The following is a 57,671-nucleotide window of genomic DNA, read 5'->3' on the forward strand; positions in this document are numbered from 1 at the left end:
TATCGTCGCCTTGGTGGGCCGTTACCCCACCAACTAGCTAATAGTACGCGGGCCGCTCTCTGTGCGAATCAAAAGATCCTTTCCTGCATGTCCTCTGACAACATGCAGCGTATCCGGTATTATCTCCTATTTCTAGGAGCTGTCCCCGTCACAGAGGTACGTCACCCACGCGTTACTCACCAGTCCGCCGCTCTAGGATTAGTGCAAGCACCAATCTTACCGCTCGACTTGCATGCTTAAGACGCGCCGCCAGCGTTCGTTCTGAGCCAGGATCAAACTCTCCATGATTATTTCAATACCCCGAAGGGTAATGATTTCACATAAATTGTTCAAAACCAGCTGAATATTTGCTGAATTGATTTACAATCGAAACTTAGATTTCCGAAACAAGTTCGGAATGACACCTTGCGTGTCTGTTTCGCGGGTTGTGTTTTTATGGTAAAAACACTAAAAAAATTATTTAGTCAGTTATTTCCTTCCCTGATCTGTCAAAGAGCAGCGCCGCTGTGTTGCGACGGTGAAAATGAATATACTTCTTTCTAAACTTTTCGTCAATAGCTGATACGTGATTTTTATGCTTTTTTTTGATTTTTTTTTACATTTTTTGTTAAACAATATATAATGAATGCGGAGGATAAAAATGAAAACAGCTGCTGTATTTTTTGCTGATGGATTTGAGGATATTGAGGCTCTTTCGCCTGTAGATTATTTGAGACGCGCCGGCGTTGAAGTTATAACTGTTGGTGTAAAGGGAATGCCTTTTAATGATACTATGATTGTTACAAGCTCACACAATGTTCCAATGATTATGGATATGAGTCTGGATTCTTATATGAAGAAGTTCGGAGATTCAATTCCTGATTGCGTAGTATGTCCGGGTGGCGGCAAAGGTGCAATTAATCTTTCTGAATGCACTACTCTTCTTGCTCATCTTGAAAAGGCCTGGGATGCTGGACGTCTGGTTGCTGCAATTTGTGCAGCACCTTCTGTTGTTCTTGGAAAGACAAAAATTCCTGCCGGTAAAAAATGGACCTGCTATCCTGATATGGAAGGCGAATCAAAGCCTGAATATCAGAGCGGTTATAGCAATAAGGTATTTGTTACTGATGGAAATTTAGTTACTTCACGCGGACCTGGCGCCGCAGAAGAATTTGCTATGGAATTAGTAAGGATTCTTGCCGGCGAAGAAGTATATAAAAAAGTGCACGATAGTAGTCAACAGCGTTAAAAATAAATGCCACACGGATTCGAAATGCCTAACGGCATTTCATTTTTATAACTATAGATTTTGCGTTAGCAAAATCCAATCCGTGTGGTATTATTATTAAAGTTCACTTTCCTTCACTTTTATCTGTTCACCCAGATTCTTTATTTCTTCCTGAATATCATTCAAAATCTTAATGTCTTCTGCATTTGAGCTTGTAATTGAAGCACCTTCAAGAAGCATCTGAGAGAGCTTGAGCCCCATTTCTTCATACTTGCAGTCTCGTTTTGTTTCCAGTTTATGAATCTCAATTTTTGTTACGCTTTTATCAGTAAAATCCTGAACCTTATCTCCGGCTTTTGACAATGCTTCCTTAGAGGCCTGAGTTCCACGAGAGAATAAATCTTTTACCTTATTTCCAAAATCTTCTACATTCATTTTTCTACCCCTCTTTTAAATTCTCTTAATTGCAAGCAAGGTTAAGTCATCGGACTGCTCATCTTCAAGCATCTGGTCGTAATCTACATAGTTAGTACCGGCAGAATCCTCTGATTTATGAGCCGCATAGTAATCATACATATTAAAGTATTTTAAAAGGAATTCGTCAATCTTTTTATCAATCTTTATGTAATCTGTCTGCTGTACTGCAGGTGATTTATAAAGACGGAATACCTTTTCGAGAGATGCAAGTGCAAGAATAGATTCTGAAACGCTTCCTTCGCATTTAGAAAAATCAAATTCCAGGCTTTCACCAGTAGCAGGATTATCCAGTTTTGTTAGTATAAACTTACGCTTATTATACACTGCCTCGATAGCCTGCTTGATTCTATCCGGTCCAAACTCTTCTTTTGCATCTTCCATCTTAAACTCAGATTCTTCTTCGTGAGTTTTTGGATTCATCTTCTTAACTTCAACTTCATTCTGTCTTACCGTGTAATCAAGCTCGCGGATACGACGTGTTGACTCTTCAATACCGTCAGTATAAAGATAGAGAATATCACCATGATTAAGAATGGTCTTTTCAACAACAAAGCCGCCACGCATTGCAACAAGGTCAGAAGTAAATACACCTGCAGTTGGAGCCGAAGCAAGTGTCAAAAGTTTAAGCTGATGAGTTGCAGCATCGTAAATATGAACAAGATTATCTCCGGCATTACACATATAAAGCTCGCCTGTCTTTACATTTAATAGACAGATAATAAGTGTTGCAAACTTACCGCGAAGTCCAAGTCCTTCAATAAAGTCGTTAATCTGCTCTACAAGTTTTTCAAGGTGAGTACCGTTTTTAGCGTAGGACCATTTTTCAAAGTAACGGCGGAAGATTGTAGCAACAACCGTCATGATAATTGCCGCCGGAATACCATGTCCCGAAACGTCGCATTTGATAATTCCAAACCAGGTATCATCAAGCTTTTTATAATCAAAATAGTCACCGGATACACCGGATTCACCCTCGTAGTAACCAAAGGCTTCAAGTTCATTATCCTTATATTCTGCAAAGGTATTTTTGTTATTTGCACCTAAGGCTTCAAGCGGCAGAAAGGCCTTTTGTACTGCCTTACCGTCCATTGCAAGCGCTTCTTCTTCCGCATTTGCAACAAGCTCATGAGTCATGTTATTGATTGCATCACCAAGGCGCCCTACTTCATCCTTTGATTTTATTTCAACATCCTTTCCCTTCAGATTAATCTTATTTTTTGTCTGACCAATCATAATTACATGCTTTTCCAGCTTTTGTACCGGACGAACGATAAGGGAAGCAAAAAGGTATGCACCTGCAATTCCAAAGGCAACAGCAGCAACTGCAACAATCAGAGAGAATAAAACTATTTTTCTGATTTCTGCGTTAAGACTGTCTATAAGACTTTGTGTAGAAAGTTCCAGATAAATAACACTGTGAATATAGTTTCCGCTTGTTCCCTTACGATACATTACCGGGCGATAGAAAATATAATCTGTATTCGTGCGGTCAAGATTTTCCGTATCAAATTGAGGGAAAGAACCGGATGCTGCTTTTGAATATTCTGCAAGGCGGGCATCAAGCTGATTTCTTAATTCAACGATTACATCAGAAAGCCTTTCTGCTTCTGCAGCATCTTCTTCTACCGGAGATGCATATAGAGCTTCCGCATCACGGGAAAGACTGTCAATTTTATCAGAAAGTTCTTTTACTTCAGCGTCAATTTCTTTATCAAGATCTTTTAATTTTGCCGTCAGATCCAGAATTACTTTTTCCTGAATTTCTGACTCTCCATAAATAAGGGTATAACTTCCTGTTTTCTCACCAATATCCGGATCATTGGTTGCCCAGATATAATTAAGATTATCTGCAGAATTTGAATCTAACTGCTGACCTGTAATCGTTACGTATTTTACTTCACTCATGGCATCCTTTTGAGCAGGCAGTGCTGTAAGCTCAAGAAGATTGTTTGCCGGGAAGAAATTCTTTACACCGGAATGAAGGCTTTCCAGAAGTACCTCTGTTCGGTTCTGCAGACCGGCTGCCATAGTCTGCTCCTGTAATCTTACAACCTTATAACCGTTTTGAAGACTTACGGCTATTACAACCGCAATAACAAGTGAGAAAGTAAAGGCGATAAGTTTTTTCTTCAGGCTTGGTAACCTGCGGAAATTTTTACTGAGTTTCTTCAAAGGCATGGCAGCTCCTGTGAACAGCGAATTAATTTCGCTATTGGTTAGATTTTTTTCGTGTATATTCTGGAAAATATTTATCGCAATAAAGATAACTGTAATTACAATTATCATAAGAATTACAAATACAATAATCAGACTGACTGCAACTTTGTATTTGTAATGTCTGAAGTTTGAAGACAATCTGCTTTGCGGCTGATATTCTGCTTCAATTTTTATAGTACCGTTTTGCGAAATTGTGAGGATTGTACCTGTAAAATAAAGCCCTCTATCTGTATGCAAAAGACCAATTTTGTATTTACCTTCATCAAGGTCGCTTCCAAGCTGTACTGAAGAAATACGGCTGTCTGACTGAACACGGAATTTACCATCATCTGCTGTAAGAACTAAATCGTATGGAGCAAGACCGTCTGCATCAATATAAATCTCGCGAACTCTTCCGTCATAGGTAAAGCCGCCACCGTTAATAACGAGTTGGCTGTCGCCCATATCGTTTTTCTTCTGTTCGATAGAAGTAACATATGTTGAAGGCTGAAATTTATTTAAGATATACAGAGCCGAAGACGGTTGGCTTATATTTCCAACTTCATCAACTGCAGAAACCGAAAGAATGTAAACGCCATTAGGTCTGTTATAATAACGACCGGTAGTTAGTAATCTGGTTGAAACCGCTGAAGAAGAATTCATGCGACGGCTGGCAGTAAGAGAACTTTCATATTTTTGCAGAAGACTATCTCGAATCTCTTCTGTCTGACTTGCAGAAAGCCTTAGCGGATGTTTTTTAGAAACTGAAATTGATTTTGGTATAGAACCTAAATAATCAATTCTGTAAAGATAACTTGCTGTATCTTCAGATTTTGAGGCATCCCATTTTAAGCTGTAATTATTCGAATCAATAAATCCGTAGGCATCTACATTTGTAAATGTGAGATTTGGAGGTATAGGGGGTGTAAGATCGAGATGATATGTTATAGAACCAATGTCTGACCAGTTACCTGCATAGTCTGCTACCCTAACTTTTAAAGTATACATACCGTCTTTTACAGCCTTAAGACGGAGCTTGTTTTCTTTTGTAAAATGTTCAATCTGTTTAAGCGGTTCATTGCTGCCATAATCATCTTCATGAGACCAGGTATAGGAATAGCCGGAAATATTTGAGGAGTCTGCAGGGAAGTTAATCTGTATCTGCACATCCTCAGCCCGTGAGCTTTTTCCTTTACGGAAAGAAAGCGGAGTAAATGACGGTGGTAAAACAGATTTATCCGGAGACAGGATTGCAATAGAATGCTTTGAAGCAGTATTAGTCTGCTGCCATATAAAAGAAAGAACAGAGTTTTCTGCCGCGTCATTTGCAGCGCCATCTGCCTCACCGCCAGCGTCAGTCCCCCCTTCTGCCGTCAAAAGCGGATAGGCAAAAAGATTAGAATTACGGTCTTCGACAAGGCTTGTTTCATTCCAGTAGCTTCCGTTCTTTTTTACCATATAAACAGATTCCCGGCCCCGCCTTGTATCAAACCAGGTCATATAGAGACTGCCGTTATAGGTAAACATAACAGGTCTGTTTGCACTACCCTGATTTGTAAGAGCCTCTGCACTGCCTGCAACAACTCCTCCAGCCGTAAGATTTTCAACCCAGATAGAAGAGTTTACAGAATCTGTTCTTTCCCAGGTAAGGTAAACCTGCCCGTCAAATTCATAAAGTCCCGGCCTCTGGTTCTGATATTCATGAAACTGTTTACCACCGCGGGCAGGCAGAGAGCTTCTGTCTGTAACAAGCACAGGATTTGACCAGCCCTTGCCGGAATCAACTGTCATATATAGCTGATAGGAAAGTCTGTTAGTTTCTGCCGAAGTATACTGGGCCTGGAAAACCACAATATCTCCAAAGGAAGAATGCAGAAGAACCGGAATGAAAGGGTTTCTGTAATTTGCCGCAGGCTGGAATTGACTGAACTTTTGCCACTTAATTCCATCTGAAGAATCAGAAGAAAAAATAGAAAAGGAATTTTCTTCACCAACAGAAGTGAAAATGCGGAAAGTATCTGAACCGGTTGCATAAATACGAGGTGCAACTGTAATAGAAGAAGTTGAAGGCAGCTTTGTTTCGGTAAAACTTTTACACTGATCACTTGAAACATAAACCGCAAGATTAGAAAGACCTGTCATGACTGCAACACCAACAGTTCCCTTTTTTAATACTGCTGCAGTATAAATATCAGGAACTTCGTCACCAGAATAGGCAAAAGGCCCTGCAAAACGTCTGTTTTCTGAATAATCTTTTAACGATGTATATCGGCGGGCTGAAATATAAATCTGTCTCTTAGCCTGGTCTACTTCCTGCCAGAATAAGTAGGTAGATTTTCCGTCGCTTGCCGGAATAGTTACAGGGAAGCGGGAATCTGTATCGGTAATGACCTTAGGATTTTCCCAGTAAAAATCAGCGGCAAAAAGAGGCTGCAAGCAGGCTCCTGCAAGAGACAGAATTATGAGGAATAATACTTTCTTTAAGAACGCTGCATAACTTTTCATTGCCTAACTTCGAGCCTCAATCTTATTCTTCAAATCCTTTATCTTCTGCGAATTACCGTTCTGCGGCTTTTTCAAGAGCTGCTCTACAATAGCATTCGCGCCTACTACATTATTATTCTGAAGTCTCTGAATTGCAAGCTGATAAAGTCTTTCATCTTCTGTTGAAAGAACAGTTGCCGTATTACCACCAATTTTCGTGGTAATTCTGTCTTTTAAAGCCATTGCTTCCTGATTATCAGAAACAAGAGCCAGAGCCTCGTCTATCTTAGAAAGGGCATTCTGAAGCTTAGCCTGGTCATTACCGGCAGAGTTATATATTTTCTGTGCATCAGCCACAAGTCTCTTTGCACGGTTTGCACCGCTATTACTTACAGGCTTCTGGCGAATTCCAATATCAATTTCTACCTGATAAATTAAATCCTTTAAGCCTTTATAATTTGGATCAAGCTGATAATAATCAAGAAGATTTGCATAACCTTCCTGCTGGGTATCCTTACTCTTACACATCATTTTTGCCATATCAATTTTCTGGGCAAATTCTTCGCTGAACTTTTTAGGATCTAAAAGCCTGTTTATTCGCAGTGTCAGAATTGAAGCTTCCTGATTAAGAGGATATACATACTGCAGCTTCTGAATGCTTTCGAGAGCAAGAGCCAGGTCTGCTTCTCCGGCCGCCCTGTTTCCTTCCCCTATCTTTCTTGAACCTTCATCAAAATACTGATAAGAAATGTTTAAGAGCTGGGACATTTCCGGATACTGGGGAGCCGAAGGAAGAATCTCACGTCCTGTCTTCATGGAAATTGCAGTATTAACAAAGTTTAAAAGATTTGTAATTTCTTCATCTTCATCAACATTGGTAACTGCCCAGCGAATCTTAGCCTGGTTCAGATATTTTTCCGCATCATCAAAACGCCCGTTAAAGTATGCATCTTTGGCACGAGTCTTAAGGTCACGAACCTCACGGACAACAACTTCGTTTTCTGCCTTGGCAATATTTTCACCAAGAGCCTGAAGTTTGCGGTCTGTTTCACTTCTTAGCACTTCATCATTTTGATTTGTAAGAGACTCATCGTATTTTGAAAGTGCATCCTGAAGTTTTTTTCGGGCAGTATCAAAATCATTATTGCGGAGGGCATTCTGAGCCTCATTAAAGCGGATATCAGCTTCATTACGGGCAAGCTGTGCGGCATTCATCTGACGACGGGCCACTGCAACCTGATTCTGAGCATCTGTAATAAGACTGCGAAGCTTTTGTCTGTCTTCTTCGAGGGAAGCTCTTGTTTCTGCAATAAGACCGTCAACTTCAAGAGCACCTTCTACAGTCTGACTCTGAGCCCCATAGTTTTCTACAATAATTGCCTCATAACCATCAATTGTCTTTATACCATTCTGTGCTGAGGTTTGAGTATAATTTGAAATCTGAATTGCGAGATCCGGGTAAGAGTAATAAATACCAAAATCAAGTTCAGGATCCTGATTGAAAGTATCTTCGTATACTACAGATTTTGAAATATCAGCTCTCAGCTCTGCAAGTACATTCTGAGGAATCTTTGTAAAAAAACCAGCCCTGTATTTTTCCGAAGAATTATAATAAGCAAGGGCATTCTGATATACGGAATCAGAGCTAGCCTTATAGTAATTTGTAATTTCTGTCCAGGAACGGTTGAAGATTGCAGCTGTATCTGTGAAAACTGAATCCAGCATCTGAGAATAGAGATTTGAAAGGCCGTCAAAGTCTCGGCGGCCGGCTTGTTCTGCTGCTGTATTGTAAGCAAGCGTCCAGTCAAAGCCTTCCAGTTTCTGGCTTTCCTTGTCGCCTATAAGCTTAGAAAGCTGACTGCTGGAATCAAAAAGGGCACGGATTTCTGAAGCCTCGGCATTTCCATTTGTAATTTTTGCAAGGGTCTTTTCCTGCTCTGCTCCTGTATTGCGTACCTGAGTATATACTCCGGAAAGTCTCAAAGCATTAGTACAAAGATTTTGAGCGTAATTACAGATATCATAATAAGGTTGGTATGGATTTTGAATATTATGTCCTGCAGACGGATTTGCCTCAGCAATCTTATAAATATCCAGAACACGTTTTTCCAGGCCGCTATAGCGGGAAACCTCATTTACAAGTCCGGCATTAATTTCTGTTTCATAAGTACCGTATTTTTTCAGGAGAACAGAATAAACAGCTTCGTTCATGCGGCCGGCAGCATCGTTCCACTGGCTATTAACCGCGCCAAGAATTCCTGAATCAGGTACAGACTCAACTCCAAAAACAAAACGGAACATAAAAGGCAAAAATGAAGCATCTGTTAAATCTGAATTAAGCTTTTGAACTTCGGCAAACTCTGCCTGCAGATCATTACCAGCCTTAACAATTCCATTACGAAGTTCATTATAATTTCTGAAATAATTTTCAACTTCCGTAAGCCTGCTTACAGCCAGATCATACTGCTCTGCCCTCACCGCTTTTATAAACTCGCTTACAGCAGTATTAAAGCGCGGCAGATAGTTCTTCTCTTCAAACTCGGAAATGCGAAGGTCCAGTTCTGCCAGAGTTTTGTCTACGGCACTTATAATCGCCTCATTTTCTTCTTGAGTTTCATAAAAGTCATCGCGGTAAAGCCAGAAGCCTTCCTTTGCTTTTTCAACAGCGGCTATGTAGTCGCCCTTGTGAGACAGGTCTGCTGTAGCATTTTGAATTTCGAGGAATAAAGCGCGGAAGTAGTTGAACTCTGCAGATTTTTTCAAGTCTGCAATAAACTGCAGGTTCTGGTCAGAAGGATGCTTTTCGAACTTTTCCAGCTGGGCTGTAATTTCGTAAATCTCTTTATTGTTTCCAGGATCTGTCTGAATAAGTTTGATAAGCTTTTCTGCAAGAATTGAATACTGATTTCTCGCATGCATGATACGCTTAATTCGGGTCTGGGCAGCATCAAATTTTTCAGGATTTTTTTCGATGTAGATATTAAGCTGTTTTAAGGCTTCATCGTATTCTGTGCGGCGAATCAAGCGGTCAATTTCAAAAAGAGACAAATCATCCTTTTCCTGTGATTTCTGGGCAAAAGCACAGGGAGTAGCGAGAAAAATCATAATTGCAGAAATAAGGACAATTTTCCTTTTCATCATTTATATTATATTTTATTTTCGGCAAATAAGATATTATACTTATAGAAAAGAATTAAAATTCCGAAAAATAAAATGAACATGAAGAAAAAGGGCTTTTTTACCCGAAAAAGAACATTTCCAGTTTTTCTCATTCTTTTCTGTATCTGTAATTTCAATACAAAAGCTCACGGGCTTTCGCTTACAGATGCAACTTCCGCAATTGGAGATTTATTTGCATCTTTCGTAGACCCTAACGAAGGTACTACATCCTTCCGCTCATTATTAATTCCTTTTGGTGGACGTACAGAAAGTTTAGGTAACGCTTATACAGGTCTTTGTGATGATATAAGTTATTTAAGATATAATCCTGCGGCAGGTTCAATCCAGAAAGAAACACAGGTTGCCCTCTTTCATAACTCCTGGATTGCTGATTCTAAGCTTGAAACACTGGCCTACACAACAAGATTTAAGAATATTCCTCACTTAAGCTATGGTGGTTACGTATCCTGCTTTTACCTGCCTTTTACAGAATACGATTTATTTGGAGACAGAGTCGCAGGAAATTATTATACAGAAACTTTTGCCGCCTTAAATGTTTCATACAACCTTCTTGCCGGATACGATTTTAAGGGACTGGCCCTGGGGCTTACAGTAAAAAGTGGCTGGCGCGGCATGCCATCCTATACAGACAACGATACAGGAGCCATTATCTCCGGTTCTGGGCTTGAACAAAGCGGACTTTCCATAATGGCAGATTTTGGAATTATGATGCAGTTTAATTTCCTGAAATTTTATTCTTCAAGAGATCCAAATGTCCGAATTGGAATTTCAGCACAGAATTTCGGAGTTTCACTAACGGGGTTCGGCAGTCAGCTGCAAAAGGACGATCCACTTCCTGCCACAATCGCAGCAGGAATTTCAGTAAAACTTATTAAGCCTGTTACAGTTTCTGCAGATTTTGTTCAGCCGCTAAATCTTGATGATATAGGAACTTATCTGATTCCATACTTCAACACAGGTGTTTCCATTCAATTTGCATCTTTTGTTTCACTTCTTGCCGGTTTCTCACTAAAAGGTGCAAACCCACGAATAAGCACAGGGCTTGAGTTTGAAGTTGCAAAAATCAGGTTAAATCTTAATTATACTCTGGACCTAACTACTTCCCTTGCCCCTCTTAACCGCATAAGCCTTTCAGCTAAAATACTTCTTGGCGATAAAGGTCGCAGTATAACAGACGCACAGGTTGACGAGTATTATAAAATGGGTCTTAAATATTATGCAGACGCACAGTGGGAAGATGCAATTCTTGTATGGCAGGAAGCCCTTAAATTAAACAAGCGCTTTGACCCGGCTATTCAGGGTATTCAAAGCGCCCGTTATCAGATTGAAATGTTCCAGATGATTCAGGAAAGTCTGCAGCTCGATTAATGCTCGATTAACGTTTCTTACAGAAAATTCTATAGTTCATCCATGGGAATACAGAATCTCGTGCTTCAAGTCTTGTAAGCCATTCTGTACTTACTGTATTTGAACCAAGAGAATCAAAAACAGAAGTAAAGGCTGCAATAGATTCCTTAAAACGCTTTTCTGCAAACTGAGGGAATTCACTTCGGTTTATCATTTTTGCAAGATTAAGGCTCTGAGCAAGCATAAGTTCCTTTGCACCAAGATTCAAAAGACGGGTTTTAAGTCCTGTATCCATTGGAAAACGGCCTGCAAGGTCAATCATACGCTCGCAGCTTTTGCGGATATAGCGCATCATCCAGCAGTTTTTGCTTGAAAGAAGGTTTTCACCATAACCTGCACCACTGCCTGCAGAAAAATATGGTTCAATTTTTTCAAGATTGTACTGCTCATCACACATTTTATCGCATGAAAGAACAGAAAGTCCTGCTGCATCGGCTTTTCTGATTACAGCTTCAAGCCACATAATGCATTCATTCCAGGTTTTACTTAATTTTGAAATATCGAGTGTACAGATTTCTGAAACAAAGTTGTTTTTTGGAAGCAGTTCTTCTGCTTTTGTAAGAGTTTCAAGTCTCTTGTCAATAAAGGCCTGTGCATCTTTTTCTACCTGTTCGAGGGCACATTCCTTATCATAAAGGCATCCACTGTCTTTAAAACATCTGTTCCAGTACTTAAAACCTGTAGAATAGCGGATTCCATCTTTATCAATTAAAGAAGAAAGCTTTTCCATAGGAAGCTCGTAACCGATATCCCTGTTCTGATTTCTATAGCATTCAGAGAAAATAATTCCATTTTCTCCAAAAAGTTCACAATCAATAACACGGTTTCTGGCAAATACTACAAGAGAATTATCTGTACGGCATGGATAGAAAATACCAGTTTCAGGAACTTTTTCAGAAAAGAGAATACTTCTTGAATCAAGGATTGTATATGTATAGCCGTAAGCGCGGATAAGTTTTTCAATTCCAGGAGTATATCCCATAGCAGGCAGCCAGAAACCTTCAGGCATAATTCCAAAGTACTGACGGTAAGCGTGAAGGCCGCATTCAATCTGTGCAGAAATAATTTCCTTCATATCTGCATAGTGAGGCATAAAAATATCAGTACCACAGGTACCCATTATTTCTATGTAGCCTTTATTCATATATTCTGCAAATACAGATATAAGATTTTTGTGGTATTTATCCTTAAAATCTGCGATGAGCTTTTTATTTTCGTCAATTGTTGAGTTAATTATCTGACAGAGTTTTTCGTCTGCCTTATTTCTTCTAAGCTCTGCCTTTCCAAGATTATTACGCTTTTCAAGCCAGCTGATATATTCATCCTGCAAGGCAGTATCAGAAAGCATATTACAAAGTACCGGAGGAAGAACAAGATTAAATCTATACTGAATTTTATCTTCTTCCAGTTTTTCTATCATTCTCAAAAGAGGAATATACACATTTGAAATTGATTCAAAAAAATTATTGAGGACAGGTGCATTGTCGTGTAAATCCTCATCTGTATGTCGTATAAAATCCTGACTAGCCTTTATTACTATACTCAATATTTTCTGCATAATTTATCTCCCGCCCGATCATGAAAAAGAATGTCTGTGATTTTTATACTGTTCTGTAAGAAGTTCTCTGATTCCTGAAAGCTCAGCCACAGGTGAAAAATCTTCTTCACGGCCAGGCTGTAAATCATTTACAACAGAGGCTCCCTGCGGAATTGTAACTACTGGTGAAAATGCTATAACTTCCCCTGCTCCGCCTGTTACACAAACAAGTTCAACTTTTATATATTTTTTTCCCTTAGGAAGAAGAACATATTGTTCCTGACTCTGACTTGGAGTCTGTACTTCAAAAGCTTCTTCCGGTTTAAGATCTTTAGGATCTGAAAGAGAACATATTCTAAGTCTTAAACTGCATGAAGGATCATCTTCAATTTTTGCTAAATCATTTGCATTAAGATTCCAGAACACAAAGAGCCAGGCTGGATTTCTTAAAACACATGAAACCTGTGTTTCATTAAAGTTTCCGTTCAGGACAAGAGGCTGCTGGTCATCGCTTTCAGAAGCGATAATCATTTCGTCTTCCCTGTTATGTGATTCTTCTGCAAGTTCAAGAAGTTCTGCTATAAGAAAGCGTCGGTCCAGATCTTCTGGTACATCAACGCCATATTCATCTGCAAGTTGCACAAGGTCTGAAAATGAAAGTTTTTCAAGCGAAGCACGATTTATAGTATCTTCATTCATAATTACAACATAATCTAAAAAAAATTGATTAGTGTCAATCTTTTTTTAGAAAAAAACTAAAGTCAAAAATACATTATCCGATAATAATAGTGTTGGTGATAATATCGGGTGGGTAACGACATCCAGACATCTGATAATTAACTCCTATGTTTGCTTAAAAAAGATGAAAAGTGTGTGAGACTTTTCATCTTTTTTTTATTTAAATCTTTTTCAATATTCTTCTATATTAAATTAAAGAATTTTCGTATAATTGCCGATATAATAAATGGAATAGTATCGAAAAAAAATGGAAACAATTAATATCAGTGCGCTTCGTGCAGGCATAACCTACACCAGCGACCTTATGGTAGACAGCTCATTCCTCATTTTGCCAAAAACTGCAGAAATGACTGATAATCTTATCAAGGCCTTGAGACAATGGGGTTTTGAAAATGTTATCAGCGACGGCTCAATAAGTCTTGGTGGTGATATTGGTGTTTCTAAAGGTATTGAAGAAGTTGAACCTGAACAGCAGAAAGAAAAAATTGGTGTAAACGTAAAAAAGGCCATTGAGGATTCAAAGCACACTGCTGTCGGTAACAGTGACATGGCCAGAATGGAACTTGTTCATTCAGTTTACGAAGAATACATGAATTATATTGAATCTGTATTCACACATTATGCCACCCATAAGGAAATTGACCAGGAAGAACTTTCTGATACTGTTCAGGACCTCTGCATTTTCATTAAGGAACATAAACGCTACATTCTCAGAGTAAACGCTACTATCGAAGCAGAAAACCGCAACTTCCTTATCATTCACACAATGCGGACAACAGTTTTGTGTCTTGCAATTGCTCTTCAGCTGCATCTTAATTTAACAAAGATGATTGAACTGGGTGTAACAAGTATTCTCCATGAAATTGGCATGCTCCGTCTTCCACCTCAGCTCTATATGACCTCAAAGAAACTTTCTGTCCGCGAAAAGGCACAGATTTCAAAACATACATTGCTTGGCTATACCATTATCAAAGATTTAAATTTTGGTCTTTCCGTTCAGCTTGGCGTTCTTGAGCATCATGAAAAAGAAAACGGCACAGGTTATCCGCGCCGCCTTACAGGTGATAAAATTTCTTCAAACGCCAAAATTATTGCAGTTGCCTGTACATACGAAGCAATCTCTTCTCCACGAAGTTATAAAGATGAAAAATCTACATTTGATGCTTTACTGGAACTTATTCAGAATAAAGAACATGCTTATGATGGTTCTGTAATTAAGGCCCTTCTCTATACGGTTTCTCTCTACCCTATCGGAACCTTTGTATACCTTTCAAACCGCAAGGTTGCTGAAGTTATTGATACTAATCCTGATAATCCAAAAACTCCTGTTGTTCAGCTGCTTACAGAAAAAGAAGCAGATGGTTCATTAAAGACCCTGCAGGTTGGTGAAAACAATATTAATATCCTTCGAATCCTTACAAAGCAGGAAAAAGAAGATATTATTAAACTTATAAAAGAAAAATATAATTCCGAAGAAGCTAAAAAAGATACAGAGAATACAGAAGAAATTCTTGAAGAAGAAAGTGCTGATACTGCTGATACAAGTTCTCCTGAAAATCCGCTTCAGCCATCAGAGCAGGCGGTTCCTGAAGCCTCAGATTCTGTTTCTACTTCTGCAGACGGCACTGAAGAAGTAGACATCAGTATTTTCAGTTAAAGAACATCCTGATTTTTTCTACATCCTCGTGAAACTTTTCATCTATTACCGGAGGATGTTCGTTAAAGTATAAAATCTGATTTAATTCGTCCTGATTCTTTATTCCCCAGATAGGAAGTACATTTTCATATTGATGGAGGAAGCCGAAGGCCAGCGGAATATTTTCTATTACCCCACCGCACAAAGGCTGCATGGCAATAAAACCTACATCATGCTCTTCGCACATTTTCACAAGTTCAATTGTATCATCACTGGAAATCATACTAAAGGGGAACTGAAGAGTTTCATAACAGTCTGAAAGAACGGCTTTTTTTGCAGTTTCAAAATTAGTGGTTACAATACCAATGTGGCCGGCCATTTTCTGTTTTTTAAAGTCAGCCAGAGTATCGTAGATTTTATCTGCCCCACCCGGCAGCGGCAAAAACTTCTCAGTTTCAAGCTGATACAAGTCTACAGTGTCGCAGTGAAGTGTCATAAGACTTGTATCCATATCGCGTTTGATTTCCTCAGAAGTTTTTGCGTCTGTGGTTGTAGAAAGGAATACGTTACGGCGGATATCATAAAGCGCATCACCGAGCAGCTTTTCACTCTCCGGAGTTTTGCGCGAGGTATCAAAAAGATTTATTCCTTCCTCATAAGCCTTACGGACAAGCTGCGCAACAGACTCGTCGCCACCGGCTTCGGTCAGCTTCATAGCCCCAAAGGCTACACGAGAAATCAATAAATCTGTTTTTCCTAAACGAACGTATTCCATATATCTTAGCGGATTACCGGCTTGTAATTCTTAATAGCTTTCTGAATATAGAAAACAAGGTCATCTAATGAAACTCTTTCCTGTTCCATAGAGTCGCGGTAACGTACTGTTACTGTGTTGTAAAGCTCGTTTGCAGAACCGTCTTCTTTCTTTTCCTGGATTGTGTCGTAGTCTACAGTTACGCAGAATGGAGTACCAACTTCGTCCTGGCGGCGGTAGCGCTTACCTACAGTTCCAGAAGTATCATAGTCAGTTACAAAGTCTTCCTTGAGAATGTGCTGGATTTCTTTTGCTTTTTCAGCAAGTCCGTCCTTCTTCATAAGTGGGAGAACTGCAACTGTAATAGGTGCAAGGCGTGGATCCAGGTGAAGTACTGTTCTGTAGTCTTCAGGCTCGCCTGCCTTTGCAACATTCTGCTCTTCGTATGCTTCGCAAAGGAACATAAGGAAGTTTCTGTTCAAACCAGCAGAAGTTTCGATTACGTATGGAATGTACTTCTTGTTGCCGTCTTCCTGGTCGATGTAAGACATATCCTTCTTTGAGTAGGTCTGATGCTGTGAAAGGTCAAAGTCTGTACGGCTGTGAATACCTTCAATCTCTTCAAATCCGATTGGGAAGTTGTAAGTAATATCGTAAGCATCCTTAGCGTAGTGAGCAAGCTTGTCGTGGTGGTGCCATTTGAGCTGCTTTTCTGGAATACCATACTTTAAGTAGAACTGCCAGCGGTCCTTTCTCCAACGGTCAAAGGTTTCGTCTTCTGTACCAGGCTTACAGAAATATTCCATTTCCATCTGCTCAAATTCGCAGGTACGGAAAATAAAGTTCTTAAAGATGATTTCGTTACGGAATGATTTACCAACCTGAGCAACACCGAAAGGTACCTTCATACGGTTAGACTGAACAATGTTCTTAAAGTCTGTGAAAATACCCTGACATGTTTCAGGACGGAGATAAATCAAATGGCTGTCGTCTGCGATTGGTCCCTGATAGGTTTTGAACATAAGGTTGAACTCGCGAACGGCTGTGTACTTGCGGTTCTTGCTTCCACAAGTTGGACAGTTGATGTTTGCATCAATGAAAGCTTTCATTTCATCGTGTGTCATTGTATCAACAGGTTTTCCAGGATTTACATCAGGATTAGCTGCAACAAAGTCTTCGATTAATTTATCTGCGCGGTGGCGTGCATTACATTCAATACAGTCAACCATTGGGTCAGAGAAGTGATCAACGTGACCAGAAGCCTTCCATGTTGTATGATGCTGGAAGATAGCAGAGTCAAGACCAACTACATCGTCGTGCAGCTGAGTCATGTAGTGCCACCATTCATTCTGAATATTTCTTTTGAATTCTACACCGAGAGGACCGTAGTCCCATGCACCAGCCTGGCCACCATAGATTTCTGAAGCCTGATAAACAAAGCCTCTTCTCTTACACAAGCTGATGATTTTGTCCAGGGTACATGCGTGTACGTCTGCGTTTTCTGTTTTTGCCATTTATATCTCCTTACGACTCTGGCGTGGGCCGTTTTTGATTTTTTCGCCACGACGCACCGGGTAAGGCCGCCAATGGCTTTTAAGTTGTAAATGTGAGATTATCATAAAAAGAAATTGTATGCAAACAAAAAGATTAAGAGTCCGCAGGCTTGTCTTCAGCCGGCTTAGCTTCATCAGTTTTTTCTTCGGCCGGTTTTTCTTCAGTTGGCTTGTCTTCAGCAGCCTTTTTATCCACCCCTGATTCTTCTACTTCCTCTGCTTCTTCAATTTCTTCAACTTCATCCACAGCTTCGTCAGTCTCTTTATCTTTTTCTTCAGACAAGGCAGTTTTACCCAGATAATCATCAATATCCGGTGGATTTGCATAAATCAAATTTTCCAGGCGCTTTTCCATATGTTCAAAAATGAAATTTTTAATTACTTTTCTGTCATCAGGCCCTACCTGTCTTAAAAAGAGCAGCATTGCAAAATAATTATTATTATCATAAGACTTTACGTCAAAAACGATGGAAGGAGTGGCAATAGAACGTCTTCCTAATGTAATGGAAAAACTTGGAACAACCGTTTTTTTAGCAAGAACTGCACCATAACTTTTTGGGAAAATGCAGGTAAAACCTACAGAAGAAATATTTGCTATGGAAACCTGAAGCAGCTGGGTTTGAGTTGCAAAATAACCATTTATGGAAATACTTTCATCGCAATCAAGTCTTAAATATTTTCTTTTTCCTTTTGCACCGTTTAATTCAAGAATTCCAATAACATTCTTTATTAATTCAGCACCCTTTACTTCATTAAGCATTATAAAGCCGCCGGGCAGAGAAAGATTCATCATAAACTTTTCTCTTTTAGGCTGAGGAATCATTGCAGACATAAGTCCTACAAAAATAGTTTTTAACTTTTCATCCTGCTGAAAAGAAAGGATATAATTAAACCAGCCGTCATAGCTCATTTCATCATCAATAAAAATAAAACAAAGAGCATCCGGGAACATTCTCAAAGCATTCTTTGTATATTTATAATCTTTTATGATATAGGCTTCATATTCATGCTGCTTTAATTCCGGCTGCAGATAGTTTTCAACATACAGCGGTGGATTTACAAAAAATACTTTTCTTCCAATAATCGGGTTTACACAACGAGGAGCAAGAGGAACCTGAATAACTGGTTTTGCCGCAGCTTCCTGTTCTGCCGCAACCTTCTCTTCCGCTTTATCCTGTATTTCTTCAGTAGACAGAACTTCCTGACTGTCCGAAGCAGTCTCTGTCTCCTGACCATCTCCTGCATTCTGAGCTTCAGCGTCTTTTGAAGCTTCTTCAGCTTCCTGAGGATTCTGAGTTTGTTGAGTTTCTGCCTTTTCTTTTTCTTCTGATTCTTTTTCTGACAAATCAGCCTGGCTCATCTTTATATTATCTTCCTATTTATATATTTTAATTTTTTCTTCAGGACATTTTTCAAAAAAATCCCTGATTTCTTCTCTCAGTACATCATTACCCTTCTCTGCTGCATTTACAAAACGAGTCTGAGCATAATGGGCAAACTGAAAGTTCATGCAAAAGTAAGTAAAAAATCTCTGCAGACGGGTTTTATAAAATTCTGCAGGCTGATACTCTTCTACATTCTTTATATAATCATAACATATTTTTTCCATATCTACCTTAATTTCTTTACTTTTTTCTGAATTAATTTGATAAAAAATCCATGGCTTTTGAACGCTTGCCCGGGAAATCATAATACCGCTTACATCCGGACAAGCCGCAAGTGCATATTCTGCAGAAGCCTTGTCTTTTATATTTCCATTAAGATAGATTTTTACTCCGGCACTTTTATATCTTTCACTAAGTTTCTGGCAATAAGCATAACGGGGAGGTCTGGAAAGTTTTTCTTTTTTTGTCCTTGGATGAAGGGTTAAAAGCTCTACCCCGGCATCAACAAGCATATCACAAAAGGAATAAAAACCTTCATCAGTAAAGTTTTCATCACCAAGCCGGAGCTTTACAGAAAATCTTTTTTTATTCTCCGGATAATTCCGATTATATGAAGCAAGAACCTTTCCAACCTCACAGATCATTTCACGGGTTTCTTCCACAGGACGAAGCATCCAGCCAATTCCAGCCCCTGTTTTATAAACATCCGGAGCTGAGCAGCCCATATTAATATCAAGACCAATACCCGGAAGCTCAAGCAGTCTCTGAGCCGCCTGAACCATTCTGGCGCAATCATGGCCGGTAAGCTGCCATACAAGTTTTTCCGGCACTGGATAAGGATTTATATAATATTTTTCAAAGGGACCATCGTTTATAAGAGAACCGGCATTAATCATTTCATTATAATATTCATCACATGCTCCAAACTCTTCTACAAGAATTCTAAAGGCCGGATGAGATATAGTTGCCATTGGTCCACAGATTAATTTCTTATTCATATACAAATTATTATATCAAAATTTCTTTGAAATATCCTGCATTTAGTATTATGATTATAGAATAAAAAAATAAAATTGGAGAAATATAAACTATGTTTGAACGAAAAAAGTATAAGAACTTTGCAAAAACACAGCTCTCTGGTCGCTGGGGAGTTCCAATCCTTGTTACTCTTTTTGTAACAATTATACTTAGAATTTTTAGTATTCCAGACATGCTGCAGATGTCTAGAAACGGCTATTTTACTGCTCTTTTCGCTCTTGACTGGCAGGGACTGGCCGCAGCATCTCAAGCTTCAAATTCATCACTAATTACAACCATCATTCAGACTGTTGTTGACGCAATTCTTACGGTGGCTTCAATTAATGTTTATCTCAAAATGTCACGTTCACCAGAACCGGTAAGTTTTAGTGATTTTATAGAAGGCTTTAATAACTGGGCCCGTGCAATACTTTCTACATTGTGGCAGCTGCTCTGGGTTACTCTCTGGACTCTTCTCTTTATTATTCCTGGAATTATCAAAGCAATTGCCTACTCACAAATGTACTATATAATCGTTGAATATAAAGATGTCTCTGTAACAAAGTCCATGCGCATAAGTATGGAAATTACAAAGGGCCACAAATGGGATCTATTTGTTATGTACCTCAGCTTCTTAGGCTGGGACCTTCTCTCTCTTTGTACACTTGGAATTCTTCAATTGTGGCTTGCTCCTTACAAGAACATGACCTACATCAATGCTTATCATTCTCTCGTAAAAGAAGCAATTGAATCTGGCAGAATTAAACCGGAGGATTTTTCAGAATGAAAAAGACTACAAAATCTGGATTAATTGTATTAATTATTTTCCTGATTGCAGTTGGTGCATATACTTTTTACACAATTAAGGGCATGGGCAACAGCTCTTCAACAACAGCATCATCTTCAGACACATATCGTGTAGCAGAAGATTCCGACTCTTACAATGCTGCAGAAGCAAAAGCTTACAGAAGAGAATTTATTGCGGCTTTATACATTGAAGGAACCATTTCCGAAGCAAATCAGACTTATAACCAGAAGTGGCTGATGAATACAATAAACTCCCTCAAAAAGAATGATAAGAATGTTGCTCTTGCAATTTTTATCAACTCTCCGGGTGGAGCTGTTTATCAGGCAGATGAAGTTTACCTTGCCCTTCAGGATTACAAAACCACAGGACGTCCAATTTATGTATACCAGGGACCTATGGCTGCTTCGGGTGGTTATTACATTTCCTGTGCAGGCAATAAGATTTATGCAAACCGTAATACCCTCACCGGCTGTATCGGCGTAATTATGGGTTCTTCTTTTGATCTTACCGGCTTATTTGAAAGACTCGGAATCAAATCTGAAACCATTCATTCGGGTAAGAATAAAAACATGCTCAACTATAACGAGCCTATTACAGACGAACAGAGAGAAATCATGCAGAAAATGTGTGACGAATGTTACGATCAGTTTGTTTCAATTGTTGCAAAAAACCGTGGCATTCAGTACAACACCTGCTGCAAACTTTCTGACGGAAGACTTTATTCAGCAAAGCAGGCTCTTGAAAAACGCCTGGTAGATGCAATTGATTCCTGGGATAACATGCTTAGAGACCTTGCAGAAAATGAACTTAAAAAACCTGGAATAAAGGTTGAAACTTTTAAATACCAGAAAAAGCAGGGAATGTATGATTTACTTACAGGAAAGGCCCTTGAGCTTGAAACAGCAAAGGCTGCAGCTCAAATGGGAGTTCCAGCAGATGTAATCAAATCAATGAACAGAGAAGACCGCTTTGTTCCAATGTATCTGGCTCCGGGTTATTAATAACAATCACGGTGGTTGAGTAGCCCAAAGGGCGTATCGAAACCACCCTTATTGACTAAGTAAATAAAGGCCAGCCTTCTTACCATTAACAAGGGTATGAAGGCTCTTTTTTATTTTAAAGCCTGCTGCGGCGGCACTTGCCTCAAGTTCTTCCTTGCGGGCAGAAAGGATTACAAGGCGGCCCTGGTCGGCCAGAATCCTGTCAAAAGATTTTAGCATCTTTGAATAAAAATCATTAATATCGCCTATATCTTCATAAAAGCCCCAGGGCGGGTCTGTAATTACCAGGCTGATTGATTTGTCTTCTATATGTGATAAGTTCAAAGCGTCTGCGACACGGCAGTCTATAAGTCCTTCTGGCGCAGCAGAAATCTGTTTGCGGGCTTTTGTAATCTCAACTCTTTCCTTTTCAATATCACTTACAAAAAGCTTCTTAAACCGGAACTTTTTAGCAAGCTGGGTTGGAATTGAACCATAACCGCAGAAGGGCTCGAGAATCGTATCTTCAGGATTGATATCAGCAAAGCAGCAGATAAAATAAGCTATTTCGGGCCTGAGCTCTCCCTTGTTGAGATTTTTTTCTGTAAACTCGCGTTTAGAAATCAGCTCTCCGCAAAAAGCAAAGCCCTCACGGCGGATAGAAAACCAGATTTCGTTTGTTGGGGAAAGGCGGTCCAGTTTAAGCTTTGAATTGGCAAGAACATAATCCTCTGCACGGCGGCTAAGAGACTTATCAACTTTTGCAAACTGATTCTCCTGAACAAAACGGATTCTAAAGCTGCCTTTATTTACCAGAAAATAATTTTTCGAAGAAGTAACAGCCCCCACAAGTGATGGAAAATTAAGCCCCTTCCCCTTCATAGTCTTGAGCACAAAAAATGTATTATTAAAATAGATAATTTTTTCCAGCTCCCGAGAATCCCCGTCAAAGCGGTAATGAATAAGTCCATCCATCAGATTCAATATTTTGATTTTAGGAAACCGAGCAGCAAGGTCCTCTTGAACTACATCTTGAAAACCGGTAATAAAAGAAGAAATAAATTCCGCCATGACTCGTATTATAGCTTTTTCATACTAGACACACAATATAAAAATCCATATAATAAAAAGATACACGCTATATGTTTAAATCGAGTTATTATAACTCCAGGAGGAAAATTGGCATACGTGAATAACAATAACAACAAAAACAATGGACAGAGAATCAATGAAATGATTCGTGTTCGCGAGGTTCGTCTTATCGATGACGAGGGAAATCAGTTAGGCATCGTTGCAACACAGGAAGCCCTCAAAATGGCTAAAGACCGTGACCTGGATCTTGTTGAAGTTTCACCAAATGCTAACCCACCGGTTTGTAAGATACTTGATTATGGCAAATACAAGTTCGAACAGGAAAAAAAGCTCCGTGATTCCAAGAAGAACCAGAAGGTATTAAAGCTGAAGGAAATCCGAATGCAGCCAAAAATCGGCTCAGGAGATCTGGATACTAAGGCCAAACATATACAGGAATTTCTTGACGAGGGTGACAAGGTTAAGGTTACTATCCGTTTCCGCGGTCGTGAGCTTGCCCACACTGAACTCGGCTATGACGTTCTGAATGAGGTGTTAAAGCGACTTACCTCGGCGTACAACATCGATAAGCCTGCCGCAATGGATGGTAGAAACATGTCGATGACAATCTCAGCAAAAGCCGCAAAATAAGGGGTTATAAAATGCCTAAAATGAAGACAAAGAAGTCAGCAGCTAAGAGATACTCTCTTACTGGATCTGGCAAAGTTAAGCACAAGAAGCAGAACCTTCGTCATATTTTGACAAAACGTTCTCCTAAGAGAAAGAGAAATCTTCGCGCTGCAGGTTATGTAGCAGAAGCAGATGCAAAGAAAATCAGAAAGCAGATGCTTCCTTACGGTTAATAGGAGTAGTATATGTCAAGAGCAATAGACGGAACAAAAAGAAAGAACCGCCGTGTAAAGATCCTCAAGCTTGCTAAGGGTTTCCGTGGCGACAGAAAATCAAACTACAAACCAGCTAAAGATGCTGTAACAAAGGCTCTCGGTCACGCTTACGTAGATCGCCGTGACAGAAAGCACGAATTCCGCACTCTCTGGATTGCACGTATTAACGCTGCTGTTCGTGAAGAAGGAATGACATACTCACAGTTTATCAACGGAGTTAACAAAGCAGGTATTAAGTTGAACCGCAAGGCTCTCTCTAATATGGCTATTGAAGACCCAGTTGCATTCAAGGCAGTTGTTGAAGCTGCTAAGAAAGCTGTACAGGCTTAAGGAAGTTTGAAATATGATTTCACTCGATCAGGTATATCTTCTTGAACAAAAGGTTGAAAGCGCTGTTGAAAAGATTCAGCAGCTACAGGCAGAAAACGATGCTCTGCGCAATAAATGTACCGAGCTCACAAATGCGTTATCTGCGAAGTCGGAGCAGCTTTCTAATTTTGAGTCAGATCAGAGCCAGATCGAGACAGGAATCAAAAAGGCGCTTGACCGCTTGAATTCGATTGAGAATTCAGTTTTAAAAACTGCTTCTCAGAATACTCAGGCGGCTCAAGCTGCTAAACCTGCCGTACAGGCAGCAGTTGAAGCAAAAGCTGCGGCACCTGTTCAGTCTGCACCTTCTCCAGTAGAAGCAGCAGCTACAGAACCATCACCTGCCCCACAGGCAGAAGCACAAAAACCAGAAGCACCTCTTCAGAGTGCGCCTAGTTTTGACACAATGGACACAGTTCCAGAAACAACAGAATCAAATGTAGAAGAAAGCTTTGAGGGCGAAGAAGATATAGACGCTCCCGAAGATGATAATCACGACGGCTTAGGCTTTGATATTTTCTAATGGGAAAATTAAAAATTGAAATGCTTGGAACTTCTTTTACTATCCAGGCAAACGAAGATAACGAATATCTCGAAAAGCTTTTAGGCTATTACAAAAGAATTACCGAAGACGTAAATAAAATCGATTCAATCAAAAATCCACTGCAAACTGCAATTCTTTCGGGCATTATGATTTGCGATGAACTTTATAAAGAAAAGCAGGCAAAAGTTGCAATGGAAAACGGCGAAAACGTACCTGTTGAAAACGACATGGATACAATGGAAATTGAACGCCGAACACAAAACATGATTGAGAAAATCAATAAGGTACTTTAATTTATGGAAGGCGCGGCTCTCACAATCTGGGTGGACGCGGATTCCTGCCCTTCTCTCGTAAGAAATCACACAGTAAAAATGGGAAATAAACTCGGCATAAAGGTTGTCTTTGCGGCCAACAAGAAAATCTCCTGCGATACAGGTAACTTTGAAATGATTGTCTGTCCCGAAGAAAAAGATGCCGCCGATAATTATATTTTTGATAACTGCAAAGCTTGTGACCTCGTAATTACCCGTGACATAGTTTTTGCAGACCGTCTGGTTGAAAAAGGAATCTGCTGTATAAATGACCGGGGTACAGAGTTTACCCGCGAAATGATAAAGGAACGGCTCAGCACCCGTGACTTTGATTTACAGCTGGCAGAAATTGGTCTTGTAAAACATCATCACGAAGGTTATGACAAAAAAAAGTTCGCGGCATTCGCGAACTCTTTTGATAAGGTTATACACAGACTTTTGCGTTAATCTTCCGGCTCATCCGGATATGCCATCTGAATAGAACAGATTCGGTCTTTTACCTGCATAAAGGCAAGTACAACCTCAGGGTCAAACTGAGTACCGGAATTATTCAGAATTTCAGAGAAAGCATCTTCAATTGTCCAGGCTTCCTTATAGCAGCGCTTGTGACTCAAAGCATCAAAAACATCAGCTACAGCAACAATACGTGCAGAAAGCGGAATATCCTTGCCACTTAAAGGCTCTGAAAGAGGAACAATTCCATCTTTTACAGAGAAATCACTCAAAGAAATCTTTCCAGGATAACCGGAAGGTCCACCATCCCAGCGGTCGTGGTGATGAAGAGCAACCTCCTGAGACATTACATCAAGCAGAGACTCAGGCGGTTCAAAAAGCTGGGCACCAATACAGGTATGGCCCTTCATGATATTTCTTTCCTCATCTGTAAAACGAGGGAAAGCTTTCTTTAAGATAACATCAGAAATACCAACCTTTCCTACATCGTGGAACTTTGCCGCAATCTTAAGGTTATCACGGTAACGGTGGATTTCTGCTTCCGGAACATTGTGATTAAATGCCCAGCGGTCATAAATTTCAAGAGAGTATGAAGAAACACGTTCAATATGAGGATATGTTTCTTTTGGATCGCGGAATTCTGACATCTTAAGCATACGCTTTACCATATTTGCTGTAAGATATGCGTGCTGCAATGCCTGAACTGCGGCAGTAGCAAAGTGAGCAATGAACATTTCTGCTTCATCATCAAAATTGATGATTTTGCCGTCTTCATCCTTTGCATTGATAATCTGAAGAATACCAAGAAGATTACCGTTTGCCATTTTTAGAGGAATGGTATACATAGACTTTGTACGGTAATCTGTTGTAAGGTCAGTATTTTTATTGAATTTATATGGCTTTGATTCCGGGATTTTGTAGCAGTCTTTTATATTAAGCGGTTTACCAGAAAGTGCTACATAACCACAAATCTGTTTTTCATTTATAGGGAAAGAGAAACTTGTATAAGGAAGTTTTTCTCCAGGAGCAAGCTCTTTAAGATGAGTATCATTTTGTCCATACTTGATTTTAAGCTTGTCACCCTCAACTACGTAAATAGAACCTGCATCCGCATTTACAATTTTGCGGGTTTCTGTGAGGATTCGTTCAAGGAGAACGTCAACGTCCTGAATTTCTCCAAGTTCACGCTCTATCTCGATAATACGCTGAAGCTTATCGTCATTGTTGTTATTTTCACTCATATCGTTTCTATTATGAATGAAAATTATAAAAAATCAAGAGATAATAGAGGATTTTTTAAATATGATTGAAAAGTAAATTGGCCCTGCTCCTTTTTCTTTGTCCGGCATAATCATATAACCGTATTGTGTTTTTTCAAAGCCCGGAAGAGTAAGGGCCGGAGCAAAGGAAGAAACTTCCCTAAGGTCCGGCTCTGGTTCAAGCAGACTGAAGGCAGTTCCATCTTTATTAAACTTTTTATAAAGACGCTCTATCATTCCATCGTTTTCTTCGGGACATAAGGCACAGGTAGAATACAAAAGAATTCCTTCAGGCTCTAAAAGGCGGTAGGCAGAGGACAAGAGAGCCCACTGTTCTGTGGTAACAGTTTTTATACGCGAAGGCGACCAGGTGTTAAGATATTTAGGGTCTGCAATTACATGACGTTCAGAAGAACATGGAGCATCCAGGAGAATGCGGTCAAAGCATTCACTCTGACGGGTACACCAGGTGGCTCCGTCACTGCAGGAGGTTATAACACGTTCGGAGATTTCTGGAGGAAGGCAGGTTTGTACAACAGTGGAAAGGCGGTGCTTACGTTCCGGGGAACGTTCGTTGGAAGAAAGCTTTGCTTCCGGCTCCATGCGGCTGGCAAGGACGAGAGTTTTACCGCCGGGGGCTGCACAAAGGTCTAAGATATTACAGGCACCTGCAAGCGGAAGGCTGAGGGCCGCAAGCACAGAGGCCGAGTCAAGAAAGTAAGATTCTTCTGCACCGGTAACGTGATATTCAACTGCACTACCCTCGCCGGCAAAGGCTTCTTTGAGGGCCTGCCAGCGGTCGCCGTAGAGTTCTCCGTAATACTGTTCAAATCCGTCTGCTCCAAAAAGCTTGTCTTTTCCAGAACCTCTAACCTTAGCGGATTTCTTGCTCATCAATAAGCCCTGCCTCGAGTTTATATTTAATGATGCGTCTTACAGCCTGATTAATTTTTGCTTCAAAAGCAGCATCTTCCTTAGCACGATTATACAAAACCTTTCCGGCCTTTGCAAAACGTTTTTCAGAAATCATAATGCAGTCTACACCCGCTTCTACAGCACGTATTGCGGCCTCTTCCGGAGGATATCCGTTATCTGCAAGAGCACCCATAAAAATGTCATCAGAAAAGATAAGACCTTCGTAGCCGTATTCCTTGCGAAGGAGATCTGTTACCCAGACTTTAGAAAGACAGGCCGGAACGCCGCTGTCTATGGCACTTGTACGGGCATGAGACATAAGCACCGCAGCCGGGTTATACGAAACTAACTCGCGGAAGGATTCTATGCTCTTTAAGAGTTCCTCTTCCGGCAGTGTGATTTCCGGCAGGCCTGTATGAGGGTCTGTGTTTGTATTTCCCGGGAAATGCTTTAGGACTGTTGCAATTCCATTATTTTCGTAGGCATTAAGACAGGCACGACCATAAGTAATTACCTGAGAGAGGTCTCCAAAACTGCGGCCGTCAAGAAAATCTTTATTATCGTCTGTACAGACTTCCACTACAGGCGCAAGGTTCATATCAAAACCGAGGGCTTTCATGCCGGCCGCCTGTTCTGTGTAAAGCTGGTAAGTACCGGTGATGTCGTAGTCACGTGCAACTTCTTCGTTAGAAGGCAGTTTAGGATTCAACTTCTTAAGACGACTAACCCAGCCACCTTCCTGGTCTACACAAAGATAAGGCTGAATATTATTGTTGCTTTCACAGTAGTCACGGATGGAAGTAATATATTTCTGCATCTGTTCGCGGGAATCTGCAATATTATATGAAAAGAAAATATAGCCGCCTGCAATAAGAGGTCTATCGTCTTTTGTACCAGTCATGGCGCCTAGGGTTTCATAAGAACGGAAGCTTGTATTACCTTCGAGATTCTCAATAAAAAGCTGTGCAATTTTCTGTTCGAGGGGAAGTGCAGAAACGTAGCGTGCAAGGGCTTCCTCTCGCTCTGATTTTTTCTGATTTATATAGGTCTGAACTTCACTGGCTGCGGCGTGAGTTTTGATTTCTTTTTTGGTCTGTTTATCTGTGCAGGATGTTAGCAAGAAAAATGATAATCCTAAGATGCAAAAACTTTTCGTCCTCATAATAACATCAGTATATATATTTGTAATATTTACTGCAATTGTATATAATAGAAGATATGAAGCGAATTGCGATAATTACAGGTGCCAGCTCAGGCATTGGCGAAGAATTTACCCGCCAGATTTGTGCAAAATATGATTATGACGAAATCTGGATTATTGCTCGACGCGAAGAAAAACTTAGACAGCTTGCAGACCAGCTGAATGCAGCAAAAGGCCGGCAGCTTGTACGCCCGGTAGTTATGGATGTGGCAGGTAAGGCCGGGGTGGAAAGTCTCAAGGCTTTTATCGAAAACGAAGGTAAAGCCCAGGGCGAACTTGAAATCGGGCTTCTTATAAATAACGCAGGCTTTGGAACTTACGGTCCTTTTGCAGAAACTTCAATCAACCGTCAGATGGATATGGTTGAACTCAACTGTACTACGGTTACTGGAATCTGCGGAATCGCACTTCCCTACCTTAAGGCAGGCTCTGTTGTGATTAACACCGCCTCACTGGCAGCCTTTTTGCCGCTGGGAAACTTTGCGGTGTACGGAGCAAGTAAGTCTTATGTTTTGAGCTTTTCTATCGCACTTGCGGCTGAGCTTCGCGATAAGAGAATTAAGGTCTGTGCTCTCTGCCCGGGTTCTGTAAGCACAGAGTTTGCAAATGTTGCTTCAAACGGAGCCCGCAAGGAAGTAAAGGGCGGCTTCCCTCCTCAGAAGGTTGTAGCCCAGTGTTTGAAACGTGCTTTCAAAGGAAAGACTGTGGCACTTTACAGACCTAAGTGGCGAGTAACGGCTTTTATGAGCCGCTTTGTTGGACGTTACCTTGGAGCCCGTTATACTTACAAATACAATCCGCGGCCACGAACTCCGGATACAGATTTAGGATAATATTTGACCGTCATGCTGAATTTATTTCAGCATCTTTATATAACAGATCCCGAAACAAGTTCGGGATGACATTTAAAGGAATGAATATGAATAACATTACTAGTGCACTTTTTACAGACTTCTACGAACTGACAATGGCTCAGGGTTACTGGAAGGAGAACATGAATCAGGAAGTTGTTTTTGATATGTTCTTCCGAAGAAATCCTTTCAACGGCGGCTTTTCTGTTCTTGCCGGAAACGAAACTCTTATGGATATTATTGTAAACTTCCGCTTCAGCGAAGATGACATTAAATATCTTGCAGAGCAGAAGATTTTTGAACAGGGCTTCCTTGATTATCTGAAGGATTTCCACTTTACAGGCGACCTTTACACAATGGATGAAGGAACAGTAATCTTCCCTCAAGAGCCGCTTGTTCGCATTCACGCAAATCTTATTGAAGCCCAGATTCTCGAAGCTCTTGTTTTGAATCATGTAAACTTCCAGAGTCTTATAGCAACAAAAACAGCCCGCATCTGGCTGGCTTCTAAAAAGGCTCCGATTATGGAATTCGGTCTTCGCCGTGCACAGGGACCTGATGGCGGAATGAGTGCAACCCGTGCATCTTACATTGGTGGTGCTGCCGGAACTTCTAACACACTTGCCGGAAAAGAATACGGCATTCCTGTTATGGGAACTATGGCTCATTCATGGATTATGTCTCACTCTTCTGAGCTCGAAGCCTTCCGTGAGTATGCAAAAATCTATCCTACTAATTCAGTATTTCTTATTGATACTTATGATACACTTCACTCTGGTATTAAGAATGCAATTATTGCCGGTGGCGAGCTTGTAGAAAAAGGATACAACTTTGGTGTCCGCCTTGACTCTGGAGACATTTCTTACCTGACCCGTGAGGTTCGTAAAGAGTTGGACCGCGCAGGTTACCCTCAGGCAAAAATTTCTGTTTCAAATGAACTTACAGAAGAAATCATTACAACTCTCGTAGCCAGTGGCGCTCCAATCAACTCCTGGGGTGTTGGAACTCACATGGTTACCGGAGGAAACGAAGCAAGCTTCACCGGTGTCTATAAGCTTGCTGCCCGCCATGACAAGGCTACAAATCAGATGGTTCCTGCAATGAAGTTTTCTGATAACCCTGCAAAAACAACAAACCCTGGAATCAAAAATGTATTCCGCCTTTATGATGAAAACGGAATGGCCCTCGCTGATATTCTCGCCCTCGAAGGTGAAACAATTGAAGCAGGCAAAGAATACCGCTACCATCACCCGATGGTAGACTACCGCCAGTTCACCTGCAAGGCTGCAAAGATTGAACCGCTTTTGAAGAAGCGTCTCGAAAAAGGTCAGCGTGTAATAGAACGTCTGCCAGATTCAGAACAGCTTAAAATCAGCCGCACTACAATGCAGAGTCAGCTTGAAAGCTTTGATGAATCATACAAGCGAATCTTAAACCCACACATTTACAAGGTATCGCTCACAGAAAAGCTGATGGAACTGAAGAAGGATTTTATTGAGAAAAATATTCGTTAACGAAATCCGCGGTGGTTGAGTGACACGTAGTGTCGTGTTTTCCGGTGGTTGAATGACACGAAGTGTCGTGTTTTCCGGTGGTTGAGTGACACGAAGTGTCGTATCGAAACCACCGCAGAACTCGATAATGCTGCTTTCAATACACTTGCAATGGCATATCAATCCATTTGACAAAGATTAAAATATCCTTTTATAATCACTTTAATGAAAAATCCATTTAAAGCCTACAAAGAACTCTATCATATTTCACCAATGGATCTGGCAGATCCAGCAGAAACAAACCGTATTCATTCCAATTACGTAAGTATTGGATTTTTTATTTTTGGATTTACAGGTATAGCGGGTCTTTTTATAAAATATCATTCAAATCCTCAGGAACATATTCCTTCATTTTTATATTTTTCTATATTTACAATTGTAAGTCTTCTGGCTTTTTTTCATTCAATTTGTGTAAAAGGAGTTGCCCGAGAAAAAGCATACATTGTTAAAAACATTTCATTCTATCTGCTCTTTTCCTGCGGAATCTTTTCATCACTTTATAATTTTTTTATTTTAAAACAATATTATAACGGAGTACTTACTTTATTTCTTGTTTTTATTATTGCCCTGTCTTCTTTTTATATTTCAACAGTCTTCTTTTTTATTGCAGCACTTGTTGGACTCATACCTATGCTTCCTCAGCTCTATAGAAGTTTTGGTATAACGGGCTTAATGAACACTGTTCTTATAACCTTTATTTTCATCTTTCTTGCTCATTATAAAAGAAGCACTGAGAAAAAAATGCTTCTCAAACTCCGAAAGCAGAAGAAAAATCTTTTTGCAAAAACCTTTGGAAATTTTACCTTCCTCTATGAAAACAAAGTAGTAAAATTTCAGCGATCAAAATCGATTGAGCTTATTGCCTATCTGATTTATAAAAACGGAAGTTCTGTGCAGACTAAGGAGCTGCTCACAGTTTTATATGGCGACCATGCTGATTCCTCGCGTTACGGTGCAAGTCTTCGAAATCTTATTTCTGACATAAAGCACACGCTTTCAGATCTTGAGATTCGTAATTTTTTTATTACTGAGTATAACAATTTCCGCATTAACCCGGAAGCTGTTCACTGTGATTATTATGATTTTCTTGCAGGCGACTCTACTGCTAAAAAAGCCTTTACCGGCGAGTTTATGAGCCAGTATTCCTGGGCAGAAGCAGGAATCTCTTTTCTTGAAAGAAAAGTTTAGGAATAAAAAGAGCGGCCAATAGATGCTGAATCAAGTTCAGCATGACCAGCATCATTGTCCACTCCATTTTCTTCTTTCACCCTACCTGAATAACCTGAAACAACTGCATAATCAGCATAATCCCAAGTATCGTCAGGATGATTATTTTTTTAATATTCATTTCTTTCGATAAGAATCTTTCCTTTTCAATTAGTCATGACACTGGAAGTAACGGATAACAAGGACAGGAGATTTTCCACCCTTGTAGTTTCCACCATAAGAACCATCGTTCAGATTAAACAGGTATACCATATTCGCCGTACTATGCTGTGTTACAGTAAAATAGTCGGAATCATCTGGATTTATAAATGACATTGAATAGTCACTACCAATTTTACTGATAGCATTTTCAATTTCATTTTTTCCATTATAAATAAACAAAAAGTCAGAAAGATTTGGAACTAACCAGTCATTGGTAATTTTTCCAAGATTACCATAACCTGTATAATGCTGGGCAAACCAGAAAGCCGGATATAAGTCTTTACTGTAATCTGTAATACTTCCATATCCATTACATATATTATCACGAACCTCTGAAGCAGATTTATCATCATAACCATTTACGACATTACTGAAGTCAGTTGTATTTGTATTTCCCTGCGAAGCTGAAGTACACAATTCTGTATATTCCTGCTTTAATCCAATTGTAATACAATTGTCAGGGCTTCCACCTACCATATACACATATCCTACAACCGCAATCGCATTCTGTTTTTCTCTATCAGTAAGCTCACGATCTGCATATTCAGATGCAGGAAGCGCAGTTCCGTCATTGAATACAATATCACCTACTTCTGTTGGTCTCTTTTTTGTTCCGATTGGAGTAATTCTGAAAGTTGCAGATATTGTTACATCTCCAGCTGGCATTGTGAAGGTTCGAGTGTTATTATCTCCATTAACTGTTACGATTGTTTCTCCATTTCTTACAGTAACTGAATAAAGAGCATAATTAACAGAAGGATTTGCAGTGATTGTTACAGTTTCATTGAAAGCTGCTCTTGAGGAAACACTGAGGCTTCCGTTTGCAATTGCGCTGTCTACGTTGATTGAGTAATATATATCCTCATAGGAAGCTTCTAACGTTACATTTTCAGCAGGCATTGTGAAGGTTACTCTTGAATTGTGTTCATTATTTTCATTAAGAATTTCAGGATTGTAGAGCCATACATCAAATTCTTTGCCAGTTGCCGGAGTGTTTGCTGTGACTGTAACTTCTACTCCTGCTTCTGCTTTTGTTACAGGCTGTCCGTTTACACTTGCAACACCGCCTGTTACAGTAATTGAATGTTCACCTTCTATTGCCCAGTCTGCAGGGATTCCATCCTTATCTCTAGACCAGTTTGCTCCATTGGCTTTTACAAAGGTTCCACCAGCAGGCACATTCCACAACCAGTCTGCTGTACAATCCTCTGCTTCAATATTTGTTGCAAGACATTTTACATAAGCTAAGCTATTGCACCATTCAAACATGCCTTCATAACAGGATTCTACAAGTGTTTGAGCTGGAAGTACCGGTGCTCTTGTCAGTAAGTCACAACTGTCAAACATTTCAGAATAACAACCTTTTGCAAGTGTCGTTGCAGGGAGTTCTGGCGCTTCAATTAAAGCACGGCAAGCTTGAAACATTTCTGCATAACATCCTTCTGCAAGATTTGTTGCCGGAAGAAGAGGCGCTCTTTCTATGCTTTCGCAACCGCAAAACATCCCCGCATAACAGTAAGGTTTTAAGCTTGTTGCTGGCAGAATAATATCTTTTTGAGGATGGTTTATCAAACGAACATATCCATCATCAAATAAATATGCCAGTGCAAAATCATTATCAATATCTTTTTTTGTACTATAGTTAACAGAATCAAGAAGACTCATTACGTTTCCATAAACATAAAAATATGGTTCATCATTTTCGCCATATCCACGGATATTGAGAATATATTCATCCTGACTTTCAAAATCATTTTCTGAACCGTCTGCATAAAAAGAAACTTTCTGTCCCTCTTGCACAGAAATAGAGGCAGTTAAATCTCCATATTGATCAGTTTCTGCCTGTACGGTCTGCAATTCGCCGCCATCAATTGAATACTTTAAGGTAGACCATGGATTTGTAATAACAATATCTCCATCTTGAATAGCTTCAAAAGTCAGCGGAGTTTTATATTCTTCCGGAATTACAGTTTCTTCATTACTTCCATGATTTTCACCCTGACCAGTTGGTCTTTGCCCCTGGGGAACCGGATTTTTAGTGTTATCAGGGACATTATTTTCCGGCACTGTTGTATTTTCGCTGTCGTCTATGCTTGCTGGATTCTCGCAGCCCCAGAAAGTGAAAGCAAGTGCTGCACACATTAAAAATGTGAGGACTTTTGCCATTTTTTTCATTCTTTTATACCTCCTCGAATGAACCTTGTTTTTAAGTATAGGCTCATATTACAACAGGAGCTGTACAGTATCAGAACAGAAATCAGTGACAAATCAGAACAAAATTAACTATTTTTAGTCTCAAATCAGAACAAATTATTGAAAAAACAGTCACAAATCAGAACAAAATAGATGCCCTGGTTCAAGCCCGAGCATGACATGGCAATCCTTTACGGCAGATACAGCGGCTGTATGTTTCGCATCGAAGCAAAAAGCCGCTCTTTTTTTGCCTCATCGCCATCAGTTAAAGCTTCGAGTTTTGCCCTCGCCTCTTTGCGTCCCGAATTATCCTGATAGTCGCAGGTGCAGGTATAGCCTGCATAGCCGCAAGACTTTGCTTCTTCAATCAGACGAGCCTCGCTCACATAACAAAGTGGCCTGATTACTGTAACAGGAAAGTTGTCATACTTAAGCCTTGGAGGCATGCTGGCCATCTCCCCCTTGTTCAGCATGTTCATTAAAAGAGTTTCCAGAATATCATCCATATGATGGCCAAGGGCAATTTTGTTGTAGCCGTTTGCGATGGCATAATTCAAAAGCTCGGTCCGGCGTTGTGTTGAACACCACCAGCAGCTCATCTTCTGTCCGGGCTTTACACGCTCTAAAACATTTACATTAAGCTGCTCAAAGGGAACGCCCCACTGCCTGAACAAAGCTCTAATCCCCTCTGGAAAATCCGGTGCAAAATCAGATTTTATAAAAAGCGCCTTATATTCAAAGCTTGTGTCAGAAGCCACATCTCTCGCTGGCCGCCTCGCCCTGTCAGCAAAATATTTTATTAGTGCCGTAGAATCCTTACCACCGCTGGCACCAATCAAAATGCGGTCGCCTTTTTCTATGAGGTTGTAGTCAAAAACAGCTTTGTCTATGAGGCTGGAAAGTTTTGGGGATTTTTTCATGCTTGTATTATAGCATAGATTGCTTCGGCTTTCAGCCTCGCAATGACGGACGTTATTTTCAGCCTCGCAATGACGGGGGCTTTCAGCCTCTCAAATCTTTGTCATTGCGAGGAGCGCAGCGACGTGGCAATCTATAACTTATTCAAAATACGCACTCCGGCTTTATAAAAACAAAAGCTTAATAAGGCACTTAGAATTTTATCTACAAAATTTTCTACAAGACCCGCTATATTATTTACCAGAAAAAGATTCGGAATAACAACGTACATTCCCTGAACAACAGTGTTCGCACTAGGCCGCCCGGTATTTGCGGCAAAAACTAAATCAGCAATAATATTACCTAAAATCGCATTTGTAATGGCAGCCCAAAAACCTGCCCATAAAAAAGAATCAAAATTATATAAAGTCTGCTGCGGGAAAGATTTTCTTCTATAATGATAAAAAACAAGCCAGGCAAAAACAGCAGTACAAATATGACAGACCGTAAATAAAATAGAACAGTGAGTAAAGAGACTAAGTACAACATTTGACAAGACAGCACAGGCAATAGCAGGAATAAGTCCACACAAGCTGGCAATACCAATAGTGAGCAGAGAATCAAGATATAAAGGAAAAACTACAACTTCTGCAAGAACAGAGCCCGCATAATTTACAAGGATGCATAAAAAAGCGGCAATAATTATAAATAACACACGCTTTAAAGTAATTTTTTCATAAGAGGCAATTCCAAACAATTCCTGTCTTAAATCTGATTTCATAAATTATAATATAACTCCAAGTTTTCTGGCGGCACGCAAAAGTTCAAGTCTGTCTTTTATTCCAAGTTTCTGATATATGATGGATTTCTGGTTAATTACAGTTTTTTCTGATTTTCCCAAAAGCTCAGCAATTTCGTCGGTATTCTTTTCCTGTGCAAGAAGAAGAAAAACCTCCTGCTCTTTTGGAGTAAAGGTTTTATAATTTTCAAAAAGCTCCTGAACATGAAGTTCTTCGTAATCAGTTTTACTATTGTTATTTTTTGAAATCAAAGACAGCATCACTTCTTTAGCCGCTTTATTGTAATACATACTTCCACAAGAAACAAATTGTATTGCTTTTTCAATTTCCTGGACTTCACAATCTTTTGTAATATAGCCCTGAATATTTTTCTTTAAGGCCGCGTCAATGTGAAGCATATCAGAATACATTGTGTAAATGATTATATTCAAATCCGGAACAAGTACTCTAAATTCGTCTATAAAATTCAGACCGCTTTCACCATTGATATTTATATCGAGAATTGCATTTTTTATGTCGCTATTATTTTTAAGTATTTCCAATGCTTCATCTTTTGTTGAGGCATTATAAAATTGCAAATCTGCGTTTTCTTTACTTAACAAAAAGCTTATTCCATCACGCAGTCCCGAATGATCGTCAACGAACAATATTTTTAATTGTGATTGCAATTGTAGTTCCTCCCTTTCCAGAAATATCTACAGTGCCGCCAAGCTTTTCTACCCTGTTACGCATATTTACAAATCCATAATGCTTGTTTCCATCAGATTTCTTTGTTTTAATTTCCTCTTCAGAAAAGCCCTTGCCATTATCTTCAATTACAAAACGGATAAATGGACTTATATCGGTTATTTTTATTGTAAGAAGACTTGCTTCAGAATGCCTTGAACAATTGCTCAAAGCTTCCTGCAAAATTCTTAAAAGCTCCATCTGATTTTCGGGTGAAATACTTTTGATTAAATTAGAAGCACACAAAAACTCTGTTTTAATTTTAAAATTGACTTCAAAAGATTTTAATGTTTGCTGAAGGATTTCTTCAAAGTTTTTATTAAAATCCAAATGAGTAGAATCAATTAAATAACGAACTTCCTTAAAGGCCTGCTCAGAATAATAAAGGGCTTTTTTCTTTTCATCATTCTGAATAAAAAGCTTTAAGGCCGCCAGATCCTGTGCAACTCCATCATGCAAATCCTGACTAAACCTAAGCTTTGCATCATTAAGACTCTGCTGTCGTAAAAGTTCATTTTTCTTGCTTAGAGTTTTATACAAAACCAGAACAATAGAAATCAAAAGCAAAAAGAATGATGAAATATAAAGACAGTCATAGCCAAAGTTAATTGATTTTTGATTCTGGCGGATTAAATTTCCCAAAAGCAAGCCCTCTGTAAAAACTATTTCCTTTGTAGAATTATTATTTTGTAAAAGAGCAGAAAGTTTATTAAACTGATTTTCAATTTCTTCACTATAATAAGTAAAAGGTGAAAGCTTGTTTTGCAGAGAGCTTATTTGGTTAGCAGAATCCTCTATACATTCGTACCCCCCCCTACTATAAACATTATTTGTAAGAAGGTTATTTATGAGAGAGTTTAATTCATCGTATTTTTTTTGTGATTCAATTTTCAAAAAGGCCGTAAAAACAAAAATCAGAAGCGACAAGGATATTAAAATGTATTCAATTTTGAAAACGTTTTTAATTTTCATGCTCTCATTATAACACAATTTTTCGCCTAAGTACGGGATTTTTTCCCGACTGTTTATAGGTTTTTAAATTCAAGACAAAAAGAATAAATGAGAGATAATGGAAAAAAATTAAACTGGCTTTTAAGAGCAATATTATGAACGAAAAAGAATGGACAGAAAAAATCTGCAATCTCTTAAATGAGCATTTTAGCAAGAATGTTGAGAGAAAAACATTTCATGCATGCACACAAAAAAAACTACCTTATGCCAAGGAAATTCATTCTTTCGACCAAAATTGGACTCCAACAAATTCAGATGAAATAAAATTTGAAACCGACTTATTCATATATGAAGAAATAGAGGATATCTTTATTCCTCGAATTGTCATTGAATCAAAGTTTAAAAATATAAGTACGCATGATGCCATAACTTACAGTGCAAAGGCAACTGAACACAAATCAATAATGCCGTTTCTTCGTTACGGAATTATGATTGGCAACATAAAAGACGAAGCTTTACCCTGGAGACTCTTTAACCATGGCGAAAACTTTGATTTTATGTACTGCTTTAAGGGTGAAGAAGTATCAGAAAACGAAAAAAAAGAATTCACTGAATTGATTACAAGTGAAATTGAGGAAAGTAAAAAACTAGAAAAACTTCTCGGAACAAAAGGCTCAAAAGCGGGCATTCATCTTCTTGAGAAAAAACTAGACTTAAAATAATAGCCACGATAGGAGGAAAAAAATGGCTCTATTAAAATACAAATGTGCAGAATGTGGGGCAGATATTTTTACAACTAGTTTTGATAAATTAGAATATACGCATGGTACTTTAATCTTTTGTTGTCAAGAACATATGAACAACTATGCTCACCGACAAACAGTCGAACAAATTAAAGCACGTATGGCAGAAGATCAAAGAAAATCAGAAGCGCTTTGGGATAACTGGCAAAATCAGATGCAAAAAGAGGCTAATGAAAAATATGCTAAACACGAAAAAATCGCAAAAGAAAAATATGAACGAAGTCATAAAGATACAGTTTCTGTAGATGGAGTTTTATATAGTTCTGACAGGTTATGGCTTGTAGAAGTTCCTAAAGATACAAGGACATTTGAAGTTCCAGAAGGTGTAACTGAAATCTGCTTTAAGGCTTTTGCAGAATGTGAAAACCTTACAACCGTAAAGTTACCACAAACACTCAAAATAATTGATCAGGAGGCTTTTCTAAACTGTAAAAACCTTAGTTCAATTACTATACCCGCAAGTGTTACAAAAATTTGTGATGGTGCTTTTGAGAATTGCGAGTCCTTAAAAGATTTAGTTATTCCAGAAGGAGTAAGCGAACTTGGCGGTAATTGTTTTTATAGTTGCAGTTCACTTGAATCAGTCTCTATTCCAAAAAGCATTAAAAAAATTGGCTGTGGAGAGAACCTAGCTCAGGGTTTTGGACAAATCACTATAAAAGGTCTTTTTGGTTATTGTCGATCATTATCAACAGTTATTCTTCCTGAAGGTATGGAAGAAATTGCTACAGGAATGTTCCACCACTGTAGTGCACTCAAAACAATTTCTATTCCAGAAACTGTTACAAAAATTGGAGAATGCGCTTTCTATTATAGCGGACTTGAAGCTATTACAATACCGGCAAGTGTCACCGAAATTGAAGACTGTGCGTTCCAATTTTGCCAAAATCTACAATCAGTAGAATATCTTGGAGAAGAACCGACTATTGGTGAAAATGTATTTGTTAATTGTGGATTCGAAAAAGAACAAGAAAAGCGAGAATCTAAACAGAATAAAATTAAAGATTTTATACTTTGTCCATTCAGAAATCTTATGTTTTGGAAAAACAAAGACATAACAATTGGTGGGATTATCAGTGCTGTTCTTTGGTTCTTTGCATTTGGAATTCTAAACAACGCAGGAATTCTAGATTTAAGTTTTGTAAAAGTAATAATTTTATCTGTTCTTGTTAGTTACTTAGCTAAAACCATACCAGATATGATTTTTTATAAAGGTGATATTGATGGTTATCATTCTAATATAGCTAAAAAACTCTGGGATATTGTTTATACCTTATTGAGTTTCCTTATTCCGGTTGCCATAATTATTTTACATAAATTTTTCGATTTTTTCTAAACGCATAAAATATATGAGAAAGTCGAGTTCAATTGCGTCCGCAGTGCGGACGCAATTGAAGTTTTATTTATCAACTAACTGTTTCACTTCATTTATTTCCTTTACCAGCTGTTCTGTTGTGGGCAAATAAAAATTATATTCACTTGCATGAATTGTCGAATTATCTTCCGGGAGAGTCATTTTTCAAGCTAGAACCCTCTACGCACCGCAAAAAGCAGCATTCTTATCCATTTTATTTCATAGCTTGAATAATCGTAGTAAAGAACTCTGCACTCCACAAGTCCAGTTTGCGTTCGTCCTGAATAAAGGGGCGAACGTCTTTTTTTGCGGCTTCAAAATCAATTTCTTTGAAACGTTCACAAAGCATTTCTTTTAAAACTGGTAGTGTAAGAGTATCACCAGGATTCCACTTTTTGCTTTGTTCAAGACGCTTTTGTAAGTGAGGAAGATTAGGCTTTGTTCCTCTCGAAAGATACCAGACTAAATCGTAAAAATCTCTGCCCTTTACTCTGTTCTTCCAGGCGCGGCATAAAACCGCATGAAGCTTTCCCGCAAAAAGAGAGGCCTCATCGTACATTTTTACGGCATAAGGAATTGGAAGTAAGGCATACTTTGTTTCATATGTTGCAAGAGCCGGAGGGTTAGTATCTATTTCGAATTTTATTTTGATTTGTTCTCCACTATGAAGGCCTGCAACCAGAGGTTGTGAAGGAACAATCTTTAATAATTGAATCAGCGTTTCGCCCTTTATAAAAGCTGATTGAACTGCACTTTCCTTTGTTTTTGTTTTTTGTTCTACTGTTAGAGAAAAACCGGCGGCTGCAAGCTCTTCTTCGAGAAATGTAAAATACTTTGAAAGAGAAAAAGCTGGATCTGGACTACATAAGGAGAAATCCATATCTTCGCTAAAGCGATCCAGCCCATAAAAAATGCGCAGGGCTGTTCCACCATAAAAAGCCGCTTCCTTAAAAAAATCTCCCCGAGCAAGACCGCACAAAGCTACTTCCTGAATAATCTCTTTAAGGGCATTTTTATAATCTTCTGTATTTTTACATTCATAGCGTTGAAGCATTGATTGAATTACACTTGTCATTGTTTGCCCTCCTTTTCCAGCAGCCTGCATAAAAAATTAAGATTCTTTTTTTTATAAAGCGGACACAAAAAAAGAAGGGCTTCCCGGTTCAGCTTTTTGAATTCTTCTTCATCAATGCGAAGATTTTCAAACAAAAGCTGCTTTAACGCCTTTAAAGAAGTTACCGGCTTCTGCTTACAAAGAGTATCACAAAGAGCCTTTTCGGGAGTTGCAATTAAATAGCCCCGGTCATTCCATACCTGAACCATAGTTTCATGCGGATAAGCGGCCAGAGGAATATCCTGATAGGTGTAGGTTCCAAAATCATTTGTAAACTTTTTAGTACGGTTTTTGCAGGTTGTAGCAGACGTATAAATAGTTACCCTTTCTGGAATAAGCCCATAAAATGAAAGTGCATATTCAAAGGAAAGATAAGAAGGACCATAAATTGAACAGGAAAGAATATGAGGAGGTATATCACTTTCGGTTTCGTAGCGTCCGTGCCTTATATGATGATATACTCCCTGCCTGCGAAGGGAGGCAAGCTTATTGTTTGGAGAAGAATAATTTTGTTTTTGCAGCGATTCACAAAGTGTTATTGTATCCCAAAACATATCGATTTCCACCAGATATTTGAATATTACTGCATTATCTGGAGGAAATCAAGTATTTTTTTTAGATAAAAAAAGACACCTCCTGAAGGAAGTGTCCTTATATACGGTGGTTTCGATACGGCACTCCGTGCCTACTCAACCACCGTGGTATTCAATTAGAATGAGCCGGCAACAGCTACGGCACATGCTACCGTGCATCCTACCATAGGGTTGTTACCCATTCCCATGAAGCCCATCATTTCTACGTGAGCTGGTACTGATGACGAACCTGCGAACTGTGCATCTGAGTGCATACGTCCGAGAGTATCAGTAAAGCCGTAAGAAGCTGGACCTGCAGCCATGTTGTCAGGGTGAAGTGTACGACCTGTACCACCACCAGAAGCTACAGAGAAGTATTTCTTACCTGCAAGGAGACGCTCCTTCTTGTAAGTACCTGCAACAGGGTGCTGGAAACGTGTTGGGTTTGTTGAGTTACCAGTGATAGAAACATCAACATCCTCGTGCCACATGATTGCAACACCTTCGCGTACATCGTCAGCACCGTAGCACTTTACGATAAGGCGGTCTGGGTTAGATCCGTATGGAACTTCCTTTACAACCTTAAGAGCCTTGTCTGTACCTTCGCCGTTGAAATAGTCGAATTCAGTCTGAACGTATGTAAAGCCGTTGATACGTGAAATAATCTGAGCTGCGTCTTTTCCAAGACCGTTCAAGATAACGCGGAGCTTGTTCTTGCGAACCTTGTTAGCGTTAGCAGCAATCTTAATAGCACCTTCAGCAGCAGCGAAAGATTCGTGTCCTGCGAGGAATGCGAAGCACTGTGTTTCTTCTGAAAGAAGACGTGCACCCAAGTTTCCGTGTCCAAGACCAACCTTGCGGTCATCAGCTACAGAACCTGGAAGACAGAATGCCTGGAGTCCCTTACCGATGTTAGCAGCAGCTGTAGAACCAGACTTGTCTCCTGTTTTTTCTGCTTCTTTGATTGCGATTGCAGATCCAAGTACATATGCCCATTTAGCATCCTCGAAACAAATCTGCTGTGTAGACTGACAGATTTCGTATGGATCGAAACCACGAGCCTTACAAAGGTCGCGGGCTTCGTTCAAACCAGCCTCACCTTCTTTAAAACCATATTCTTTAAGAGCCTTATTCACCTGAGGAATGCGGCCTTCAAAATCTTCAAATAATGCCATAATTCTATTCCTCCTGTGACCTATTCTTTACGTGGGTCGATAAGTTTTACCATACCCTGATCTGCAGTTACACGACCATAGTGTGTGCGTGCACCAGCAATTGCTTCTTCAGCTGGCTTTCCAGCCTTAAGAGCGTCCATCAATTTACCGAAGTTGATACAGTTGTAACCGATAATCTGATTGTCCTTATCGATTGCACAAGTCTCAACATAACCTTCTGTCATTTCAAGGTAGCGAGGACCTGTTTTGCGTGTAGCAAACATTGTACCTACCTGAGAGCGGAGGTTCTTTCCGAGGTCTTCAAGAGAAGCACCAACTTTAAGTCCGTCCTTAGAGTAAGCAGACTGTGAACGACCGTAAACAATCTGGAGGAAAAGTTCGCGCATAGCTGTGTTGATAGCATCGCAAACAAGGTCAGTGTTCAAAGCTTCGAGAACAGTTTTACCAATAAGGATTTCTGAAGCCATAGCAGCTGAGTGAGTCATACCAGAACAACCGATAGTCTCAACGAGTGCTTCTTCAATAATTCCTTTCTTGATGTTCAAAGAAAGCTTACAAGCTCCCTGCTGTGGTGCACACCAACCGATACCGTGTGTGAATCCAGAAACATCTTCAATTTTCTTAACCTTTACCCATTCTCCTTCTTCAGGGATAGGTGCTGGTCCATGATATGCGCCTTTTGCCAAAGGACACATATGCTCCACTTCTGCAGTGTATGTCATGTTTTAACTCCTATAAAAAGACAGAGAGGAAACTTCAGTTTCCGAACTGGCTTTTTACGCACATTCGTAACGAAGTGAGAATGTGCAATAAATATAAAGTTTGCAACGCAAACTTTGAAAGTAAAAAACTGACAGCATCCTGGCAGTTTTTTACTTAGCTCCTATAAACTGTTATTCTATAAAATACCATTTTTAAAGGATTATTACAATAATGTATTTTTCAATTTGCTTTATCCAGTTTCTTACTATATAATTATATATATCATTTAAAAATAGTTGTCCGAAAAATCAATTATTGAGGATGACACTTTGAAAAATTCAAAATCTAAGTTCCGGGCTTTTTGGGATAATTTCATTATGGATAAAGACCTGAAAGCGGGACTCATAGCTAAAAATTTACACCGACTCGCTCAGCTTGAGCAGATTCTTTTTACATTTGGATTAATAATGACGCTTGTAACGCTGATTCGTTACGGCAGCGACGTAAAAAATCATCTTATTGAGTTATTTTATTATTTAGCATACATCGTAACTAGTGTTCACGTTCTTCTTGTCGCTATTCATACTGTTCATCACCCGGAGTGGCCTGTATGGAGACGTAATCAGCCAACATACATAGGAATTTTTGAAGTCCTGGTTCTCAGCATTATCGTATTGTTCAGTTCAAGTAATCCAATCAGTCCTTATACGGTTTACACAAATGTCTGTATTATTGCAATTGTAATGCTTTCGGTTGAACCAATCTTCTTTATTCCCCTGCTCTTTCTTTTTTCTTTTATCATCATTCACAGGCTATGGGATCAAGGTAATGCTTACATGGCACTTAATATTCTTTTAACCACAATTGTAATGTCTGCCCTCAGCCTTTACAAATGGAATTCACTGATTAAGGAATTTCGCCTTGAAAAAATTCGCGATAACCATGTAGAAGCTATTGAAAAAGAAATTGAACTTGCCGCTTTTGTACAGGAAAGCTTTTCTAAAAGAAAAATGCCGGAACTCAAGGACTTTGACATTGCTTATTACAGCAAGGCTATGGCCGGTGTTTCGGGCGATATGTATGATTTTTATACTGATGATGAGATTCTTGAAGGTGCTGGTATATTCGACGTTTCTGGCCACGGAATATCTTCTGGCCTTGTAACAATGCTTGTCCGAAATATTTTTCAGCAGGAATTTCATCAGAACGAAGACAAAGCCCTTTATGAAGTAATGGAGATTATTGATAAACGTATTCGTGTAGAAAAACGTAATATCGAAAACTATCTTACAGGCATTCTCCTCCGCATGAAAGGGAGCAAAATAGAAATTGTAAATGCCGGTCATCCCTGCCCGATTTTATACAGGAAAGAAAGCGGAGAGTGTAATTATTTTGATGAAAAAAGAAAATTTTCAAGTACTGTAATCGGGCTTTCTTCAATAGAATCCTTTTTCCAGGAAACCACTTTTGAAATGAAAAGCGGTGATGAAATTATTCTCTTTACAGATGGTATAAAAGAAGCAATGAATACCGCCCATGATGAATATGGAAATTCGAGATTATTAGAGTCTGTAAAAAACGCTGTTCAGCAGGATTTTGACAGACAGATTCCTTCAGTTTTATCTGATATGGGGCATTTTACAGAGAATGCAGATCAATCTGATGATATCACAATTGTAATTATCCGGAAAAAATAAATAACAAATAATTAGCATAATAAGAAAGTTGAAAAAATTAAAATCTCATTGTAAAATTATTAGATTAATATGAAAGGACATAAAAATAATATATTCATCCGCTTCTACGATTACATGACAAAAAAATACAAGGCTCCTGAAGAGTGTAAGCTTCTTATGGCTGAAAGAAATCTTAACACCATGTTTAAGGCTCAGGTAATGCTGATTCTTTTGGGTATTTATGGTCTGGTTTCTATTCTTATAACTAATAAGGGAAATTATATGTCCGTTATCCCAAGATTTATTTATTTTGGGGAATATATTGTTTTTGGCTTTTTATGTATTTTTGCTTCTGCAAAGCTTAAAAAACTTACATTTGTCCGCTCAACCATCAAAATGATTCCAACCTATTTTCTTTTCCTATACCTTATGGTCTACCCTATGTTCATATTGTTTTATGAAAAGAATACCTTTAATTCCATGATTGTTTATGCCTGCGTTACCGTAAACTTCCCTGTATTTTTTGACATTTCGCCGGCAATTTTTACCCCAATAGTAACGATTGCTTCTGCTACTCTTTTACCTCATATTTCAAAAGAATACAGTATGTTCATTGTAATGGATTCTGTAATCTTCGTTCTTATTCTTTATTTTCTTTCGTTTAAAAGATGGGCAACTGAAAAGGATAACTTCCTCCACCACAGAAGTGAACACGAATACAAGGAAAATATTGAAAATGAACTTCGTCTTGCTCAGGTAGTTCAGCAGAGCTTTTTTAAGCACAATGAAACAATTTATGAAGACTGGGCAATTTCTTATTACAATAAGCCTATGGCCGGCGTTTCCGGAGACTTTCTTGATATATACAGCACCGACAATAAGCTTGACGGAATAGGAATTTTTGATGTTTCTGGACACGGTATAGCTTCCGGTCTTGTAACCATGCTTGTAAAAAACATCATCTTCCAGGAATTTTATAACGGCCGCAACGATAAACTTAAAGCTATTATAGACCGAATCAATATCCGTTATATAAAAGAAAAAGGTAATATTGAAAATTATCTTACCGGTATTGTATCACGCATGAACGGCAACAAGATTGAATTTATAAATGCCGGCCACTCTATGCCGATTTATTATAGTGCACAGGAAGATTCGGCAAATTACGTTGAAGATGATAACACTGCCTTTGGAGCAATAGGTCTTCCAGACATTCCAACAAATTTTGTGTCCCATACTGTAGAAATGAAACGCGGAGATGAATTGATTTTCTTTACCGATGGTGCTACGGAAGCTACAAATGCAGATGGTGATGATTTTGGAAAAGACAGATTATTAAAATCTATTTTCAGAAATGCAGACAGACCGCTTACGACACAGGTAAACTGCATCGTAAGCGATATTCTCACCTTCATTGGCAATGAGCCTCAGAAGGATGATATAACTATTATAATTCTTAAAAAGAAATAAGATAAACGGTAGTTTCGATACGATAGGTGCTTTAGCACCGTACTACTCCAACCACCGTTTACTCGCCGGTGGTTGAGTGATGCGTAGCATCGTATCGAAACCACGCTACTCAGTAGGTCTCTTCTTCAAATTTTTGCTTTCAGCAATTGCCTGGCCTTCACCAACACTCTGCTCCATCATAGCGCGAACCTTAAGTGGAAGACCTGCCAGTGTAATGAAGCCCTGAGCATCCTTATGATTGTAAAGTTCACCGGTTGTGAATGAAGCGATTGATTCGTTATAGAGGCTGTACTTAGAACCAGAACCAGCGCCACGAATAGCACCTTTCACAACCTTAACCTTTGCCCAGCCAGTTACAGTTTCTTCTGCCTTGTCCATAAAAGCCATGCAGGAATCCATAAGAGTTGTGAACCACTTTCCTTCGTAAATAAGCTCTGCCATGCGGAGGCTTACCTGCTGCTTGTAGTGGTAAGTTTCGCGGTCAAGACAGATGTGATCCATCATTCTGTGAGCGAAGTAAAGAATTGCTCCACCCGGTGTTTCGTAAACGCCACGGCTCTTCATACCAACAAAGCGGTTTTCGCAGATATCTACAAGACCAACACCATTGCGGCCACCGATTACGTTGAGCTCGTTGAGAAGGTCAAGAGAGTTCATCTTCTTGCCGTTGAGTCCTACTGGAATACCCTTTTCAAAGTCGATAGTTACATATTCACCGTCGTTTGGAGCTTCCTCCGGAACTGTTGTATTTTTAAGCATGTGCTTGTAATTTGGCTCGTTCTCTGTCTTCTCGAGCTCAAGACCTTCGTGGCTCAGGTGCCAGATGTTCTCATCGCGTGAGTAAGACTGGTCTTTCTTCATTGGAACTTCGAGACCGCGGTCTTCGAGATATTTGATTTCTGCCTCACGGCTGTCCATATTCCATTTGTCATCGCGCCATGCAGCAATTACCTTGATATCTGGAGCAAAAGCCTTGATTGCAAACTCAAAGCGAACCTGGTCATTTCCCTTACCTGTAGCACCGTGACAGATTGCAACTGCCTTTTCCTGACGTGCATATTCTACAAGGATTTTTCCGATAAGAGGACGTGCAGTTGAAGTACCGAGAAGATATTCATCCTCGTAAACTGCATTAGCCTTGAGTGCCGGCCAGATGTATTCTTCGATATATTCCTGACGTGCATCTACAACGTAACATGCGCTTGCACCAGTTTTAAGAGCACGTGATTTGATAGCATCCCAATCGTCTCCCTGTCCTACGTCGACACAAACTGCGATTACATCGTAGTCATAATTTTCTTTAAGCCATGGAATGATAACTGTTGTATCAAGTCCACCTGAGTACGCTAAAACGACCTTATCTTTTGCCATATATAACCTCTCTTGGTGGTTTCGTATTTCGACAAGCTCAACAAGCGTGTGATTTGCTTACTCGACCACCATATTTTTGCATAAATATACAGAAAATATACAATTTTATGCAAAAATATGCAAGGGATTTATATCTGAGATTTCCTGCATAAAGTTGTCTTCGGTCAGGTGTATTTTTATTTCTTCTGGAGGTATTCCGAGAATGAGGAAAAAAACGCCTTCTGCAGAATCTGCTTCTTCAAGGTGCCATACCTGCTGCGATGAAGCAAACTTTTTCTGCAGGGCTGCTTTTATAAAGTTACAGGCAAGTTTTGAGCGTCTGTCATCTTTCTGCTTTTTTTCGATTCTTTCTTCCAGCTGCAGCAGATACTGGTCCCGACGGGAAAGAAATTCTGAAATTTCCGGAAAGGGATTATAAGGAAACTTTGCATCTGCAATTTTAACAAAGTCTTTGCCCTGCCTTTGCAGCAGGGAAGCCTTTATCTGATTCTGAATAAAAAGTCTTAAGCGTATAGTTGAAGTTACTGGTACTTCCCAGCTGGCAGAGCCTGTTTTTATATCGGTAACAGCAGCAATTTCCGGATGTGCCAGCGAGAAGCGGTCAAAGGCAGCCTGAACATCAGCTAAAGTAAGGCGCTCTGCACCGGTTCTCACCATATTTTTATGCTGTAAATGTACAAAAATCTCCTTCCAGAAATCTGCTTCGCTGTCACTATACTTTAATTGGCTCATTTTTTTATTCTACTATTAAAACTTAAAAGATGCACCTGCTTTCAAAATAGCAGTTGACGGAAAGTTTCCTTCAACGAAAATGTTGAATCTTTCAAAATCTGCCTTAAGACCAAGTACAGTTACATCAAATATCGGATTTACTCCTCCCTCAGGAACAATAAGTACACCACCGCTGACAGCATGATAAATCTTAAAATGTTCCCAGCCATACTGACCGGTTACCTTAGCCTGTAGCGTAATTAAGTTCAGAGGCTGAAAGCTTTCATAAGAAACAAAGGCTCCCAGGCCCAGATGATCCCAGAAAAAGTGATTATAGCCTGCAGAACAAGAAAAAGCAAAAGTTTCTTTTTCAACTTTTTCCTCATTGTTATAGTTTGCAAGTGCGTCTGCAATTGCAAGAAAGGTACCGCTGAAAAGGCCTACAAAAGAGACTGTTCCAACAGTGAGGTATACTTCATTATTATTTTTTACTTTTTTTTCTGATTCAAATGCATCTACTTCCTGAGCAAAAAGCCCTGCAAATGCGAAGGAAATAAGCATAAATGTCATAATAATTTTTTTCATAGGAACCTCCTTGCAGCAAAAGTGCTGTAATTATAACACAAAAGAAACAGAAAACTGTCCCTTTTGTTACAAAAAAACTTAAAAAGGAAGATATGTTACAGAAGAACCTGGTAGTTTTTCTATCCAGTATCGGGATTTTTCAAAGGAAAGTCTGCTGTCTAAAATCCAGAGGACAGTGCCGTGGCCATTCTTAGCAGAATTTATAACTCTATAAGGCGGATTTCCTTCTCCATCTGTAAAAATTATCATTCCGCTGTATTCATTGCTATGCTGGATATAATACTCATAGGGTGCTTCAAAGCTGGTTCCGCCCCGCCCTTTTATTTCTTCCAGATTGATTTTACTGCGGCTGCCTCGGAAGGTAATAGGACTTGTATTTTTAAGGTTTACATCAAAAAAAATCAGGTCAATTTTTTCAATAATTCCAAGAAAAAAGAAATTACTGATTGCATGATAAAAGTTTGAAAAGCTTTCTTCTGTTATAGAGCCGCTTACATCTACAGCAATAAGAATATTTGCCTTGCGGTCGTAACGGCTTCCCATTGCAGAAAAGCCGTAGCGGCGGCTTGGTCTCATTCTTGTAAGGTGACGCTGAGCGCTTACTATTTTTGCCCGAAATCGGGTAAGAGCACGTTTGTAGTCAAAGGAAAAATCTCCGCTTTCCCTCAGCTCAAGTGCGAGATTGCCGCCACTTTCTCCCCAGCCTTCATCAATATCAGCCTTTTGAATCTGATTTTTAATATTCTCAAGGGCTTCCTGATTTTCTTCCCAGAGCTCGCCGGCTTCTTCTGCCTCAAAGAGACCAGGAAGTTCTCCTCCCTGCCCCGCAGACTCGGAGCCTGCAATAGATTTTTCTATCAGATGAAGAAGGCGGCGGTACCAGGTTTCAAAGGGCAGTTTTTCCATAAGATCTATGCGGCCAAGCTGGGGATTACATTTTAGAAAAGAAAGGCCCGGCAGCTCATAAGGCAGAGCTTCTAAAGTCTGCTGATCCATAACCTGGGAAATAACGACATCACTGGCCAGCAGAAGAACCTTCTTTTTACAATTGTAAGGCTGGCGCTCATAGGGGTGGCCAAGGAGAATACGGGTTGCTTCTACTTTAAGACAGGCCTGAAGCTGAGTGTCAGAGCACTTTTCCAGCAGAGACGGATTATATTCAATGCGCAGCTGACCGCTTCTCATGGGAATAGAAAGAGATTTATTTTCCACAAGAGAATGAGAAGTCAGGATTGAAAAATATAAAGGCTGAGTCAAAAACCAGCTGCGGCTGATTTCTGAAAGCCTTGCGGAAAGCTTTTGCATATTATAAATCCGAAATAGTTTCCAGCAGCTTTTTATAAAGAGGCTGGCAATGTTCGTTTATAAAGTTCAAAGTATCAGGATATTTTTCTACCGAGCAAAGAGATATAAAATGAGCAGCCGCCTCTCTATTGCCATTAAGCAGAAAATCACAATAATCATTAAGATTTTTTGCAATAAGGGATGTAGCTGCAGAGCTTTCACTGTTAACTCCAGCTTCAATAAAAGAGAAAAGACTTTCGCTTACCAGGCAGAGCTGGGGAACAGAAAGTGTCGAAAGCCCCGAAGTAAAACCAGCATCCCCATCTTCCGAACACAAAATTGATTTAGCAGAAGGAAGAGAAGAATCATTTACAAAACGGAAGAAAAGAGAAGCCGCCTGTGAGCCAACTATTCCGCTCACAAGAACAAGCTCCTTTTCGCTCAGGGACTTAAAGTTTTTTATGATATTTGAAGTACGTTCCCAGCTGCGCCTGTCAGGACTGCGGCTGAGGCCGTCTGAATCATCAAGAGACGAATCCCCGTCAAGATATTCAGGATTTTCAGAAATAAAGTCAATTATGCGGGAATCAAGGCCAACCCCGCGCGCCCACTTTATCCAGTCCTCTACACTCGGCGCAAACTCATAAATATTAAAACGGCTCACAAGCGCGGGGTCAAGTTCAGTCAGCTGGTACTCGCTGCCGCCATTAACCGCACTTATAATACGGCTTCCGGCAGGCAGACATTTACCTGCCAGCTTACGGTTTAGAGTAAGGTCCATAACAGTCTGCAGCACCTCGGGACGTGCTCTGTTCAATTCATCCAGAAATAAAACAATCGGCTGGCCATCCACAGGAAACCAGTATGGCAGCATAAAGTCTGTAAGGCCAGTTTTTTCGTCCAGGTGAGGAAGGCCGATTAAATCTCCCGGGTCACTCATCTGACCTAAAAAAAGAGTAACGACTTTTTCACCGCGGGCGGCGAAAAAGTCTTCTAAAATACGGGATTTTCCAATACCGTGCCGGCCAACCAGCATAATGTTCTGTTCGGCCGGAGTATTTTCAAGAATATAGTTAAGCTGAGACGAATTAATTTTCATAATGAAAATCAGTCTACTTTATGAGACGAATATTATCAACAAAGAAGTGCGATTCTTTCATAAGAATATCCCAGCTGTTGTTGTAAATAGAGATTCGTCTTACGTCATGAAGTCTGTCTGCGTACTTTTGCAGGTCAAATACCATGGTGTGTTTACCTTTCGGTAAATCATACTGGGCAAGGCTGCACCAGTTCCAGGAATCTGTTGCCTGAATAACTAAGGTAATGTTGTAGGTATAGTTTTCCGGATTATAAAAATCAAGGACAATATATTTAGAACCGGAAAGATCATTGGTTCCATCATAAAACCATACTCCAGATTTTGTAGAGTTTTTATCCATAACATCCATAGTCATTTCAAGCGAATGAGAGCCTTCCGAAGCCCATTCTTTTGAAATATTTGCGCCTGTTGAATTTTTTACAGAACCATACTGGTCCCAGTCAAAGCCTGCCCAGATCCAGTAATTACCTTTTTCAAAGCCGTCAAAAAGAACTGTAGTTCCTTCTGGAAGTTCTATATCTACCTGAGCAAAAAGCATAATGCTTGAAAAAATCATTAAAAATACAAAAGCAAATTTCTTTTTCATATTTTACCTCCAGTCCTATTCAACCTTGAACTTATTCATTGCATCACGAAGCTTTGCAATACTTTCTACGTTCTTTTCTACGTATTCATGGGCCTTCTTTGAAAGCTGGCCTATTGCATCTGTTTTTTCGGTCATGTTCTTAACATTTGTATTTACAGATGTAGTCATGCTTGCAATGCGGTCCATTTCATAAGAAACCTGTTTGCTTCCTTCCATCATTTCATCAGAGTCGTTCTTTACGTTTACCGTAATATCATTAATGGCATGCATAAGCTCAAGAACCTGCTCTCCACCCTTATTCTGCTGCTGCATTTCTTCATCAATGATAAGCTCCTGCTCACTTACAGTTTTTGTAAGTGCAAAGATGCTGTTGAACTGATTCTGTACCTGAATAGTAGACTCTGTGACAGTCTTAATAAGATCCTGAACATCCTTAAGTTCATTCTGAATCTTTGTACCCTGAGAGTTTGATTCCTCTGCAAGCTTACGGATTTCACCTGCAACTACAGAGAAGCCCTGTCCACTGTCTCCCGCATGAGCCGCCTCAATTGCCGCATTCATGGCAAGAAGGTTTGTCTGGCTGGCAATATTACGGATTACCGAAGAAGCTTCCTGAAGGTTCTTTGAACGGTCCTGAATCTTTGCAGAAAGGTCAGCCATGCTGTTGATGAGCGACTGACCAAGCTCAGAAGCCTGTTCAAGCTGATTCATAGAAGTTCTGTTATTATCAAGAATGTTAGAAACATTTCTGATATTTGCCGTCATCTGTTCAATAGAAGCCGCAGACTCAGTAACACTCGAAGCCTGAGTATCAATATTTTCATTAAGCTTCTGAATATTCTTAACAATCTGATTTACTACAGAAAGAGCCTCTTCTACACCAGCCGCATGATCCTGCATCTGGTTTTGGATTGCTTCGATACTTGACGTAATATCTACTACAGCCTGCGAAGTCTGATTCATAGACTCATTAAGCTCGTTTCCAATTTCATCCATTTCTACGCTGGAATTTTTTACATCCTTAATAGAAACAGAAAGCTTATCCATAGTCTTATTAAAGCTTTCGCACATTGCACCAATTTCGTTATTCTGTCTTGCGTGCAGACGTACTGTCATATCACCATCACCTTCACTGATATTCTGGAGGGCTTCTACAGTAGTCTTAAGAGGCTTTGTAATTCCGGTAACGACACCGTATACAATAATCATTACAATAACAATCTGCAGGGCAAAGGCTATAATAATAATCCAGATGGTTTTCCAGGCACTTTTGTCTATCTCGTCTTCCGGAGTTGTGGTTACAAAGAACCATGATTTTCCGGAGCGGTCTACCTGAGCTTTAACAATTGTAACAAAGAGATTCTGATTATTGAGTCTTGTTGAAAAGGCTTGTGTAGAATAATCAATATAACAGTCAGAAATATCATCGCCATCCTGTGCACGGCTGCCATCCGGCTTGATATAAACCGGATTAAAATAATTTTTCAGATTTGTATCAAGGAAGAAAGCCGATTTATTACCAGCCTGTGAACTGTCGGAAGATGCCAGAACAGCACCGCTGGAGGTTATGAATTCGCACTTCGTTCCATGGAAAATTGACTCTCCATCCATCATTCCATCCAGACCGGAAAGAACAATATCAATTCCCGCAATACCAGAACGCTGACCGAGAGAGTTTTGAATCTGGCTGAAAACCTTTGCACTAAGCACTGACTCACCATCAAGAGTTGTAAGAACCGGCTCACTGATATATGAATAAGGTGTATTTGCAGCCTGTTCTATCTGAGCTTCAGAAAACTCTGTTACAATATCATTTTTAATACGTCCGTTTCTATCGCGGATGTAGTGAATTTTAAACTGTCCAGAAGGGTTATCATCATAATCAGCGCGGCGCTTATCCTTATGGTCGAACATATTTGGCAGCCAGTAAGCCCAGGCTGAATCTATAGTAGAAGATTTTACCATAGCACGTACCGCCTGCTCAGCCGCAGAAGCTCTCTGCTTTTCTGGAATAGCCCAGGTACCACCTAAAAGACCTGCAAGTGCTTCCGCTGCATTTACAACTTCCGTCATTCTGCGTTCTACCGAGATGCTTTTTGCTTCACTTAATGTAATAATACTTTTAGTAATCTGTTCCTTGTTACTTCTCAAAACTGTCCGGCCAATAATAAAGGTCATAATAACAGAAACGAGAACCATTCCGATTCCAAGAGACAAAATGAGACTTAATCGGATTGAGGTTTTAGAGGAATTATTACCCATTAGTTTCTCCATAATACAGAATTTAGTATACTTAGAATAAACCTTGATTACTTTTTTTTCAATCTAAATAATGAAACAAAATTCCAAACTTATATTACAAATCTATATAAATAAAGGAATTATCAGTGGCTTTCTGCAGCAGCTTTATCATCTTCCTTATGGAAGGCCTGTTTCTGCTCGTACATGATGTTATCTACGTTTTCGACAGCCTGTTCGAGGGTTAAATCTGACTGTGCGGGCACGGAATAGGTTCCTACGCTGGCAGAAAGGTTATATGGAAGGTGCATCACAGAAGTTTTTGATGCAAGTCTCTCCTTAATTTGAGTGCAGTAATCTTCACCATTGTAATTTTTACTGTTTCCTACAACCAGGAACTCGTCTCCACCATAGCGGATAACAAGCCAGTTTCTAGGCACGGTTTCCAGTACAGCGGCGGCTACAGTTTTTACGGCAAGGTCTCCGTGAAGGTGGCCGAACTGGTCGTTAATATGCTTCATCTTATTGATATCAACAAAGAAGAGAACAGTAGTAAGACCATTCTTTTTGTTCTGGGCATAATATGGTTTTGCAAGCTTATCCATTCCCTGTCTGTTGAGGGCACCAGAAAGGGCATCGCGGGTAGAAAGCTTAAGATACTGCTGGCTCATCTGCTTGAACATGTTCTTTTTGCGGAAGTGCTCAATACTTGTTCCAATGGAACGGGACCAGATATAGCCGTATCGATTATTAATCATGGTCAGATTATTTTTTGCGACATAATAACCGTGAACATAAGAGTGATGATAAATCGGCATAAACATAAAGGTCGAGCTTTCTTCGCTCTTCATCTTAGCAGGAATAAGGTCGCGGGTATTTATCATTTCGCGAAGGTATTTTTTATTATCCTGAATGGAACAGATGGCCTGAACCTGAGTTCCGTAATTTAAGTTTTGCGGAAGATTTTCTGCTGAATTGATAAGTACAGAAGTCCAGTCAGATTTCATAAAAATACAGAAGTTTTCACCTTCGAAATTATGCGATTTTGTAAGAAAGTTTTCGATATTTGTAAGCAGGGTAAAAACATCTGCCGCTTCTGCAAAAATCTCTTCAATAACTTCTATCTGGGTATTGAACTCTTCTTTTTTGTAATCTTCATCAAGAAGATTAAGAGTGAGAATTGACTGCAGCTTTGTATTGACGTTTGCACAACCGCAGGACTGCCGCAAAACCGGTGTACTTTTTACCTTCAAAATTTGAGCAGGATTTACACCAAACTGCAGGCGGTTTATTACCTCTGCACCAAGAAGCTCAGCATTATTATGAACTGTTGTAAGAGAAGGATTTGAACACTTTGCTTCTGGAATATCATCAAATCCTATTATTTTAACTTTTTCCGGAACTGATATTCTGTTTTCATTACAGACTTTTAGAAGAGCCAGACCAATTAAATCGTTGGCACAACAAACGGCCTGAGGGAAAGTGTTTCCCGCCTTTATATAGCTGGCAAAAAATCTGTAGGCACAATGATAATCGCTGTATTCAATAGAAAAAACTTTCTTTGCATCAAACTCTATCTGATTATCTTTTAAAACTGTAGTATAGGCTTTATACCTTTCGCTAATATCTACAGAAGCTTCCTTTCCTGATACATAAGCAATATCCCTTACATTATGCATTTGGATAAGATGATTTAAAGCTTCATAGGTTCCCGAATAATTATCTACTTTAAGACAGCAAATGCCTTCCAGTTTTTTATTAATGCTTATAGCCGGTTTTCCAGATTTTAAAATCCTGAGACGTTCGCGTTCGAGAATGCGGGCATTGCCGATTAAATCTGCAAGGACAACAATGCCGTCAAAATCTTCATAGTGTATGAGATTGAATATAGAAGCACCGGTATAATTTGGAAAGCCTGAATACTCTGTATAATTGTAGGTATTGAATAAATAAATATCTGTATTCTTTCCCTGAACAGCCTTCTGCATTCCTTCCATAAAATCTTTAAGAAAGTAAGTGCACCAGCCACAGGCAAGTACGGCGATCTTCTTCTTCATAACATAAATTATAACATGATTTTATATTACTTGCAAAAAAAAAGCCCCACTTAATTGTGGAGCATTATTGTAATTATTTATTCTTGTCTTCAAGAATGAGACGGCGGAGAGCTTCTACTCCAACAGTGATTGCAAGCTCTGTATCGTGAGCCTGTTTGTTAGGAAGTCCTTTTTTAGCACGCTCCTGGTTTGCAACTACAAGGAAGCAGGAACCTACGCGGACACGGAGGAACTGGCCTGCAATAAAGAGAGCCGCACTTTCCATTTCTGATGCAAGACACCCCATTCGAAGCCAGGCCTGCCATTTATTTTCGAGCTCGTAGCTTACAGGCATAACTTCTGGTTCATGCTGGCCGAAGAAGGAATCCTTGCACTGAACAACGCCTGTGTGGTGCGGCGCCTTGAGGTCGCGGGCGGCGGATACAAGGGCGTTTACACAGTCCAGATTTGCAACTGCAGGATATTCGATTGGTGCAAACTCGCGGGAAGTTCCTTCCATACGAACAGCACCTGTAGCAATAACAATGTCGCCGCCCATTACGTCTTCCTGCATACCACCGCAGGTTCCAACGCGGATAAAGGTGTGGGCGCCGCATTTTGCAAGCTCGTCTATGGCGATTGCGGCAGAAGGTCCACCGATACCGGTTGAAGTTACGCTTACAGGAACTCCTTCGAGAGTACCTGTGTAAGTTGTATATTCACGAACATCTGCAACAAGCTTTGGATTATCAAAGTGTGCAGCAATTTTTTCGCAACGCTTTGGATCGCCCGGCATGATAACGTACTTACCGATGTCTGCAGGGCCAACGCCTGTGTGATACTGTTTTCCTGAACCTTCTGTGTAGTCTACCATAATCTTTCTCCTGTAGAGATTGTCCGGTCAAGCCGGACAATGACAATTGTGTCATTCCCCGGCTTGACCGGGGAATCCATTATCCACGATAGAAATTAATCAAACATCCCGCAAGGATGATTTTGCGCTCGTCGTCTGTGAGGTCTCCGGTACTGAGTTCAAACTCATTTACAGTGCCGTCTGCCTTTACAGCGTATGCTTTGCAGCTCGGAAGCTTTTCGCTAACCATCTTCTT

Annotated in this window: 50 protein-coding genes and 1 rRNA gene (1 of these 51 running past the window's edge); 18 read left to right on the forward strand and 33 right to left on the reverse strand. The window is 39.6% G+C overall.

The genetic code is table 11. The features are described 5' to 3' along the window. Nucleotides 1-288, reverse strand: a 16S ribosomal RNA gene (locus G626_RS0112970); the annotation flags it as partial. 352 nt (nucleotides 289-640) lie between these two features. On the opposite strand from G626_RS0112970, the gene G626_RS0112975 reads away from it, so the two are divergent. Then, nucleotides 641-1,228 carry a DJ-1 family glyoxalase III gene (locus tag G626_RS0112975; RefSeq protein WP_022933219.1) on the forward strand — a complete coding sequence of 196 codons (588 nt, stop codon included), beginning with the start codon at nucleotides 641-643 and terminating at the stop codon, nucleotides 1,226-1,228. 96 nt (nucleotides 1,229-1,324) lie between these two features. On the opposite strand, the gene G626_RS0112980 is transcribed toward G626_RS0112975, so the two are convergent. The 3 genes from G626_RS0112980 to G626_RS17700 are packed head-to-tail and all read right to left on the reverse strand — an operon-like array spanning nucleotide 1,325 to nucleotide 9,505. Then, nucleotides 1,325-1,642 (reverse strand): hypothetical protein, encoded by a 318-nt coding sequence (locus tag G626_RS0112980; protein WP_022933220.1) that lies wholly within the window; start codon nucleotides 1,640-1,642, stop codon nucleotides 1,325-1,327. Between the two features lie 15 nt (nucleotides 1,643-1,657). Next, nucleotides 1,658-6,385 carry a SpoIIE family protein phosphatase gene (locus G626_RS0112985; RefSeq protein WP_022933221.1) on the reverse strand — a complete coding sequence of 1,576 codons (4,728 nt, stop codon included), beginning with the start codon at nucleotides 6,383-6,385 and terminating at the stop codon, nucleotides 1,658-1,660. Between the two features lie 3 nt (nucleotides 6,386-6,388). Further along, on the reverse strand, nucleotides 6,389-9,505 hold the full coding sequence (locus G626_RS17700; RefSeq protein ID WP_196800496.1) for a hypothetical protein: 3,117 nt from the start codon (nucleotides 9,503-9,505) through the stop codon (nucleotides 6,389-6,391). A 72-nt stretch (nucleotides 9,506-9,577) separates the two neighbouring features. Here G626_RS17700 and G626_RS0112995 point away from each other — a divergent pair, with 72 nt between their 5' ends. Next, nucleotides 9,578-10,912 (forward strand): UPF0164 family protein, encoded by a 1,335-nt coding sequence (locus G626_RS0112995; protein ID WP_022933223.1) that lies wholly within the window; start codon nucleotides 9,578-9,580, stop codon nucleotides 10,910-10,912. 7 nt (nucleotides 10,913-10,919) lie between these two features. Here the strand turns inward: G626_RS0112995 and G626_RS0113000 are convergent, their stop codons facing one another. Together G626_RS0113000 and G626_RS0113005 are read right to left on the reverse strand one after the other, a co-directional pair. Then, nucleotides 10,920-12,509 (reverse strand): 1,4-alpha-glucan branching protein domain-containing protein, encoded by a 1,590-nt coding sequence (locus G626_RS0113000; protein WP_022933224.1) that lies wholly within the window; start codon nucleotides 12,507-12,509, stop codon nucleotides 10,920-10,922. Nucleotides 12,510-12,527: 18 nt separating this feature from the next. After that, complete coding sequence (locus G626_RS0113005; RefSeq protein WP_022933225.1) at nucleotides 12,528-13,187, reverse strand: DUF4912 domain-containing protein; 660 nt, start codon at nucleotides 13,185-13,187, stop codon at nucleotides 12,528-12,530. Between the two features lie 286 nt (nucleotides 13,188-13,473). Between G626_RS0113005 and G626_RS0113010 the strand changes: the two genes are divergently transcribed. Then, a complete protein-coding gene (locus tag G626_RS0113010; protein ID WP_022933226.1) occupies nucleotides 13,474-14,883 on the forward strand; it encodes an HD-GYP domain-containing protein in 1,410 nt (469 codons plus the stop codon). Here G626_RS0113010 and G626_RS0113015 read toward each other — a convergent pair. From G626_RS0113015 to G626_RS0113030, 4 genes are all read right to left on the reverse strand, one after another. Continuing rightward, the gene (locus G626_RS0113015) at nucleotides 14,876-15,637 is read right to left on the reverse strand and encodes an aldo/keto reductase (RefSeq protein ID WP_022933227.1); all 762 of its coding nucleotides are present in this window, start codon (nucleotides 15,635-15,637) and stop codon (nucleotides 14,876-14,878) included. The genes G626_RS0113010 and G626_RS0113015 overlap by 8 nt on opposite strands. Nucleotides 15,638-15,642: 5 nt before the next feature. Further along, entirely contained in the window at nucleotides 15,643-17,130 is a 1,488-nt protein-coding gene (locus G626_RS0113020; protein WP_022933228.1) for a glycine--tRNA ligase, read from the reverse strand. Nucleotides 17,131-17,263: 133 nt separating this feature from the next. After that, nucleotides 17,264-18,529: a hypothetical protein gene (locus G626_RS0113025; protein ID WP_022933229.1), complete on the reverse strand. Its 1,266-nt coding sequence runs from the start codon at nucleotides 18,527-18,529 to the stop codon at nucleotides 17,264-17,266. Between the two features lie 15 nt (nucleotides 18,530-18,544). Beyond that, entirely contained in the window at nucleotides 18,545-19,552 is a 1,008-nt protein-coding gene (locus G626_RS0113030) for a tRNA-dihydrouridine synthase family protein (protein WP_022933230.1), read from the reverse strand. A 92-nt stretch (nucleotides 19,553-19,644) separates the two neighbouring features. Between G626_RS0113030 and G626_RS0113035 the strand changes: the two genes are divergently transcribed. Both G626_RS0113035 and sppA read left to right on the forward strand, forming a co-directional pair. Beyond that, entirely contained in the window at nucleotides 19,645-20,358 is a 714-nt protein-coding gene (locus tag G626_RS0113035; protein ID WP_022933231.1) for a DUF975 family protein, read from the forward strand. Beyond that, nucleotides 20,355-21,380: a signal peptide peptidase SppA gene (gene sppA / locus G626_RS16720; RefSeq protein WP_022933232.1), complete on the forward strand. Its 1,026-nt coding sequence runs from the start codon at nucleotides 20,355-20,357 to the stop codon at nucleotides 21,378-21,380. Before G626_RS0113035 ends, sppA begins: the two co-directional genes overlap by 4 nt. A 48-nt stretch (nucleotides 21,381-21,428) precedes the next feature. Here sppA and G626_RS0113045 read toward each other — a convergent pair whose 3' ends face one another. Next, the gene (locus G626_RS0113045) at nucleotides 21,429-22,430 is read right to left on the reverse strand and encodes a methyltransferase (RefSeq protein ID WP_022933233.1); all 1,002 of its coding nucleotides are present in this window, start codon (nucleotides 22,428-22,430) and stop codon (nucleotides 21,429-21,431) included. Nucleotides 22,431-22,538: 108 nt separating this feature from the next. Here G626_RS0113045 and infC point away from each other — a divergent pair, with 108 nt between their 5' ends. From infC to G626_RS0113080, 6 genes are read left to right on the forward strand one after another with little or no spacing between them, the layout of a single operon-like run. Then, on the forward strand, nucleotides 22,539-23,081 hold the full coding sequence (infC, locus tag G626_RS0113050) for a translation initiation factor IF-3 (RefSeq protein WP_022933234.1): 543 nt from the start codon (nucleotides 22,539-22,541) through the stop codon (nucleotides 23,079-23,081). 11 nt (nucleotides 23,082-23,092) lie between these two features. Beyond that, entirely contained in the window at nucleotides 23,093-23,293 is a 201-nt protein-coding gene (rpmI, locus tag G626_RS0113055; RefSeq protein WP_022933235.1) for a 50S ribosomal protein L35, read from the forward strand. A gap of 12 nt (nucleotides 23,294-23,305) precedes the next feature. Next, entirely contained in the window at nucleotides 23,306-23,665 is a 360-nt protein-coding gene (rplT, locus tag G626_RS0113060) for a 50S ribosomal protein L20 (RefSeq protein ID WP_022933236.1), read from the forward strand. Nucleotides 23,666-23,678: 13 nt separating this feature from the next. Then, nucleotides 23,679-24,227: a cell division protein ZapB gene (locus tag G626_RS17705; protein WP_022933237.1), complete on the forward strand. Its 549-nt coding sequence runs from the start codon at nucleotides 23,679-23,681 to the stop codon at nucleotides 24,225-24,227. Continuing rightward, nucleotides 24,227-24,541: a cell division protein ZapA gene (locus G626_RS0113075; protein ID WP_022933238.1), complete on the forward strand. Its 315-nt coding sequence runs from the start codon at nucleotides 24,227-24,229 to the stop codon at nucleotides 24,539-24,541. The genes G626_RS17705 and G626_RS0113075 overlap by 1 nt, the downstream gene beginning before the upstream one ends. A gap of 3 nt (nucleotides 24,542-24,544) precedes the next feature. Then, complete coding sequence (locus G626_RS0113080) at nucleotides 24,545-25,006, forward strand: DUF188 domain-containing protein (RefSeq protein WP_022933239.1); 462 nt, start codon at nucleotides 24,545-24,547, stop codon at nucleotides 25,004-25,006. Here the strand turns inward: G626_RS0113080 and G626_RS0113085 are convergent. From G626_RS0113085 to G626_RS0113095, 3 genes are read right to left on the reverse strand one after another with little or no spacing between them, the layout of a single operon-like run. Continuing rightward, nucleotides 25,003-26,253, reverse strand: a complete 1,251-nt coding sequence (locus G626_RS0113085; protein WP_022933240.1) for an HD domain-containing phosphohydrolase — start codon at nucleotides 26,251-26,253, stop codon at nucleotides 25,003-25,005. The two genes, G626_RS0113080 and G626_RS0113085, sit on opposite strands and share 4 nt — an antisense overlap. Nucleotides 26,254-26,286: 33 nt before the next feature. Next, on the reverse strand, nucleotides 26,287-27,165 hold the full coding sequence (locus G626_RS16735; protein ID WP_022933241.1) for an RsmB/NOP family class I SAM-dependent RNA methyltransferase: 879 nt from the start codon (nucleotides 27,163-27,165) through the stop codon (nucleotides 26,287-26,289). Continuing rightward, nucleotides 27,146-28,348 carry a glycoside hydrolase family 3 N-terminal domain-containing protein gene (locus G626_RS0113095; RefSeq protein WP_027727193.1) on the reverse strand — a complete coding sequence of 401 codons (1,203 nt, stop codon included), beginning with the start codon at nucleotides 28,346-28,348 and terminating at the stop codon, nucleotides 27,146-27,148. The genes G626_RS16735 and G626_RS0113095 overlap by 20 nt, the downstream gene beginning before the upstream one ends. A gap of 56 nt (nucleotides 28,349-28,404) precedes the next feature. On the opposite strand from G626_RS0113095, the gene G626_RS0113100 reads away from it, so the two are divergent. The 3 genes from G626_RS0113100 (at nucleotide 28,405) to G626_RS16740 (ending at nucleotide 31,979) form a co-directional block, all read left to right on the forward strand. After that, a complete protein-coding gene (locus G626_RS0113100) occupies nucleotides 28,405-29,220 on the forward strand; it encodes an SDR family NAD(P)-dependent oxidoreductase (protein WP_022933243.1) in 816 nt (271 codons plus the stop codon). Between the two features lie 80 nt (nucleotides 29,221-29,300). Continuing rightward, complete coding sequence (locus G626_RS0113105; protein ID WP_027727194.1) at nucleotides 29,301-30,752, forward strand: nicotinate phosphoribosyltransferase; 1,452 nt, start codon at nucleotides 29,301-29,303, stop codon at nucleotides 30,750-30,752. Between the two features lie 204 nt (nucleotides 30,753-30,956). Next, nucleotides 30,957-31,979 (forward strand): hypothetical protein, encoded by a 1,023-nt coding sequence (locus G626_RS16740; RefSeq protein ID WP_022933245.1) that lies wholly within the window; start codon nucleotides 30,957-30,959, stop codon nucleotides 31,977-31,979. A 189-nt stretch (nucleotides 31,980-32,168) separates the two neighbouring features. Here the strand turns inward: G626_RS16740 and G626_RS0113120 are convergent, their stop codons facing one another. From G626_RS0113120 to G626_RS0113140, 5 genes are all read right to left on the reverse strand, one after another. Then, nucleotides 32,169-34,394 carry an InlB B-repeat-containing protein gene (locus G626_RS0113120; RefSeq protein WP_022933246.1) on the reverse strand — a complete coding sequence of 742 codons (2,226 nt, stop codon included), beginning with the start codon at nucleotides 34,392-34,394 and terminating at the stop codon, nucleotides 32,169-32,171. 209 nt (nucleotides 34,395-34,603) lie between these two features. Next, the gene (locus tag G626_RS0113125) at nucleotides 34,604-35,332 is read right to left on the reverse strand and encodes a tRNA 2-thiocytidine biosynthesis TtcA family protein (RefSeq protein ID WP_022933247.1); all 729 of its coding nucleotides are present in this window, start codon (nucleotides 35,330-35,332) and stop codon (nucleotides 34,604-34,606) included. 131 nt (nucleotides 35,333-35,463) lie between these two features. Further along, nucleotides 35,464-36,090 (reverse strand): hypothetical protein, encoded by a 627-nt coding sequence (locus tag G626_RS0113130; protein ID WP_022933248.1) that lies wholly within the window; start codon nucleotides 36,088-36,090, stop codon nucleotides 35,464-35,466. A gap of 3 nt (nucleotides 36,091-36,093) precedes the next feature. After that, nucleotides 36,094-36,711: a response regulator transcription factor gene (locus tag G626_RS0113135; protein WP_156003345.1), complete on the reverse strand. Its 618-nt coding sequence runs from the start codon at nucleotides 36,709-36,711 to the stop codon at nucleotides 36,094-36,096. A 34-nt stretch (nucleotides 36,712-36,745) separates the two neighbouring features. Further along, nucleotides 36,746-37,807, reverse strand: a complete 1,062-nt coding sequence (locus G626_RS0113140) for a sensor histidine kinase (protein ID WP_022933250.1) — start codon at nucleotides 37,805-37,807, stop codon at nucleotides 36,746-36,748. 134 nt (nucleotides 37,808-37,941) lie between these two features. On the opposite strand from G626_RS0113140, the gene G626_RS0113145 reads away from it, so the two are divergent. Both G626_RS0113145 and G626_RS0113150 read left to right on the forward strand, forming a co-directional pair. Next, the gene (locus G626_RS0113145; protein ID WP_022933251.1) at nucleotides 37,942-38,508 is read left to right on the forward strand and encodes a hypothetical protein; all 567 of its coding nucleotides are present in this window, start codon (nucleotides 37,942-37,944) and stop codon (nucleotides 38,506-38,508) included. A gap of 22 nt (nucleotides 38,509-38,530) precedes the next feature. After that, nucleotides 38,531-39,925, forward strand: coding sequence for a leucine-rich repeat domain-containing protein (locus G626_RS0113150; RefSeq protein WP_022933252.1), 1,395 nt, complete (start codon nucleotides 38,531-38,533; stop codon nucleotides 39,923-39,925). A 232-nt stretch (nucleotides 39,926-40,157) separates the two neighbouring features. Here G626_RS0113150 and G626_RS0113160 read toward each other — a convergent pair whose 3' ends face one another. The 4 genes from G626_RS0113160 to G626_RS0113175 all read right to left on the reverse strand — a co-directional run bounded on the left by G626_RS0113160 (nucleotide 40,158) and on the right by G626_RS0113175 (nucleotide 43,526). After that, nucleotides 40,158-41,018, reverse strand: a complete 861-nt coding sequence (locus G626_RS0113160) for a nucleotidyl transferase AbiEii/AbiGii toxin family protein (RefSeq protein WP_022933254.1) — start codon at nucleotides 41,016-41,018, stop codon at nucleotides 40,158-40,160. Then, entirely contained in the window at nucleotides 41,015-41,611 is a 597-nt protein-coding gene (locus G626_RS0113165) for a type IV toxin-antitoxin system AbiEi family antitoxin domain-containing protein (RefSeq protein ID WP_022933255.1), read from the reverse strand. The genes G626_RS0113160 and G626_RS0113165 overlap by 4 nt, the downstream gene beginning before the upstream one ends. A gap of 155 nt (nucleotides 41,612-41,766) precedes the next feature. Next, entirely contained in the window at nucleotides 41,767-42,804 is a 1,038-nt protein-coding gene (locus G626_RS0113170) for a GGGtGRT protein (protein WP_022933256.1), read from the reverse strand. Between the two features lie 20 nt (nucleotides 42,805-42,824). Continuing rightward, nucleotides 42,825-43,526, reverse strand: a complete 702-nt coding sequence (locus G626_RS0113175; RefSeq protein ID WP_022933257.1) for an iron-sulfur cluster assembly scaffold protein — start codon at nucleotides 43,524-43,526, stop codon at nucleotides 42,825-42,827. A gap of 357 nt (nucleotides 43,527-43,883) precedes the next feature. On the opposite strand from G626_RS0113175, the gene G626_RS0113180 reads away from it, so the two are divergent. Then, a complete protein-coding gene (locus tag G626_RS0113180; RefSeq protein WP_156003348.1) occupies nucleotides 43,884-45,203 on the forward strand; it encodes a PP2C family protein-serine/threonine phosphatase in 1,320 nt (439 codons plus the stop codon). 69 nt (nucleotides 45,204-45,272) lie between these two features. Further along, nucleotides 45,273-46,652, forward strand: coding sequence for a PP2C family protein-serine/threonine phosphatase (locus G626_RS0113185; RefSeq protein WP_022933259.1), 1,380 nt, complete (start codon nucleotides 45,273-45,275; stop codon nucleotides 46,650-46,652). Between the two features lie 105 nt (nucleotides 46,653-46,757). On the opposite strand, the gene G626_RS0113190 is transcribed toward G626_RS0113185, so the two are convergent. The 10 genes from G626_RS0113190 to G626_RS0113235 all read right to left on the reverse strand — a co-directional run. Continuing rightward, on the reverse strand, nucleotides 46,758-48,023 hold the full coding sequence (locus G626_RS0113190; RefSeq protein ID WP_022933260.1) for an argininosuccinate synthase: 1,266 nt from the start codon (nucleotides 48,021-48,023) through the stop codon (nucleotides 46,758-46,760). 105 nt (nucleotides 48,024-48,128) lie between these two features. Further along, nucleotides 48,129-48,755 (reverse strand): hypothetical protein, encoded by a 627-nt coding sequence (locus tag G626_RS0113195; protein WP_022933261.1) that lies wholly within the window; start codon nucleotides 48,753-48,755, stop codon nucleotides 48,129-48,131. A gap of 15 nt (nucleotides 48,756-48,770) precedes the next feature. Continuing rightward, the gene (locus G626_RS0113200) at nucleotides 48,771-49,319 is read right to left on the reverse strand and encodes a hypothetical protein (protein ID WP_022933262.1); all 549 of its coding nucleotides are present in this window, start codon (nucleotides 49,317-49,319) and stop codon (nucleotides 48,771-48,773) included. A 78-nt stretch (nucleotides 49,320-49,397) separates the two neighbouring features. After that, nucleotides 49,398-50,624, reverse strand: coding sequence for a VWA-like domain-containing protein (locus G626_RS0113205; protein ID WP_022933263.1), 1,227 nt, complete (start codon nucleotides 50,622-50,624; stop codon nucleotides 49,398-49,400). A gap of 1 nt (nucleotide 50,625) precedes the next feature. Beyond that, nucleotides 50,626-51,702 carry an AAA family ATPase gene (locus G626_RS0113210; protein WP_022933264.1) on the reverse strand — a complete coding sequence of 359 codons (1,077 nt, stop codon included), beginning with the start codon at nucleotides 51,700-51,702 and terminating at the stop codon, nucleotides 50,626-50,628. A gap of 13 nt (nucleotides 51,703-51,715) precedes the next feature. After that, nucleotides 51,716-52,288 carry a hypothetical protein gene (locus tag G626_RS0113215; protein ID WP_022933265.1) on the reverse strand — a complete coding sequence of 191 codons (573 nt, stop codon included), beginning with the start codon at nucleotides 52,286-52,288 and terminating at the stop codon, nucleotides 51,716-51,718. A 15-nt stretch (nucleotides 52,289-52,303) separates the two neighbouring features. Further along, entirely contained in the window at nucleotides 52,304-54,562 is a 2,259-nt protein-coding gene (locus tag G626_RS0113220; RefSeq protein ID WP_231365121.1) for a methyl-accepting chemotaxis protein, read from the reverse strand. 110 nt (nucleotides 54,563-54,672) lie between these two features. After that, nucleotides 54,673-56,583: a diguanylate cyclase gene (locus G626_RS0113225; RefSeq protein WP_022933267.1), complete on the reverse strand. Its 1,911-nt coding sequence runs from the start codon at nucleotides 56,581-56,583 to the stop codon at nucleotides 54,673-54,675. Nucleotides 56,584-56,656: 73 nt separating this feature from the next. Continuing rightward, nucleotides 56,657-57,436, reverse strand: coding sequence for a uridine phosphorylase (gene udp / locus G626_RS0113230; protein ID WP_022933268.1), 780 nt, complete (start codon nucleotides 57,434-57,436; stop codon nucleotides 56,657-56,659). Between the two features lie 79 nt (nucleotides 57,437-57,515). After that, nucleotides 57,516-57,671: the end of a hydratase gene (locus G626_RS0113235; RefSeq protein WP_022933269.1), read on the reverse strand. Its footprint extends 2,073 nt past the window's final position; only the last 156 of its 2,229 coding nucleotides appear in the window; its start codon lies beyond the right edge, outside the window; the stop codon is at nucleotides 57,516-57,518.

It is taken from the genome of Treponema bryantii NK4A124 (assembly GCF_000421345.1).
Classification (GTDB): domain Bacteria; phylum Spirochaetota; class Spirochaetia; order Treponematales; family Treponemataceae; genus Treponema_D; species Treponema_D bryantii_B.

What these genes read in the sequence shown, in the direction of transcription:
- G626_RS0113120 (WP_022933246.1), bottom strand. Translation starts at nt 34,394, where the DNA reads ATGAAAAAAATGGCAAAAGTCCTCACATTTTTAATGTGTGCAGCACTT.
- G626_RS0113005 (WP_022933225.1), bottom strand. Translation starts at nt 13,187, where the DNA reads ATGAATGAAGATACTATAAATCGTGCTTCGCTTGAAAAACTTTCATTT.
- G626_RS0113145 (WP_022933251.1), top strand. Translation starts at nt 37,942, where the DNA reads ATGAACGAAAAAGAATGGACAGAAAAAATCTGCAATCTCTTAAATGAG.
- G626_RS0113210 (WP_022933264.1), bottom strand. Translation starts at nt 51,702, where the DNA reads ATGAAAATTAATTCGTCTCAGCTTAACTATATTCTTGAAAATACTCCG.
- G626_RS0113095 (WP_027727193.1), bottom strand. Translation starts at nt 28,348, where the DNA reads ATGAGGACGAAAAGTTTTTGCATCTTAGGATTATCATTTTTCTTGCTA.
- G626_RS0112985 (WP_022933221.1), bottom strand. Translation starts at nt 6,385, where the DNA reads ATGAAAAGTTATGCAGCGTTCTTAAAGAAAGTATTATTCCTCATAATT.
- G626_RS0112975 (WP_022933219.1), top strand. Translation starts at nt 641, where the DNA reads ATGAAAACAGCTGCTGTATTTTTTGCTGATGGATTTGAGGATATTGAG.
- G626_RS0113175 (WP_022933257.1), bottom strand. Translation starts at nt 43,526, where the DNA reads ATGACATACACTGCAGAAGTGGAGCATATGTGTCCTTTGGCAAAAGGC.
- rpmI (WP_022933235.1), top strand. Translation starts at nt 23,093, where the DNA reads ATGCCTAAAATGAAGACAAAGAAGTCAGCAGCTAAGAGATACTCTCTT.
- G626_RS0113100 (WP_022933243.1), top strand. Translation starts at nt 28,405, where the DNA reads ATGAAGCGAATTGCGATAATTACAGGTGCCAGCTCAGGCATTGGCGAA.
- G626_RS0113085 (WP_022933240.1), bottom strand. Translation starts at nt 26,253, where the DNA reads ATGAGTGAAAATAACAACAATGACGATAAGCTTCAGCGTATTATCGAG.
- G626_RS0113080 (WP_022933239.1), top strand. Translation starts at nt 24,545, where the DNA reads ATGGAAGGCGCGGCTCTCACAATCTGGGTGGACGCGGATTCCTGCCCT.
- G626_RS17705 (WP_022933237.1), top strand. Translation starts at nt 23,679, where the DNA reads ATGATTTCACTCGATCAGGTATATCTTCTTGAACAAAAGGTTGAAAGC.
- G626_RS0113035 (WP_022933231.1), top strand. Translation starts at nt 19,645, where the DNA reads ATGTTTGAACGAAAAAAGTATAAGAACTTTGCAAAAACACAGCTCTCT.
- G626_RS0113140 (WP_022933250.1), bottom strand. Translation starts at nt 37,807, where the DNA reads ATGAAAATTAAAAACGTTTTCAAAATTGAATACATTTTAATATCCTTG.
- G626_RS0113205 (WP_022933263.1), bottom strand. Translation starts at nt 50,624, where the DNA reads ATGCAAAAGCTTTCCGCAAGGCTTTCAGAAATCAGCCGCAGCTGGTTT.
- G626_RS0113190 (WP_022933260.1), bottom strand. Translation starts at nt 48,023, where the DNA reads ATGGCAAAAGATAAGGTCGTTTTAGCGTACTCAGGTGGACTTGATACA.
- G626_RS0113150 (WP_022933252.1), top strand. Translation starts at nt 38,531, where the DNA reads ATGGCTCTATTAAAATACAAATGTGCAGAATGTGGGGCAGATATTTTT.
- G626_RS0113160 (WP_022933254.1), bottom strand. Translation starts at nt 41,018, where the DNA reads ATGACAAGTGTAATTCAATCAATGCTTCAACGCTATGAATGTAAAAAT.
- G626_RS0113075 (WP_022933238.1), top strand. Translation starts at nt 24,227, where the DNA reads ATGGGAAAATTAAAAATTGAAATGCTTGGAACTTCTTTTACTATCCAG.
- G626_RS0113030 (WP_022933230.1), bottom strand. Translation starts at nt 19,552, where the DNA reads ATGAATAAGAAATTAATCTGTGGACCAATGGCAACTATATCTCATCCG.
- G626_RS0112980 (WP_022933220.1), bottom strand. Translation starts at nt 1,642, where the DNA reads ATGAATGTAGAAGATTTTGGAAATAAGGTAAAAGATTTATTCTCTCGT.
- G626_RS0113010 (WP_022933226.1), top strand. Translation starts at nt 13,474, where the DNA reads ATGGAAACAATTAATATCAGTGCGCTTCGTGCAGGCATAACCTACACC.
- G626_RS0113000 (WP_022933224.1), bottom strand. Translation starts at nt 12,509, where the DNA reads ATGCAGAAAATATTGAGTATAGTAATAAAGGCTAGTCAGGATTTTATA.
- G626_RS0113165 (WP_022933255.1), bottom strand. Translation starts at nt 41,611, where the DNA reads ATGTTTTGGGATACAATAACACTTTGTGAATCGCTGCAAAAACAAAAT.
- G626_RS17700 (WP_196800496.1), bottom strand. Translation starts at nt 9,505, where the DNA reads ATGATGAAAAGGAAAATTGTCCTTATTTCTGCAATTATGATTTTTCTC.
- rplT (WP_022933236.1), top strand. Translation starts at nt 23,306, where the DNA reads ATGTCAAGAGCAATAGACGGAACAAAAAGAAAGAACCGCCGTGTAAAG.
- G626_RS0113130 (WP_022933248.1), bottom strand. Translation starts at nt 36,090, where the DNA reads ATGAAATCAGATTTAAGACAGGAATTGTTTGGAATTGCCTCTTATGAA.
- G626_RS16735 (WP_022933241.1), bottom strand. Translation starts at nt 27,165, where the DNA reads ATGAGCAAGAAATCCGCTAAGGTTAGAGGTTCTGGAAAAGACAAGCTT.
- G626_RS0113225 (WP_022933267.1), bottom strand. Translation starts at nt 56,583, where the DNA reads ATGAAGAAGAAGATCGCCGTACTTGCCTGTGGCTGGTGCACTTACTTT.
- G626_RS0113045 (WP_022933233.1), bottom strand. Translation starts at nt 22,430, where the DNA reads ATGGCGGAATTTATTTCTTCTTTTATTACCGGTTTTCAAGATGTAGTT.
- G626_RS0113105 (WP_027727194.1), top strand. Translation starts at nt 29,301, where the DNA reads ATGAATATGAATAACATTACTAGTGCACTTTTTACAGACTTCTACGAA.
- G626_RS0113220 (WP_231365121.1), bottom strand. Translation starts at nt 54,562, where the DNA reads ATGGAGAAACTAATGGGTAATAATTCCTCTAAAACCTCAATCCGATTA.
- G626_RS0113215 (WP_022933265.1), bottom strand. Translation starts at nt 52,288, where the DNA reads ATGAAAAAGAAATTTGCTTTTGTATTTTTAATGATTTTTTCAAGCATT.
- G626_RS0113125 (WP_022933247.1), bottom strand. Translation starts at nt 35,332, where the DNA reads ATGAAAAAATCCCCAAAACTTTCCAGCCTCATAGACAAAGCTGTTTTT.
- G626_RS0113025 (WP_022933229.1), bottom strand. Translation starts at nt 18,529, where the DNA reads ATGAGCCAGGCTGATTTGTCAGAAAAAGAATCAGAAGAAAAAGAAAAG.
- G626_RS0113170 (WP_022933256.1), bottom strand. Translation starts at nt 42,804, where the DNA reads ATGGCATTATTTGAAGATTTTGAAGGCCGCATTCCTCAGGTGAATAAG.
- G626_RS0112995 (WP_022933223.1), top strand. Translation starts at nt 9,578, where the DNA reads ATGAACATGAAGAAAAAGGGCTTTTTTACCCGAAAAAGAACATTTCCA.
- G626_RS0113185 (WP_022933259.1), top strand. Translation starts at nt 45,273, where the DNA reads ATGAAAGGACATAAAAATAATATATTCATCCGCTTCTACGATTACATG.
- G626_RS0113015 (WP_022933227.1), bottom strand. Translation starts at nt 15,637, where the DNA reads ATGGAATACGTTCGTTTAGGAAAAACAGATTTATTGATTTCTCGTGTA.
- G626_RS16740 (WP_022933245.1), top strand. Translation starts at nt 30,957, where the DNA reads ATGAAAAATCCATTTAAAGCCTACAAAGAACTCTATCATATTTCACCA.
- udp (WP_022933268.1), bottom strand. Translation starts at nt 57,436, where the DNA reads ATGGTAGACTACACAGAAGGTTCAGGAAAACAGTATCACACAGGCGTT.
- G626_RS0113020 (WP_022933228.1), bottom strand. Translation starts at nt 17,130, where the DNA reads ATGGCAAAAACAGAAAACGCAGACGTACACGCATGTACCCTGGACAAA.
- G626_RS0113200 (WP_022933262.1), bottom strand. Translation starts at nt 49,319, where the DNA reads ATGAAAAAAATTATTATGACATTTATGCTTATTTCCTTCGCATTTGCA.
- G626_RS0113195 (WP_022933261.1), bottom strand. Translation starts at nt 48,755, where the DNA reads ATGAGCCAATTAAAGTATAGTGACAGCGAAGCAGATTTCTGGAAGGAG.
- sppA (WP_022933232.1), top strand. Translation starts at nt 20,355, where the DNA reads ATGAAAAAGACTACAAAATCTGGATTAATTGTATTAATTATTTTCCTG.
- G626_RS0113180 (WP_156003348.1), top strand. Translation starts at nt 43,884, where the DNA reads ATGGATAAAGACCTGAAAGCGGGACTCATAGCTAAAAATTTACACCGA.